General features: G+C 62.7%; 57 protein-coding genes and 2 tRNA genes (1 of these 59 running past the window's edge). 22 read left to right on the top strand and 37 right to left on the bottom strand.

Translation table 11 applies throughout. From position 1 onward, the window contains the following. The 6 genes from OZ411_RS29630 to OZ411_RS29655 all read right to left on the bottom strand — a co-directional run. A partial coding sequence (locus tag OZ411_RS29630; RefSeq protein WP_282530796.1) for a hypothetical protein occupies positions 1-192 on the bottom strand: 192 nt, incomplete at its 3' end. Positions 193-641: 449 nt separating this feature from the next. Then, positions 642-1,544, bottom strand: coding sequence for an alpha/beta hydrolase (locus OZ411_RS29635; RefSeq protein WP_282530797.1), 903 nt, complete (start codon positions 1,542-1,544; stop codon positions 642-644). A gap of 445 nt (positions 1,545-1,989) precedes the next feature. Next, entirely contained in the window at positions 1,990-3,282 is a 1,293-nt protein-coding gene (locus OZ411_RS29640; RefSeq protein WP_282530798.1) for a c-type cytochrome, read from the bottom strand. Further along, on the bottom strand, positions 3,279-3,626 hold the full coding sequence (locus tag OZ411_RS29645) for a hypothetical protein (protein ID WP_282530799.1): 348 nt from the start codon (positions 3,624-3,626) through the stop codon (positions 3,279-3,281). Before OZ411_RS29645 ends, OZ411_RS29640 begins: the two co-directional genes overlap by 4 nt. Before the next feature lie 104 nt (positions 3,627-3,730). Then, positions 3,731-4,084 carry a hypothetical protein gene (locus OZ411_RS29650; RefSeq protein ID WP_282530800.1) on the bottom strand — a complete coding sequence of 118 codons (354 nt, stop codon included), beginning with the start codon at positions 4,082-4,084 and terminating at the stop codon, positions 3,731-3,733. 35 nt (positions 4,085-4,119) lie between these two features. After that, the gene (locus OZ411_RS29655) at positions 4,120-4,881 is read right to left on the bottom strand and encodes a hypothetical protein (RefSeq protein ID WP_282530801.1); all 762 of its coding nucleotides are present in this window, start codon (positions 4,879-4,881) and stop codon (positions 4,120-4,122) included. A 226-nt stretch (positions 4,882-5,107) separates the two neighbouring features. Here OZ411_RS29655 and OZ411_RS29660 point away from each other — a divergent pair, with 226 nt between their 5' ends. Then, the gene (locus OZ411_RS29660; protein WP_130576908.1) at positions 5,108-5,332 is read left to right on the top strand and encodes a hypothetical protein; all 225 of its coding nucleotides are present in this window, start codon (positions 5,108-5,110) and stop codon (positions 5,330-5,332) included. A gap of 623 nt (positions 5,333-5,955) precedes the next feature. On the opposite strand, the gene OZ411_RS29665 is transcribed toward OZ411_RS29660, so the two are convergent. Beyond that, positions 5,956-6,705 (bottom strand): hypothetical protein, encoded by a 750-nt coding sequence (locus OZ411_RS29665; RefSeq protein ID WP_282530802.1) that lies wholly within the window; start codon positions 6,703-6,705, stop codon positions 5,956-5,958. A gap of 199 nt (positions 6,706-6,904) precedes the next feature. Here OZ411_RS29665 and OZ411_RS29670 point away from each other — a divergent pair, with 199 nt between their 5' ends. Then, positions 6,905-7,300, top strand: a complete 396-nt coding sequence (locus tag OZ411_RS29670) for a YciI family protein (protein WP_282530803.1) — start codon at positions 6,905-6,907, stop codon at positions 7,298-7,300. A gap of 83 nt (positions 7,301-7,383) precedes the next feature. Here OZ411_RS29670 and OZ411_RS29675 read toward each other — a convergent pair whose 3' ends face one another. Next, positions 7,384-8,382: a helix-turn-helix domain-containing protein gene (locus OZ411_RS29675; protein WP_282530804.1), complete on the bottom strand. Its 999-nt coding sequence runs from the start codon at positions 8,380-8,382 to the stop codon at positions 7,384-7,386. Positions 8,383-8,913: 531 nt separating this feature from the next. Between OZ411_RS29675 and OZ411_RS29680 the strand changes: the two genes are divergently transcribed. Both OZ411_RS29680 and OZ411_RS29685 read left to right on the top strand, forming a co-directional pair. After that, positions 8,914-9,276: a hypothetical protein gene (locus OZ411_RS29680; RefSeq protein WP_282530847.1), complete on the top strand. Its 363-nt coding sequence runs from the start codon at positions 8,914-8,916 to the stop codon at positions 9,274-9,276. A gap of 157 nt (positions 9,277-9,433) precedes the next feature. Continuing rightward, positions 9,434-9,793, top strand: a complete 360-nt coding sequence (locus tag OZ411_RS29685) for a BA14K family protein (protein WP_130576905.1) — start codon at positions 9,434-9,436, stop codon at positions 9,791-9,793. A gap of 163 nt (positions 9,794-9,956) precedes the next feature. Here the strand turns inward: OZ411_RS29685 and OZ411_RS29690 are convergent, their stop codons facing one another. Genes OZ411_RS29690 through OZ411_RS29700 form a run of 3 tightly spaced genes read right to left on the bottom strand, consistent with a single transcriptional unit; the run spans position 9,957 to position 11,060 of the window. After that, positions 9,957-10,199, bottom strand: coding sequence for a hypothetical protein (locus OZ411_RS29690; protein ID WP_282530805.1), 243 nt, complete (start codon positions 10,197-10,199; stop codon positions 9,957-9,959). Positions 10,200-10,259: 60 nt separating this feature from the next. After that, a complete protein-coding gene (locus OZ411_RS29695) occupies positions 10,260-10,664 on the bottom strand; it encodes a cupin domain-containing protein (protein WP_282530806.1) in 405 nt (134 codons plus the stop codon). A 3-nt stretch (positions 10,665-10,667) separates the two neighbouring features. Beyond that, positions 10,668-11,060 (bottom strand): ectoine synthase, encoded by a 393-nt coding sequence (locus tag OZ411_RS29700; protein ID WP_282530807.1) that lies wholly within the window; start codon positions 11,058-11,060, stop codon positions 10,668-10,670. Between the two features lie 112 nt (positions 11,061-11,172). Between OZ411_RS29700 and OZ411_RS29705 the strand changes: the two genes are divergently transcribed. Further along, complete coding sequence (locus OZ411_RS29705; protein WP_282530808.1) at positions 11,173-11,793, top strand: helix-turn-helix domain-containing protein; 621 nt, start codon at positions 11,173-11,175, stop codon at positions 11,791-11,793. Between the two features lie 7 nt (positions 11,794-11,800). On the opposite strand, the gene OZ411_RS29710 is transcribed toward OZ411_RS29705, so the two are convergent. From OZ411_RS29710 to OZ411_RS29730, 5 genes are all read right to left on the bottom strand, one after another. Beyond that, positions 11,801-14,080 carry a xanthine dehydrogenase family protein molybdopterin-binding subunit gene (locus OZ411_RS29710; protein WP_282530809.1) on the bottom strand — a complete coding sequence of 760 codons (2,280 nt, stop codon included), beginning with the start codon at positions 14,078-14,080 and terminating at the stop codon, positions 11,801-11,803. Next, positions 14,077-14,565 carry a (2Fe-2S)-binding protein gene (locus OZ411_RS29715; RefSeq protein ID WP_282530810.1) on the bottom strand — a complete coding sequence of 163 codons (489 nt, stop codon included), beginning with the start codon at positions 14,563-14,565 and terminating at the stop codon, positions 14,077-14,079. The genes OZ411_RS29710 and OZ411_RS29715 overlap by 4 nt, the downstream gene beginning before the upstream one ends. Further along, positions 14,558-16,873 carry a xanthine dehydrogenase family protein molybdopterin-binding subunit gene (locus OZ411_RS29720; protein WP_282530811.1) on the bottom strand — a complete coding sequence of 772 codons (2,316 nt, stop codon included), beginning with the start codon at positions 16,871-16,873 and terminating at the stop codon, positions 14,558-14,560. The genes OZ411_RS29715 and OZ411_RS29720 overlap by 8 nt, the downstream gene beginning before the upstream one ends. After that, complete coding sequence (locus OZ411_RS29725) at positions 16,870-17,724, bottom strand: xanthine dehydrogenase family protein subunit M (protein ID WP_282530812.1); 855 nt, start codon at positions 17,722-17,724, stop codon at positions 16,870-16,872. Before OZ411_RS29725 ends, OZ411_RS29720 begins: the two co-directional genes overlap by 4 nt. 167 nt (positions 17,725-17,891) lie before the next feature. After that, positions 17,892-18,566: an isochorismatase family cysteine hydrolase gene (locus OZ411_RS29730; protein WP_130576897.1), complete on the bottom strand. Its 675-nt coding sequence runs from the start codon at positions 18,564-18,566 to the stop codon at positions 17,892-17,894. Positions 18,567-18,965: 399 nt separating this feature from the next. Between OZ411_RS29730 and OZ411_RS29735 the strand changes: the two genes are divergently transcribed. The 4 genes from OZ411_RS29735 to OZ411_RS29750 are packed head-to-tail and all read left to right on the top strand — an operon-like array spanning position 18,966 to position 23,600. Continuing rightward, positions 18,966-20,045, top strand: a complete 1,080-nt coding sequence (locus tag OZ411_RS29735; RefSeq protein WP_282530813.1) for a BMP family ABC transporter substrate-binding protein — start codon at positions 18,966-18,968, stop codon at positions 20,043-20,045. 16 nt (positions 20,046-20,061) lie between these two features. Beyond that, positions 20,062-21,564 carry an ABC transporter ATP-binding protein gene (locus OZ411_RS29740; protein ID WP_282530814.1) on the top strand — a complete coding sequence of 501 codons (1,503 nt, stop codon included), beginning with the start codon at positions 20,062-20,064 and terminating at the stop codon, positions 21,562-21,564. Positions 21,565-21,586: 22 nt separating this feature from the next. Then, positions 21,587-22,654, top strand: coding sequence for an ABC transporter permease (locus OZ411_RS29745; RefSeq protein ID WP_282530815.1), 1,068 nt, complete (start codon positions 21,587-21,589; stop codon positions 22,652-22,654). A gap of 10 nt (positions 22,655-22,664) precedes the next feature. Next, positions 22,665-23,600: an ABC transporter permease gene (locus tag OZ411_RS29750; protein ID WP_207234374.1), complete on the top strand. Its 936-nt coding sequence runs from the start codon at positions 22,665-22,667 to the stop codon at positions 23,598-23,600. A gap of 160 nt (positions 23,601-23,760) precedes the next feature. Here the strand turns inward: OZ411_RS29750 and cutA are convergent, their stop codons facing one another. The 5 genes from cutA to OZ411_RS29775 form a co-directional block, all read right to left on the bottom strand. Next, complete coding sequence (cutA, locus tag OZ411_RS29755) at positions 23,761-26,154, bottom strand: aerobic carbon-monoxide dehydrogenase large subunit (RefSeq protein WP_282530816.1); 2,394 nt, start codon at positions 26,152-26,154, stop codon at positions 23,761-23,763. Next, positions 26,154-26,681 carry a (2Fe-2S)-binding protein gene (locus tag OZ411_RS29760; RefSeq protein WP_245475635.1) on the bottom strand — a complete coding sequence of 176 codons (528 nt, stop codon included), beginning with the start codon at positions 26,679-26,681 and terminating at the stop codon, positions 26,154-26,156. The genes cutA and OZ411_RS29760 overlap by 1 nt, the downstream gene beginning before the upstream one ends. Beyond that, entirely contained in the window at positions 26,681-27,559 is an 879-nt protein-coding gene (locus OZ411_RS29765; protein WP_282530817.1) for an FAD binding domain-containing protein, read from the bottom strand. Before OZ411_RS29765 ends, OZ411_RS29760 begins: the two co-directional genes overlap by 1 nt. 137 nt (positions 27,560-27,696) lie before the next feature. Then, positions 27,697-28,461 (bottom strand): alpha/beta fold hydrolase, encoded by a 765-nt coding sequence (locus OZ411_RS29770; RefSeq protein WP_282530818.1) that lies wholly within the window; start codon positions 28,459-28,461, stop codon positions 27,697-27,699. A 12-nt stretch (positions 28,462-28,473) separates the two neighbouring features. Then, on the bottom strand, positions 28,474-29,445 hold the full coding sequence (locus OZ411_RS29775; protein ID WP_282530819.1) for a 2-oxoglutarate and iron-dependent oxygenase domain-containing protein: 972 nt from the start codon (positions 29,443-29,445) through the stop codon (positions 28,474-28,476). Between the two features lie 375 nt (positions 29,446-29,820). Here OZ411_RS29775 and OZ411_RS29780 point away from each other — a divergent pair, with 375 nt between their 5' ends. Next, positions 29,821-30,180, top strand: a complete 360-nt coding sequence (locus tag OZ411_RS29780; protein WP_245475633.1) for a BA14K family protein — start codon at positions 29,821-29,823, stop codon at positions 30,178-30,180. A 69-nt stretch (positions 30,181-30,249) separates the two neighbouring features. Here OZ411_RS29780 and OZ411_RS29785 read toward each other — a convergent pair whose 3' ends face one another. Both OZ411_RS29785 and OZ411_RS29790 read right to left on the bottom strand, forming a co-directional pair. After that, complete coding sequence (locus tag OZ411_RS29785) at positions 30,250-30,462, bottom strand: hypothetical protein (protein ID WP_130576888.1); 213 nt, start codon at positions 30,460-30,462, stop codon at positions 30,250-30,252. Positions 30,463-30,809: 347 nt separating this feature from the next. Next, entirely contained in the window at positions 30,810-31,256 is a 447-nt protein-coding gene (locus OZ411_RS29790) for a host attachment family protein (protein WP_282530820.1), read from the bottom strand. Between OZ411_RS29790 and OZ411_RS29795 the strand changes: the two genes are divergently transcribed. Next, complete coding sequence (locus tag OZ411_RS29795; RefSeq protein ID WP_245475632.1) at positions 31,233-31,682, top strand: hypothetical protein; 450 nt, start codon at positions 31,233-31,235, stop codon at positions 31,680-31,682. The two genes, OZ411_RS29790 and OZ411_RS29795, sit on opposite strands and share 24 nt — an antisense overlap. Positions 31,683-31,719: 37 nt before the next feature. Here the strand turns inward: OZ411_RS29795 and OZ411_RS29800 are convergent, their stop codons facing one another. Further along, on the bottom strand, positions 31,720-32,670 hold the full coding sequence (locus tag OZ411_RS29800; protein WP_282530821.1) for a c-type cytochrome: 951 nt from the start codon (positions 32,668-32,670) through the stop codon (positions 31,720-31,722). Between the two features lie 375 nt (positions 32,671-33,045). Here OZ411_RS29800 and OZ411_RS29805 point away from each other — a divergent pair, with 375 nt between their 5' ends. Then, the gene (locus tag OZ411_RS29805) at positions 33,046-33,972 is read left to right on the top strand and encodes a catalase family peroxidase (protein WP_282530822.1); all 927 of its coding nucleotides are present in this window, start codon (positions 33,046-33,048) and stop codon (positions 33,970-33,972) included. Between the two features lie 30 nt (positions 33,973-34,002). Here OZ411_RS29805 and OZ411_RS29810 read toward each other — a convergent pair whose 3' ends face one another. After that, positions 34,003-34,929: an AraC family transcriptional regulator gene (locus tag OZ411_RS29810; RefSeq protein ID WP_282530823.1), complete on the bottom strand. Its 927-nt coding sequence runs from the start codon at positions 34,927-34,929 to the stop codon at positions 34,003-34,005. Positions 34,930-35,665: 736 nt separating this feature from the next. On the opposite strand from OZ411_RS29810, the gene OZ411_RS29815 reads away from it, so the two are divergent. The 3 genes from OZ411_RS29815 (at position 35,666) to OZ411_RS29825 (ending at position 39,414) form a co-directional block, all read left to right on the top strand. Next, a complete protein-coding gene (locus OZ411_RS29815; protein WP_282530824.1) occupies positions 35,666-36,619 on the top strand; it encodes an AraC family transcriptional regulator in 954 nt (317 codons plus the stop codon). Positions 36,620-37,162: 543 nt separating this feature from the next. Continuing rightward, positions 37,163-38,368, top strand: a complete 1,206-nt coding sequence (locus OZ411_RS29820; RefSeq protein ID WP_282530825.1) for an NAD(P)/FAD-dependent oxidoreductase — start codon at positions 37,163-37,165, stop codon at positions 38,366-38,368. An 89-nt stretch (positions 38,369-38,457) separates the two neighbouring features. Continuing rightward, a complete protein-coding gene (locus OZ411_RS29825; RefSeq protein WP_282530826.1) occupies positions 38,458-39,414 on the top strand; it encodes an MBL fold metallo-hydrolase in 957 nt (318 codons plus the stop codon). Positions 39,415-39,598: 184 nt separating this feature from the next. Here the strand turns inward: OZ411_RS29825 and OZ411_RS29830 are convergent, their stop codons facing one another. From OZ411_RS29830 to OZ411_RS29845, 4 genes are all read right to left on the bottom strand, one after another. Further along, entirely contained in the window at positions 39,599-40,876 is a 1,278-nt protein-coding gene (locus OZ411_RS29830; protein ID WP_282530827.1) for a cystathionine gamma-synthase family protein, read from the bottom strand. 170 nt (positions 40,877-41,046) lie between these two features. Further along, a complete protein-coding gene (locus tag OZ411_RS29835; protein WP_282530828.1) occupies positions 41,047-41,817 on the bottom strand; it encodes an SDR family oxidoreductase in 771 nt (256 codons plus the stop codon). Positions 41,818-41,866: 49 nt separating this feature from the next. After that, positions 41,867-43,360, bottom strand: a complete 1,494-nt coding sequence (locus OZ411_RS29840; RefSeq protein WP_282530829.1) for an aldehyde dehydrogenase — start codon at positions 43,358-43,360, stop codon at positions 41,867-41,869. Positions 43,361-43,471: 111 nt separating this feature from the next. Beyond that, positions 43,472-44,692 carry an ABC transporter substrate-binding protein gene (locus OZ411_RS29845; RefSeq protein WP_282530830.1) on the bottom strand — a complete coding sequence of 407 codons (1,221 nt, stop codon included), beginning with the start codon at positions 44,690-44,692 and terminating at the stop codon, positions 43,472-43,474. Between the two features lie 285 nt (positions 44,693-44,977). On the opposite strand from OZ411_RS29845, the gene OZ411_RS29850 reads away from it, so the two are divergent. Beyond that, on the top strand, positions 44,978-45,721 hold the full coding sequence (locus OZ411_RS29850; protein ID WP_282530831.1) for an IclR family transcriptional regulator: 744 nt from the start codon (positions 44,978-44,980) through the stop codon (positions 45,719-45,721). 178 nt (positions 45,722-45,899) lie between these two features. Here the strand turns inward: OZ411_RS29850 and OZ411_RS29855 are convergent, their stop codons facing one another. From OZ411_RS29855 to OZ411_RS29865, 3 genes are all read right to left on the bottom strand, one after another. Further along, the gene (locus OZ411_RS29855; protein WP_130576875.1) at positions 45,900-46,403 is read right to left on the bottom strand and encodes a helix-turn-helix domain-containing protein; all 504 of its coding nucleotides are present in this window, start codon (positions 46,401-46,403) and stop codon (positions 45,900-45,902) included. A gap of 139 nt (positions 46,404-46,542) precedes the next feature. After that, positions 46,543-47,796 (bottom strand): CoA transferase, encoded by a 1,254-nt coding sequence (locus OZ411_RS29860; RefSeq protein WP_282530832.1) that lies wholly within the window; start codon positions 47,794-47,796, stop codon positions 46,543-46,545. Between the two features lie 13 nt (positions 47,797-47,809). Beyond that, positions 47,810-48,607 (bottom strand): enoyl-CoA hydratase/isomerase family protein, encoded by a 798-nt coding sequence (locus OZ411_RS29865; protein WP_282530833.1) that lies wholly within the window; start codon positions 48,605-48,607, stop codon positions 47,810-47,812. Between the two features lie 268 nt (positions 48,608-48,875). Between OZ411_RS29865 and OZ411_RS29870 the strand changes: the two genes are divergently transcribed. Next, the gene (locus OZ411_RS29870) at positions 48,876-49,157 is read left to right on the top strand and encodes a hypothetical protein (protein ID WP_282530834.1); all 282 of its coding nucleotides are present in this window, start codon (positions 48,876-48,878) and stop codon (positions 49,155-49,157) included. 448 nt (positions 49,158-49,605) lie between these two features. Here the strand turns inward: OZ411_RS29870 and OZ411_RS29875 are convergent, their stop codons facing one another. Both OZ411_RS29875 and OZ411_RS29880 read right to left on the bottom strand, forming a co-directional pair. Further along, positions 49,606-50,523 carry an NADP-dependent oxidoreductase gene (locus OZ411_RS29875; RefSeq protein ID WP_130576871.1) on the bottom strand — a complete coding sequence of 306 codons (918 nt, stop codon included), beginning with the start codon at positions 50,521-50,523 and terminating at the stop codon, positions 49,606-49,608. Positions 50,524-51,404: 881 nt separating this feature from the next. After that, positions 51,405-51,490, bottom strand: a tRNA-Tyr gene (locus tag OZ411_RS29880). Positions 51,491-51,696: 206 nt separating this feature from the next. On the opposite strand from OZ411_RS29880, the gene rlmB reads away from it, so the two are divergent. Beyond that, positions 51,697-52,521 (top strand): 23S rRNA (guanosine(2251)-2'-O)-methyltransferase RlmB, encoded by an 825-nt coding sequence (rlmB, locus tag OZ411_RS29885; protein WP_130584372.1) that lies wholly within the window; start codon positions 51,697-51,699, stop codon positions 52,519-52,521. 89 nt (positions 52,522-52,610) lie between these two features. On the opposite strand, the gene OZ411_RS29890 is transcribed toward rlmB, so the two are convergent. From OZ411_RS29890 to OZ411_RS29900, 3 genes are all read right to left on the bottom strand, one after another. Continuing rightward, on the bottom strand, positions 52,611-53,045 hold the full coding sequence (locus OZ411_RS29890; protein ID WP_282530835.1) for a hypothetical protein: 435 nt from the start codon (positions 53,043-53,045) through the stop codon (positions 52,611-52,613). 123 nt (positions 53,046-53,168) lie between these two features. Beyond that, the gene (locus OZ411_RS29895; RefSeq protein ID WP_282530836.1) at positions 53,169-53,645 is read right to left on the bottom strand and encodes a hypothetical protein; all 477 of its coding nucleotides are present in this window, start codon (positions 53,643-53,645) and stop codon (positions 53,169-53,171) included. A gap of 160 nt (positions 53,646-53,805) precedes the next feature. Further along, positions 53,806-54,501, bottom strand: a complete 696-nt coding sequence (locus tag OZ411_RS29900; protein WP_282530837.1) for an urease accessory protein — start codon at positions 54,499-54,501, stop codon at positions 53,806-53,808. Between the two features lie 214 nt (positions 54,502-54,715). Between OZ411_RS29900 and OZ411_RS29905 the strand changes: the two genes are divergently transcribed. From OZ411_RS29905 to OZ411_RS29920, 4 genes are all read left to right on the top strand, one after another. Next, positions 54,716-55,174 carry a hypothetical protein gene (locus tag OZ411_RS29905; RefSeq protein WP_282530838.1) on the top strand — a complete coding sequence of 153 codons (459 nt, stop codon included), beginning with the start codon at positions 54,716-54,718 and terminating at the stop codon, positions 55,172-55,174. A gap of 122 nt (positions 55,175-55,296) precedes the next feature. Next, positions 55,297-55,371, top strand: a tRNA-Thr gene (locus OZ411_RS29910). Positions 55,372-55,473: 102 nt separating this feature from the next. Next, positions 55,474-55,626 (top strand): hypothetical protein, encoded by a 153-nt coding sequence (locus OZ411_RS29915; protein WP_155255128.1) that lies wholly within the window; start codon positions 55,474-55,476, stop codon positions 55,624-55,626. A gap of 43 nt (positions 55,627-55,669) precedes the next feature. Continuing rightward, a protein-coding gene (locus OZ411_RS29920) for a hypothetical protein (RefSeq protein ID WP_282530839.1) crosses the window boundary here: on the top strand, positions 55,670-55,679 show its 5' end (the start). 182 nt of this gene lie beyond the right edge of the window; only the first 10 of its 192 coding nucleotides appear in the window; it begins with the start codon at positions 55,670-55,672; its stop codon lies off the right edge, out of view.

A 55,679-nucleotide genomic window follows, 5' to 3' on the forward strand; every position in this document is an offset into this window, starting at 1 on the left:
AAAGGGAAGACAATAGGGCGCACCTGTGGCGCAGGTGCGGCCTGTCTCGGCCGCGTCGCCAAGATCGCCTAGATTGGAAGTTGCGGTCTTGATGCACCTCCCGCCGAGGGACAGGACAGACGCCATGTCGAAACCATCGCCAAGCAAGGCATCTTCGCGCGTTAGCGCATCGAGACCGGTGCCCGCGCGCACGTCGCTTCCAAGCTCCTCGAGTCCGCGACGTGGCAAGACCTCGGAGTTGCTCGGGCGGTTCGCTGGGATGGACAATCGCAATCCGCTTTATGGCCGCTAGCGTCGGTCTCAGCGCAAGCCGGTCGAGCTAAGCTCAGGGCTGCCGTGACCGCTATGCCCGCAATGAACGTCTGCCGTCGCGTGTGCTCCTCTCGCCCCAGCGTTGCAGTCTGCCACAGCGCTTGCCGCGCCTTGCATAACAGTAAACCAGGGCGCCAACGTCTCAGTTGGGTCAAAATGCGAAGAACTCAAGGTGAGCAAATCTAGTCGGCTCCACCCCGCTGAGCGGACCTCGACGACATGCGCCGCCACTTCGCTGATGGGCCAGAATCGGGACTCTCACCGTTCTGGCCCAACATGGAGGCACGCGATTCTGAGGCATCGCCGCGAGCCGGACGATTATTGGTCGGCTACTTAGCAAGCAGGTGCTGTGTAAACCATTCGGTCGCTGGTCCGGCGGAGGCTTCGAAATCCTTCACGTAGGCGTCAAAATGGCCGCCGGTCAGCGTCACGAGACGCTTAGGCTCAAGCGCCCGCTCATAGGCCCCCAGGGCCAGGTCCGCGACCGTAAGGACATCACCAAGCGCAACCACCATCATCAGTGGCGTAGGGCTAATAAAGGCGGCATAACTTCCGGGCTCGTATTCGGTGAACATCTCGATAGAGCGGAGGGTAACCTCATTCTTCCAGGAGGGCGCACGGCTGCGAGCAGTCTCGGTGAACCATTTCCAACTGTCCGGTGTAGGGAGGGCGGATGGCGCCGCCGGATCTTCGGCCACCACTGGAATCATAGCCGGCGGCTTCCCGGCCATGCGAGCACGACGATCGTCGACAAACATCTGTTGCACCCCGGCAAGGTAGTCGGCTCGAATTAGGCGACGTGCATTGTCGTGACCGCTGGCGAGCGGGACTTGCGCCACTACACATTTTACCCGTCGATCGATTGCCCCGACCACCATCACATGACCACCGCTGTAACTTGAGCCCCAAATACCGATGCGCGCGGGGTCCGTCTCAGGCAGTGCTTCGGCAAACGTGATGGCGTCTCGATAGTCGCTAACCTGTAGCCAGGGGTCGATTTCCTGTCGGGGCTCGCCGTCGCTGGCGCCGAAATTGCGGTTGTCGAACACCAAAACGCCAAGCCCGGCCGCTGCAAAGGCGTCCGCAAAGCGATCAAGATACATTTCCTTCACGGCGGAGAAGCCGTGAGCCATAACAATGGTAGGCACCTTGCCGGTTCGGTTCTCTGGCAGATAGTGCCAGCCTCGCAACTTGATGCCGTCCTCGGTCTTGAATTCGATGTCCTTGCGCATGGCCACATTTCCTCCCACTACGGTTACGATGCGACCGTGGCGTCCATGTCGAGGCGCCGCGAGCCGCCATTCGATGGCGGCGTTGCCAACGACCGCAATGAAATTGCGCCGCCTCACAGGTCTTCCCTTAGGCGAGGAGGCACTCTAACACATCACCGAATGGGAATGTCTTGTGCGTCACAGCAAAGTTGCCCGGCCATGTCCGGGTTGGGTCAAGAACGGCAATGCATTGCTTAAGCAGACGAGTTCTGCTTCGCCCTCAAAAACCGATACTTGGCACTTTATGGCTGAGATCTTCTCGGGTATCCCCAATGAAGGCGTGGTAGAAGGCGAGCCGCCTGTCCCGGGGCTACCCGCTGGCTTCGACGCGGCGGCACAGTTTGGGCACAAGCTGCTGCAGGCGCCTCCCTCGGCCGTGAACTTGCTCGACACAGGCCAGGACTTGCTACTTCGACGTCGCACGCGCCAGAAAGTCTGTGAGCGCGCGGCGATCCTCGGCTGAGCCAATATGCTGCTCCGGCATCTTCGTGCCGGGCGTATAGGCATTCGGTCCGATCTCGAACAGTTTTGAGACGGTCTCCGGCGTCCAGACGATGTCCATCGTCTTGAGCGCCTCGGAAAAGCGATAGCCCGGCAGCGAGGCGATCTTTCGGCCGTAAATCCCGGCAAGCGTTGGACCGGCACGCTGGACTTCGGTTTCCGACAGCGTGTGGCAGGCGACGCAAGCCCTGAAGATTTCGGCGCCGTGATCGCCGGCATAGGCGGCGAGCGGATCGGTCGATGTACCAAACACGTTCGAGCCGACGGCATCGCCGGTCAGTGCATTCCAGCGCCTGATCTTGCCGTCAGCGCCACCGGTCAGGAGCGTCGCGCCATCGGACAGGAACGCGACCGACCAGACCGCCAGATTAGGACCGACGAGCTTGCGCAGCGTGCTGCGCGCCTTGCGATCGACGATCGACACGGTGCCACGAACGCCGGCCGCGGCAATCAAGGTGCCGTCACCCGAGATCGCCAAGGCCACGATCGGCGTGCCGCTGGCCGCGACGTCGCCGCTCTCCTTCCCGTCGGAGGTCATCATGCGGAGCCTACCGTCCGCCGCGCCTGTGACGATTTCGCCATCTGGCGCGATCGCAACTGCGTTCAATGGTGCTGGCGACGTGGCAATCTCGGACGTACCATCCGCCAGGCGCCAGATCCGTGCCGTCATGTCGTAGCCCACGCTCACGACCGACCGTCCGTTAGGTGTGAAGGCAACGCCGTTGACGTTCTGCGAATGCCCCTCGAGCACGCGCGACGTGCCATCCGACAGTGACCAAAGCCGCACCGTACCGTCCCAGGAGGCGGATGCGATTGTCGACACATCCGGCGAGACGGCAATGGCAACGATTGGCCCCGTATGGCCTTCAAAGACTCTGTCAGGGTCCTGCCGGTCTGCCGTCCAGATCGCGATGCGTCCATCCGCGCCCGCCGTTGCCACTCTCCTGTCCTTGAGAAACGCAACGGCGTTCACCGCGTCCGAATGAAACCGAAGCACTTGCTCCGCGGCTTCGGTCGTGAGCGACCAGCGGATCGCGGCAGTGTCAAAGCTTCCCGACAGGACCGTCGCACCATCGCCTGAAACAGCAATCGCTCGTACAGGTCCGCCGTGTCCCATCAATTCGGCGTATGCAATTCTCGGAATCAGAAGCACCGAAGTGGTGAGAACCGCGGCAATCAGACGCAAGGTCACACTCATTCAGTCTTCCCACGCGATCTCGATGGACCCCGTGCCCATTCTGCCCGTTTTCTCAAGCGAGACGAAGGCCCTTCCGCGTTCTCAGTAGCTATTTTTCCAGGGCTACGATGGTCTTCTTTGAGAGAGATTGGCGCTTGCCTCACGAACTCGGTGAGGCTTCTGCATTCCCTTTTTGACCGGCGCAGCTCCTTTTCCTCGAGCAGCCTCGGGCTGGATGCGGCGTGCATCTCCTTGGCGATGTAGAACGGGCGGCCCCAGTGATGCCGGCGCAAGAACATTAGCAGGATGAAGTCGTCCGGGTCCTTCATCATGACGTTGTCGATCTCGGTGAAGTAGATTTTCACGGCGATCCTTCCATTGCGCGTGAAATCATTGATCGGATTAAGGCTCTTCGACTTTGTACCTACATAATGGAGTGGGTTCCTTCCCCCCTTTCTCCTCCGGGGGGTTATCCTATCCGGGCTGTGTTTGGCCCTGTTGATAGTTCTGCCCACGCTCGGCTCATTGCCGCTGCTGCGGTCCCCGCGTGGCGCTGCGGCACTACCAAGCTGTCATGAACCGGCAGCGCTGGTGTCCCGTCGGCGTTGAGAACCTTCAGCGCGCGCATCATGATGTCGGAGTCTCGGCGCATTAGGCGAATGCCTGCGTCGGAGCCGAAGGCGCCGGCAAGGTTGTGCTTGGCGCGGACAGCAAGAATGACCTCGGCGGCCTTGGTCCTGTCGTTCGGCGCTGAGAAGCCCGCGGCCTGGCTGAGCGCACCGATTGCGCCCTGCGTCGACGCGTTGCCATCCTGGGATTGCATATGGATCGCCCGCCGGCATCGGCGTGTTGGCCTCGTTATAGAGCATGGATAAGTGCATCGCGCGAAAGTCGAGTTCGGCCGTCGTCATCCCGTTGATTGTGATGCGCTTGCGCCACTCCTTCGGAATGTTTTGGTGCCAGCCGTAGGCCCTTCCGCCGAGCTTGAACGAGTTGCGGGCGAAGATCCGCCGCACTGGATTGCCTGGCACCGGCCGGATGAAGCTTTGGGCCCCGTTGGCACTGGTGAAGACCATGTATCGGCCTCGCCATGGCCACGCCGTCGAGCTCGATTTTGATCGACGAGAGCATGTCATTGACCTCGCGCAGTTCTCCCCGCAGACGCGCGGTCATGGCGGTGTCTTGGTAGCCGGTGCTGTCGCCGTTGGCGTCGCGCAGCACTATTGGGTCACCGGGGCTATAGTGCAGCGCTTGCGGTCGACTTCGCCAAACGCCCATCAGCTCCTCCGTGGCCTCTAGCCAAGATTGCCAGCCGCGATTTCCGGGAGGAACGCGGTAGTCTCGAATTAGCCCAAGCCTTGTCGCTTCGGCTGCGCTGCGCAAAACGCGGCGATAGCTCCAACCCGTGCCGTGATATCGGCCGATGCCGGCATAGAAGTCTTTGGATCGAGAATACGAGACCGCGCAGCCGTCCTCAGCAGCCAAGCATGCCTCGGTGAGCAGCGACTCGAGCGCGCGATCGGCCGGGTCTAACCCAAGCGCCTCGGATAATCCGCTCAAACGCCAGTGGAATCCTGGCGGCCGGTCACGCTCGGTCTGGCTGTCCCAATAATACGCCATCGCTGGCCCTCAGATTGAGGGGGCAGCTCACAGCGCGCTTGCTTTGTTTGCACACAAATGGCATGATCGAGTCCTTCCAAAGATTTCGACGCCCAAGTTCCAACGCCTTCCGTTTGCCGCGGGAGGCGTTGCTCGTAGTGCTGCTCGAGTATGAGCGGCGGTGAATTCGGGAAAAAGGCGCCACCCCAACTCCTCTCGATGAGCAGGATCTCGGGAATGAGCGGGGATGTCATCCATTCGCGCTCTCACGGCTGGCGATGAAACATCCGACTGCGTCAGAGCTGGCCGCCGCGCGCCACTCGGTATCCTCGAAGTAGCCGCCCGCCTCGATCTCGTTACGCTCGGCGTCGAGCCAGTGGCGCCTATTGAGCTTGCGGTCTTGTTCGAAGGGGCAGTTTCCGAAGGCGGCTCCGACGGTGACCAGTCGGAACTGGACGGGGGGCAGCGCTGAACCCGCCGCGATACGGCAGGGTCGGTCGCTTTCGACGCGTTCGCGCCCCTCTGTATTTTCAGTGATTCCGGAAGCAGAACGGGGTTGAGCGCTACCCCTTGCCCACTTGCGCAGTTTTTGGCCCTGCAAAGCTTCCCAGAACGCCGTGACGCTTGAGTGACTGGAACTCGGTCCTGCATACAGGGTGGGAGCAGACAACCTGGTTTCCCGCGTTGCGCTTCATGGTGCCTTCGCAGACCAGACACTTGGCCGCGAAAAACATCCGATAGCAGCCTCGACAGCAGAACGACGAGCGCGGATTCTCGGTCGGCTCCGCAAGCTTGGCGCGGCAACGGCGGCAGTATGTCCAGACCTCGGTTACCGGCATGCCGCACCCGTCGTCTGTTCGGACAAGGCGAAAAAGCCGTTTGCATGCAATGAAGGATTTTGAGGCGATTTGTCCGAACGGGCATTGAAAGTGTTCAGCCGCCCAAAGCCTTCCAAGCTGAATACGAGGGTTCGATTCCCTTCACCCGCTCCATCGCTCAGCACCAAAAAGCACGACGAAACAACGTGTTGCATGCACGTTCGCGTGCAGTCAAATCTGCACGAAAGGCTTGGCTGGTGAGCCTCCGGCAAAACGATCAGAAGCCGACATCCTCACTCATATAGAAGGTGTTGAGGATGGATATCCGAGGCCGATCGGTCTTGATGGGCGGGCGGCCGTGCCAGCTCATCTTTGTCAGGGAGTGATAAGCTTTCAGGACCACGAACGCGTAGCCGAGGTTGGGCAGGAAGGGGATGGTTTTCACAGGCTCGAGGCAATAGGAGCCGACGTGAAACAGGCCTCTGAGGGAAGCCCGATAGAGCGTCGTGCCGAGCGCTTCCTGGCTGCCGTCGGCGGGACAATAGAGCTGCATCGTCACAACCTTCTTGCGTGTGTCCGGATGCGGCTTGATCTGGTAGCCGTCACTGTCCCAGTAGACCACCGGCTTCGCGACCAGCTTCAGATCGTCGGGGCGAGGCACCTTGTCGCCACGAGCACGAATCTCGAGCCCGTCATGCAGTCTGCTCCGGACCGCGCGCTCGACCTCGGTCGAGGTCAGCATGGTCGACACCGCAGCCCATGCGGGTCGCAGTGACGGATCGATCTTCTCAACGTTCTCGCCATAGAGGCGCAGCGCCAGACGGGTGCCTGTGCCGGTGATCGGATCATATCCTTCGGTGGGAACGCTCCGTACCAGATCCCGGTAAAAATCTGCGGGGAAGAAATCGCGGAAGACAATATGTGGGAAGGGCAAAGAGAAATGATCAGCAGTCTCGATGCTGGCAACCGCATGCGCGGTGAGCTCGTCGACCAGATCAGAAGGAGCAGTCTCCGCAAGTGCCACCATAAGGACACCTCAGAACACGCTTACACTTTAGCTTGCCTGTTGAATTCCCGCCTTGCGGCCAAAACAAGGCGCGAGCGGCCATCGTGCACAAAAATGAAGGACGCGGCGGCTCAGAACGGGTAACCCGGCCACGGCGATTTGTCGGATTCGGCCGACCTGAGACGTCCTTCGCCTCGCCACCCAGCAACGAGAGGTACCGATGCTCTATGCCATCCTCGCCTATCACGTCGAAACGGAGGTCATGTCCTGGACGCCGGAGGAAGATGCCGCGCTGATGGTCGACCTGCACAAGGTCCATGACCGCTTGACCAAGGAGGGCCGCCTCGGGCCGGCGGCGCGGCTCGGCGAGACCGGGAAAGCCCGCACCCTGCGCGGTCCGGGCGCCGGCGTCGTGATCGACGGCCCCTTTGCCGAGACCAAGGAGCAACTGCTGGGCTTTTACGTCGTCGACTGCGCCAGCGAGGACGCTGCGATCGAAGCCGCCCGCGACCTGCGTCGGTTCAATCCAACGGCGGTGTACGAGATCCGGCCGATCACGCTCTATCTTCCGGGCACAGCCTTTCCACTGACGGAGGCCGCAAGCGACAGCGAATAGATCAGTCGGACAAGCACCGAAGCTCGTCCGCCCGCCTCATAACGCGCCCGCCAATCGGACTGTTGAGCGCAACATAAACTCTCTTAGTCGCAGACCCCTCGCGCTCGCCGGACTGTATCGGACGGATACAGGCCAAATGCGGAGCGGTACAACGCCGCAAAACGGCCCATGTGAGTAAAACCCCACTTCAGTGCAACTTCGCTTACCGGAAGCAGGTTCTCTGGTCGCGATAGCTCATCGTGGATCGCTTCAAGTCGAATTCTTCGCAAATAGGCGACAGGCGTCGTGCCATGGATTCTACGAAATCCCGATTGTAGTAATCGGCTGCTAACACCAACCGTCCCAGCAATATCGGCTATCGTAAGCGGCAGATGAAGATTGGCCCGCATATACTCGATGGCCCGCCGAATGTAACGAGGAGGCGCATCCAGCGGGTAGCGGTTCAACCGGTCGATCAGCCGATGGGGGACATTTTCAAGGATGAGCTGTATCGCAGCTTCCGATAGCAGAGCGCTGGCTTTCGGAGAGCGTGCCAGGATCCCGTCATACAAGCCGGTCGTGCTGGCACGAACAAGCTGAAAAAGGGTCTGCCCGGCGCCCGTAGACAAATCGACTGTTGGTGTCAAATTGAGATCTTCCAGTGCTGTGCTCCCGAACGTCGCAGACAGCACCTTTGTAACCATACTCGTATGCAATGTTAGCGTTACACTTGAGTATCTTCCGTCCACCGCTTCGACCCTCTGCTCTTGCAACGTTGGAAGTGACACGATGGCCATTTCAGAGGGTGTTCGTTGCACGTTCCTTCCTGCAATGAGCATTTCGGCCTTGCCGGCATTCAGCAAGCTTATTGCAAGCTCTCCCGATGAATTCTCGTATGAATAGCGCCAATCCCAACCAGCAGAAAGTTCCGCCCTTACGACGTCAATTCCTGCTCCAACTGCAACATCCGCATGCCAACGAAATGATTTGTTAGGCCTCGGCGAGGAGCGGGCATTGATCCCGTGAGGTTGGAGTATTTCAAGCAACTCCTGAAACGAAGATCCTGATCGCGTGGGAGGTGCAGCGAGTGTATCTTCGATCATGCAAATCCTGACCATTGGACTTTTGCTGGACGCGAACCGATCTCACCCATCAGACCGAGTATCCATCGTTCAGGGCGTCCGCCAGAGGCACAGACCCGCGTCACCACGCTAGAACAGCTTTGGTCAATTCAGGTCGAGCTCTCCTTCTATCAATTCTTTCTCTCAATATCCAATTGTCGAACGAAACATCCAGATCGCGCAACCGAGCCGCGAAAGCTAAGATTTGATTTAATTCGCGGGCCTCTATTCCGAAAAAGCGCTGATCCATTCTCGCGGCGCTCATGGAAGGCGGGCTCGACCTGCGCGTGACGTCGCAGGCGAGCGTCGGCGTTTCCTACGTCGGCCAGATCGCCGATCGCTTGCAGGATCACTCCGTGCACTAGCCAAAATCCGAATGCCTCCATCCAGAATGCGAAGGCATCGATGGACTTACGGCGCGTTTGGTCGCAATCCTCCCGACTTACTCCAACAGGTTATGAAAGCATGCTTACAAGAATAACTTGCGTGTTCACGCTCATGGTTCTGTCGTCTATGACTGCGCTGGCCGATAGCTGCGCAGAGCACTTCCAGAGCAGCGGCGTTCCGATGGTGACGGGCATGACCCACAAGACCTGGATGATTTTCCCGTCCGTCAATCCCAGTGTCGCCCTTGACAAGGTTTCCCGGGCCGTTCTGGCAGAGGGCTTTGTCGGTGTGAACGTGGACAAGAAGCTTGGCACGCTGACCACTCAGCAAGAGACAACCGGATCCGGCCGACCACAAACGTTGCAAGTCGTCGTCCGCAAGGAAGGCAGAGGTAGCCGCGTCGATGCGGTCTTCACCTTGCCGCCAGGACAATTGGCTCCAGGTGTCAGCAATAACATCTGCCGCGTCGTGGACGCAGCCGGCCAATAAACTCCGCCCATCTGTGAACTTATGCTGACGCGCGAATTGCAACCGGCCGTGCGTATACGGTCTCGCCCGGGCCGAGGCCAGGCGAGCCCGTAATCCATGTTCAGGAATCGGGAGGCAGGCGCCGACCTGCGCCCACAGGAATGAAGCAGGAGATTCGATGCGAACCGATCACATTTTGAAAGTCGTTTTGATGGCCACCACCGGTGCCGTGGTGCTTTCAGCCTCCGCGATTTCGGCTCCGTTGCAGACCAGCACGGGTCTTGCTGCCGCGGTCCCGGCATTGACCGAGAAGGTCTGGTGCCGTTACGGACAGTGCTATGACAACGGCGTCGGTGTTGGCGGACTGGTCGGCGGCCTCATCGGCGGCGCCATCGCGGCCGGTGCAGCCACTGCCGCCGCCCAGCAGGAAGCCGCCGCCGCCCAGCAGCACGCGGCATCTTGCGCGCAGCGCTACCGCTCCTACGATCCAGCGTCGAATACGTACGTGGCAAAGGGCCGGCGGTATCCCTGCCAGTAAGTCTTTCAGATATAGTCGCGACCGTATCTGCTTTCAGGGCTGCGGTGTGACACCGCAGCCCTCTTGATTTGCCAGGGCCTGCGATAAAAGACCGGCGGTTCGCCGAGCAGGCGCAGAGGTCTGGCTGATCGATCCGTTCCGAGCACACGTCGACGCGATCATCTCATCCGCGCTTCTGCTCGGAAGCGACCGCAAGGAGGAATTCCGCGAGGGCGTGCTTTCCGGCCTCTTCCGCCGCGCGCTGGGATGAATATCCATCTCCGGTCACTCTGACGCCCATCGGCGCGCCTCTGCGCTTGATTTCCCACCGCCACACGGAGCGGCAGTCGTCGCTGAGGGTCACAATGTAGTATTCGCGCTGGAACACGGGACGGCTAGTGTCGTGCAAGGCTGGCGCTGGCGACATCGCCCATCACCTCGACCAGTTCATCCATGCCGCGGAGCCCAGCTTCATGCGCCGGCCCGATTACGCCGATAGCGGCGGCGTCGCATCCGCCGGCAGCGCACCGACTTTTTTCAGCAGCGGAACGTCAGCCGGACAGGGACCGCCGACACTGACGATATGGCTGCCACGATCGGCCGCGACCGCATGCTTGACGCCCACGGGCACGTGGACGACGCAGCCGGCGTGGAAGGGCAGCGAGATGTTGTTGGTGTAGTCGTGAATCGTCCCCTCGCCTTCGAGGATGAAGATCGTGTCCTCCGACTGGGTGTGGATATGTGGAACGTTGGCCTCGCCAGGTTCGAGGCAGACATAGTTGAGATTTGCCTGCCAGGCGCCGACGCCGGGCCAGATCACGAAACGTGCGTCCTTGGAGATCAGCGGCAAGCGCAGCGTCGGATGGTCGCGATGAAACAGGCGAATGGCCATGGTCTAGCTCGCTGCGATCATTGAGTAGAGACTGGCATCGGCCGGGCACGGCCCGCCGATCACCTTGATGCCGGCTGCACCCGCCTCGATGCGGTAGCGATCGCCGGCATCGATATGGACCATGTGCCCTTCGGCGACCTCGTGGCGCGAGCCACCGGCCGTATCGACGATCGCGCCCTCGCCCGCGATCACGTAGTACACGCAGTCGGACGCATGGCTGAGGTCGATGGTGCGCGCATTCTGCTGCAGCGACACGAGCTGAAAACTGCGGAACGCCGCGCCATTGTGCGGCGACAGCACAACCTTCGCGTTGCCCTCGCCCTCTACGATCGGTATTTCTGGACATCCGGCGGCGCTGTCGATGACTCGAACCTGGGAAAACGAGAGATTGACCATCGCCGCCTATTTTTTGATCCAAACTAAAGTATTTTTAGTATATTCAAAATCACAGGACACGCAACGTCTTCTTTGCGAAGACCAGGACGAACGGCGCCGGGAGCGTCAGCACATGAGCCAATCCGAGACCGAGGCGAACGCCGATCTTGCCCATCTGTCGGAGGAAATCGCCGAGACCACCGCGAACACGCTCGCCGCCATCGGCGTGCGCATCCGCGAATTGCGGCAGGCGCGCGGACTGACGCTGCAGGAGCTTGCCGACGTCTCCGGCCTCAGCACTTCGATGCTCAGCCTGGTCGAGCGCGGACGCGCCTCGCCCTCGATCGGATCGCTGATCGTGATCGCGAGCGCGCTCGGCGTCACGATGTCGGATCTGCTCGTCAGCGGCAGCCTTGCCGAGGAGAAGATCGTGGTGCGCGCGTCCGAGGCGCGCGTCGTCGAGACCGCGCAGCATGTCGTGCGGCGGCTGATGCGGGAAGACCGCAGCCGCGGGGTCTCGGTCGCCGTGAACGAATATGCCCCGCATACCGGCAGCGCCGAGCATCCGATCACCCATGACGGGTTCGAATATGGCTTCGTGCTGCAGGGAGAACTGACCGTCGAGGTCGACGGCATCAAGCACGTGCTGCGGCAGGGCGATCTCATCGCCTATAGCTCGCGCCGCAAGCACAAGCTCTGGAACCACGGCAAGACCAAGGTCCGCACGCTCTGGTTCAACCTCGATCGCGACTGAGGCCCCCTTATGATCGGCCCCCGCGCAAGATGGCGTGCAGGCGGCCGGGCGTGATCGGAAGCTGCGCGACGGCGCCGGGCTTTTGGATGGCGGCGTCGATGGCACCCGCGAGCGCCGCGCCAGCCGCATTGATCCCGCCCTCGCCCGCGCCCTTGACGCCGAGCGGATTGAGCGGCGACGGCGCATCCTCGCGCAGGAGCACTTCGACGTCCGGCACCTCGTGACAGGTCGGCATCAAATAATCGGCAAAGCTCGCCGCCAGCGGTTGGCCGTTCTCGTCATAGACGAACTCTTCCAGGAACGCGCCGCCGACGCCCTGCGCCACGCCACCCACGATCTGGCCTTCGATCAGCATCGGATTGACGGCGCGCCCGACATCGTAGGCGACCACATAGCGCTCGATGGTGACGGCACAGGTTGCGGGATCGACGCGGACCTGCGCGGCGTGGATGCCATAGGGATAGGTCATGTGCGAGGAAGCGAAACGCCCCTCGCCCGTCAACCCGCCCGTCTGCTCGAGATGCGCGGCGATATCGCCAAGCGGCAGCGAGGCGCTGCCATTGACGGTCTCGATCATGCCGTTCGACAGGCGGAGCACCTCCGGTGTGGTCTGCAACAGCTTTGCCGCCACTTCCAGCGCGCTGGCACGCAGTGCTTCGGCAGCGATCTTCACGGCGGAGCCCGCCATGACGGTGACGCGCGAGGCGAAGGCGCCAAAGCCGATTTCGATCCGGTCGGTCTGGCCATGGATCACGCGGATGCGCTCGATCGGCACCTGCAGCGTCTCCGCGCAGATTTGCGCCAGCGCGGTCTCAACGCCCTGCCCGACCGAGGCAACGCCGGTGACGATCTCGATATCGCCTTGCGGCTCGACCCGCATCCGCACCAGGTCCTGCGGACCGAGGCCGCTCTTCTCGACGAAATAGCCAAGGCCCAAGCCGACCAGCTCGCCGCCACTCCGACGCTCAGCGAGCCGTTGCTGCAGCCGGTCGTAATCAAGATGCGCCAGCACGCGTTCGAGCAGATCGGCGTACTTGCCGGAGTCGTAGACGACCCTGGTTCCGAGCGTCTCGAAGCCGCGATCGAAGGGCATTGCCGCTTCGCCGATCAGGTTTACGCGGCGCACCTCGACCGGTGACAGGCCGAGCTCCGCGGCGATCGCGTCGATCAGCCGCTCGCGCGCGAAAGTGGATTCGTAGCGGCCGGGCGCGCGGTAGGTGCCGGCCGGCGTCTTGTTGGTGAGCCGGATATGGCCCGCGACACCATAGGCGGGAATGACATAAGGGCCCGGCAGCAGGCCCGCCGAGAGATCGGTGACGGTGGTGCCGTGGGTGCGGACATAGGCGCCCTGGTCGGTGAAGAAATCCGCCTTCAGGCCAAGGATGAATCCGCTCGAGTCGACGGCGGCCTTGAGCCGATAGACCTGGTCGCGCGAATGGTTGGCGGCGAGCAGATGCTCCCTGCGATCCTCGATCCATTTCACCGGCCGCTGCAGCCGCAGCGCCGCGGCGCAGACCAGCACGTCCTCGGGATAAAGCTCGCCGCGAATGCCGAAGCCGCCGCCGACATGGCCTTCGCTGAGCTCGAGCCGTCCCGGCGCGAGGCCCAGCATCCTGCTGATGGCGTCGCGGTTATAGTGCGGCACCTTGGCGGCGCCGTAGAGTGTGAATGTATCCTTGTCTCCGTCGTAGACGCACAACCCGCCGCGCGTCTCCATCGGCACGCCGGTGTGGCGCCCGATCTTCACCGCCAGTTCGATAACCCTGTGCGCGCAGGCAAAGGCCGCGTCGAGATCACCATAGCCGCGGCGGATCACCGCCGGCTCGGACATCAATCCGGGGTGAACATCGGGCATAAACGCCACCGGCTCGGCGGTCGCATCGAGCTGCGGCTCCAGTTCTTCGATATCGCAAAACACCAGATCGGCCGCATCCTCGGCCACATAGGGATCGACGGCGATAACCACAGCCACAGGCTCACCGACATAACGCACATAATCGCGCGCTAGCACGAATTGCCGGTATGGCGCGAGCCGCTCGAGGCCCATCTGGCGGAAATCGATCGGCGGCAGATCGTCGAGATCGGCAATGGTCCAGATCGCGACGACGCCCTCGAGCGCGGCTGCCTCCTCGGTTTCGATGCCAAGGATGCGGCCGAAAGCGACCGGCGAACGCACCACGCGCATGTGGAGCTGGCCCGGCCAGTTGCAGTCGGCGGCGAACGCGCCCTGGCCCATCAGCAGCGGACGGTCCTCGATCCGCTTGAGCGAGCGGCCGACAAAGCTCATGCCTGCGCTCTCGCCCGCATCTCGCGCGCGGCCAGCCGCACCGCTTTGACGATGTTCTGATAGCCGGTGCAGCGGCAGAGGTTCGACGACAGCACGTCCTTGATGTCGTCGTCGGACATATCAGGATTTTCCTGCAGCGCGCCGGCGGCGAGCATCAGGAAGCCCGGGGTGCAGAAGCCGCATTGCAAGCCGTGATTTTCCCAGAACGCCTGCTGTAGCGGATGCAGCGTCTCGCCGTCGGCCAGTCCCTCGACGGTGCGCACCGTCTTGCCCTCGGCCTGCACGCCGAACATCAGGCAGGAGCGAACCGGCTTTTCGTTCACTAGCACGGTGCAGGCGCCGCAGACGCCATGCTCGCAGCCGAGATGCGTGCCCGTCAGCCCGCAATCGTCGCGCAGGACGTCGGCAAGGCTCCGGCGCGGCTCGATCGATACTGCGTAAGTCTTGCCGTTCACGGCAAGGGTAACGTCGCGCTTGTCAGGCATAGCTCGCACCTCCGGCCCGGCGCAGCGCCTCGCGGATGCGCTGCGGGGTTGCAGGCAGTTCGAACAGTTCGATGCCGAAGGGAGACAGCGCATCGCAGATCGCGTTGACGACCGCCGCCGGCGCCCCGATCGCCCCGCCCTCGCCGACGCCTTTCGCCTTGGTCACGCTTTCGGGCGAGACAGTTTCCATGTGCATGATCTCGATCTCCGGGATCTCCGCCGCGGTCGGCGGCAGATAGTCGGCAAAGGACGCGGTCAGCAGATTGCCGGTGTCGTCGTAGACGATCTCCTCGAACAGCGCGTTGGCAATGCCTTGCGCGACGCCTCCGGTGATCTGGCCGTCGACGATCATCGGATTGATCAGGACGCCGGCGTCCTCGACGACAAGAAAGCGATCGACGCGAACGCCGCCGGTCTCGATGTCGACCTCGACAAAAGCGATATGGCAGGCATTCGAGAACGTGCCGCCGGGATCGTAGACCGCGTTCTCATGCAGTCCGGGCAATAGCCCCTCGAAGCGATGGCTCTGGTGATAGGCGGCCCGCGCCAGCGCGCCGATCTCCATGGCCTGGTTGGAATGGCTCACCCGCGCCCAGCCGTCCTTCAATTCGATATTGTCTGATGATGTTTCCATCAAGGTCGCGGCTATGGTCTTGAGCTTCACCGCGATCTTTCCCGCCGCGAGCTTCGAGGCACCGCCGGCGATCACCATCGAACGGCTGGCAAAGGTGCCCCAGCCATAGGGCGTCGCATCGGTATCGCCGGAGATGATCCGAATGCGGTGCGGCTCAATGCCGAGCTCGTCCGACACCAATTGCGCAAGGCTGGTCTTCAGGCCTTGGCCATGCGGTGACGAGCCGATGCGCAGCACGACGTCGCCCGAAGGGTCCATCGAGCAATCGACGATCTCGTAGCCCGGCACGATGTCCATGCCGCGCGCGGCATAGGCCGGCGTGCCGTAGCCGGTCCGCTCGCTGAACACGGAAATGCCGACGCCGAGATAGCGCCCGAGCGTGCGCAACGCCGACTGCCGCGCCCGGAACGCCGGCAGGTCCGCGGCATCGATTGCGACCTCCATCGCCTGGACATAGCTTCCCTCGTCATAGACAAGGCCGGTCGGCGAGCGATGCGGAAATGCCTTGATCAAATTGCGGCGGCGGATTTCGGCGGCGTCGATCCCGAGCCGCTTCGCCGCGACATCCATCATCCGTTCCATGGAGAAGGTCAGCGTCGGTCGCGACACGCCGCGATACGGCGCCATCATGCAAGTGTTGGTGGTCACGCCGCGCGAGCGGACGCCGTATTCGGCGAAATCATAGGGGCCGGGCAGTTCGGCAAAGGCCATCAGCGGCTCGACGCCGCAGGTCACGGGATAGCAGGAGAACGCGCCGATGTTGGAACGTAAGTCCGCTTCCAGCCCGAGCAGCCTGCCGTCCCTGGCGAAGGCTCCGCGCAGGCTGAAGGCCTGGTCGCGGCTATGGGCGGAGGCGAGCAGATTTTCGCGGCGATCCTCGATCCAGGCGACGCTCCGCTTCAGTTTGCGAGCCAGCCACACCAGCACGACATATTCGGGAAATAGCGACATCTTCTGCCCGAAGCCGCCGCCGACATCGGGCGCGATCACGCGCAAGTCCGACTCTGGCATATCCAGCGTGTCGGCGATGCCGGTCCTGAGCATATGCGGCATCTGCACCGAGGCTGTGAGCGTGACGCGCCCCGATCCCGCGTCGTATTCGGCGAGCCCGCCGCGGTTCTCCATTGGCGCCGCCGATTGCCGGTGCGAGCGCACGTCCAGCGCGACGATCTCGGCGGCATCCGCAAAGGCGTTGTCGAGCCCCTGCGTCTTCATGCGCCCTTCGACCAGCACGTTAGATGCAGCTTCGGGATGCACCGGCGTTGCATCTGGCGCCAGCGCGGTTTCGAAATCGATGATGGCGTCCGCAACGTCGATATCGACGAACACCTGCTCGGCGATATCTTCCGCCAGCGCAGGATCGTCGGCGACGACGACCGCGAGCGCCTGCCCGCAGAAGCTGACGCGATCGACCGGCAGTACGGGCTGGCCGATCGCGACATAGTCCGGCCGATGCAGGATCGGCCGGATCGGCTTCACGTCGACGAGGTCTCGTCCGGTGAAGACCGTTGCATCAGATGGGATCTCGATATCGACGATCGTTCCGCGCGCGACCGGGCTGCGCACGAAACTGACGGCGGCCGCCTTGGCCGCGCGATCGGCCACATAGCTGCCGCCGCCTTTCAGCAGCGCCGGATCTTCCAATCGTGGCAGCCGTCGGCCGATCCAGTTCATGCCAGCGCCTCGGTCAATGCGCGCTTGACGGAAGCGGCGATCAGATCGCGCCGATACTCGGGCGAGGCATGGATGTCTCCGTTCGGTTCGATCATGCCACGCGCCTCGCGGGCGATGGCATCGATGATCGCAAGCGACGCAGGCTTCCCAACAAGCTGATCTTCCAGCAGCCCAAGGCGGATCGCGCGATCGGCGACACCGCCGACACCCAGACGGGCCTCGCGGATCGTGCCGCCGTCAACCCTTGCCGCCGCCACCGCCATCCCCAAGGCAAAGTCGCCGGCGCGCCGCGAAAACTCGTAGAAGCCCACGCGCCAATCCGGCGTCATCGCAGGGAGGCGGATTTCGGCCAGGATCTCGTCCGGTTCGAGCGCAGTCGTGAACGTGCCATGGAAGAAGTCGGCCACAGCGATCACCCGTTCGCCGCGCGCGCTCTTCGCAACCATCTCGGCGCGAAGGGTGGTCGCGACCAGGCACCATTCCGAGGCGGGATCGGCGTGCGACAGGCTTCCCGCGAAGGTGCCGCGCTGGCGGATCGGATAATGCGCAATGTGGCGCACGACCTTCGCCAAGAGCGTGCCGAGCGGCCCCTCGACCACCGGCCGATGGAACGCGGCGTGCCGCGTCAGCGCACCGATCTTCAACTGATCGGCGTCCGCGCGCAGGTAATCCAGTTCGTCGAGGTCGTTGATATCGATGAGGATAGCGGGCCGCGCCAGGCGGAAATTCATCGCCGGAACCAGGCTCTGGCCGCCCGCCAGGATCTTGCAATCGTCCTTGTGTGTCGCGAGCAGCGCGAGCGCTTCGCCGAGACCGGATGGCCTGAGATAGTCGAACGCTGCAGCCTTCACATTTCAACCTTGCTCAATTTTATTTAGTCTGATTAACATGACCTCATTGCGGTGTCTACTGTTCGGGACGGTGAGTCTGCATGGGTTGGGCCAGGGCCGAGGGGCAAAAGCGCAGAGCGGCCGGCGGCCGCGCTTTTACTTCTCCTGATGCACCGCGCGGTTTCAGCTCAACGGCCGCGCCATTCCGCAAGCAGGTCGGCGGCGTCGGTCACGATGCCAAGATGCAGCGACACCATCTTGAGCGCGGCATCTTCCATCTCCTCATTGGTGCCGCGCACCAGATCGCGCAAGACAACGACGCGATAGCTGAGATTGCTGGCATCGAACGCCGCGTTGAGGATACAGCAATCGGTCATGCCGCCGTCGAGCACCACGGTGCGCACTTTCATCTGCCGCAGCAGAAAATCGAGATCGGTAGCGAAGAACGGCGACAGCCGCTTCTTGCCGGCGACGATCAGGTCCTGCGGCTCCACATGGGTGACGAATTCGGTCCAGCGCGAACCTTCGATCGCATGCGCATCGGAGTTGGGGATCGCGCCGACATAGAGCGGAAAGGTGCGCCGCCACGCCGAGGGAATGCCGGCGATGTCGTCGACCCCGCCCTTGCGCAGCACCGATTTGACGTGGATCACCGGCACGCCGATCGCGCGCGCCGCGGCATGGAACTGATCGATCGGCGCGACGATCTCTCGCGCGCGCGGCGCGGGACAAGGACAATCCGGCGTATCGGCCAGATGTCCCTGGTGCATGTCGACGGAGATGATCGCGGTCCGCGAGGCCTGCGTGAAATCCTCGAACCCCTGCGACAGCTCGCGCTTCGCACCATACACATAAGCCTTCATCACGCCTCCTATCGCCGAAGCAGTTTGCCGTTCCGCGCCAATGCACGCATCGATCACAGCGCATCGGCGCCCGCCAAGCAATATTCAAGCCGCGAGGAGGCGCTCGCGCAAACGCGCGTCAACATCAATCACACATCAATTTTCGTTTGCGCCTTGCGCGCGACCGGATGCCGCCGGGCAACACAATGGAATGTGCGAGCCGAACGCAAGCTCGCTTCGCTCATTCCTGCGCGCTACCGCAAGCGGTCGCGCGACGACAAGGATGCAAGGGGACTGCTCATCGATTGGCTCGACGGTGACTAAACAATTGGCGTGCTATTTTTTCCAACAATGCGAAGATTTTTTCGGAACCCGTCCTGAACGGTCGACAAATTTTCGCACATCGAGAGGATCTGCGTGATGCGCTGGACTACAATTCCTGTTCTTGCCGTTGCCCTGACAGGCGGCGCGGCAGCCGCCTATGCCGCCGGGTTCACACTCCCGGCGCCGGCCAAGATCGCGTTCCTCTATTTCGCCGACAAGACCGACGGCGGCTGGACGCAGGCCTATGACGAGGCGCGCCCGAAGATCGAGAAGGAAGTCGGCATGCAGATTCCCTTCGTCGAAAATGTGCCTGAGGTTGCGGGACAGATCACGCCGGCCGCGGAGCGCTTCATCCAGCGCGGCTACAACGTGATCATCGGCACCGCATTCGGCTATTCCGACACGTTCAAGGAGCTGTCGCAGAAATATCCGAAGGTCGCATTCCTCAACGGCTCCGGCACCACCAACGGCCCGAACCTCGAATCCTTCTACGGCCGCACCTATGAGAGCCAGTATCTCTGCGGCATGATCGCGGGCGCCATGTCGAAGTCCGGCAAGCTCGGATTCGTCGCCGCGCATCCCATCGGCCCGGTGAACTGGACCATCAATGCCTATGAATTAGGCGCGCAGAAGATGAATCCGAAGGCCACGGTGACCGTGATCTTCACCGGTGCCTGGAACGATCCGGTCAAGGAACGCGCCGCGGCGCAGGCCATGGCCGACCAGGGTATCGACGTGATCGGCCAGCATGTCGACACCCCCACCCCTCAGATCGTGGCGCAGGAGCGCGGCATCTACGGCACCGGCCACCATCGCGACCTGCGCGAGTTCGCGCCGAAGGCAACGCTGTGCTCATCGGCCTGGACCTGGGAAAAATTCCTCGGGCCCGAACTGAAGAAAATCGCGGCAGGCAATTGGGAGCCCAATCCTTATGGCGCCTTCCCCGGCATCAAGGATGGCGGCACCGATATCGCCTGCTGCAACAGCGTGGTGCCGAAGGACGTCGTCGACAAGGTGATGGCCGAGCGCGACGCCATCATCGCCGGCAAGCAGATCTTCGCCGGCCCGATCAAGGACACCGCCGGCACCGTGCGCGTCGCCGAGGGCAAGTCGCTCGACGATGCCGGCTTCTGGAAGATGGACTGGTTCATCCCTGGCGTCATCACTCAGAAATAGGCGAGCAAATCTTCTGATGAATGCGGCCCTGCAACTTGCCGGGATCAGGAAATCCTTTGACGGGGCTCTGGCTCTCGATGGCGCGTCCTTCGAGAGCCGCTCCGGCGAAGTCCATGCCCTGCTCGGCGAAAACGGTGCCGGCAAATCGTCGCTGATGAATGTCGCCGCCGGTCTCTACGCGCCGGATGCCGGATCGATCTCCATCAATGGTGCACCGATCTCGCTGAGCGGACCTGCCTCGGCCCGCTCTCACGGGATCGGCATGGTGCACCAACACTTCAAGCTGGTAAGACCTTTCACCGTGGCCGAGAACGTATTGCTCGCCAATCCGCAACCGCATTTCGCTTCCGGCCTGCGCGACATCCGCGACGCGATCAAGAAGCAGGTCGATGCGCTCAAATTCTCCATCGATCCCGATCGCCGCATCGACAGCATGACGGTGGCCGAGCAGCAGCAGGCCGAGATCGTCAAGGTGCTGGTCGGCGGCGCCAGGATCCTGATCCTCGACGAGCCGACCGCAGTGCTGACCGACGCCGAAGCCATCGGCCTGCTCGAGATCGTGCAGCGATTGGCGCGATCCGGCACCGCGGTCGTGCTGGTGACGCACAAGCTGCAGGACGTGAAGCGCTACGCCGATGTCGTGACCATCATGCGCGGCGGCAAGACGGTGGCCACCCTCGATCCCAGGCAATCGACTGCGGAAGAACTGACAGAGCTCACGGTCGGCCAGACTTCGGCACTCCCCGAGCGTACGCCGCACCAGGGCGGCGAGACCCGGCTCAATGTCGGCGCGCTCATCTACACGCGCGGCGACGGCCGCACCATGCTGAACAACACGAGCTTCTATGTCCGCACCGGCGAGATCTACGGCATCGCCGGCGTCAGCGGCAACGGCCAGGCCGAGCTCGCGGAAGCGCTGATCGGCGCGATCGAGCCCTCCACCGGCGAGATCTGGGTCGATGGCGCCGGCGACATCAGCCATGCCGGCCCGTCCAGGCGGCGGGAAGCTGCGATCGCGGCGATCCCCGCCGACCGCTACGCCTATGCGCTTGCCGGCAGCCTGCCGATCCAGGACAATCTTGCGGTGGCGCAGATCCGCTCCGGGCGCTACGGCAGCGTTGTCAGGCTCGATCGCACAGCGATGCGCCGCGACGCCATCGCGGCAGTGAAGGATTACGACGTGCAGGGCGTGCGCAGCGTCAAGCAGAAGGCTTCACTCTTGTCCGGCGGCAACGCGCAGAAGCTCGTCATCGCCCGCGAGTTCAGCCGCGAGCCGGACGTCGTGGTCGCGCACAGCCCGAGCCGCGGTCTCGATGCGCGCGCTTGTGCCGCAGTGCATCAGCGCCTGATCGCGGCGCGTGAACGCGGCGCCGCCATCGTCCTGATCAGCGAGGACCTCGACGAGATCCTGAGCCTGTCCGACCGCATCGGCGTGATGACCCGCGGCGCGATCGTCGCCGAATTCGAACGCCCTGCGGACCGCCAGGCGATCGGCCGCGCCATGGTCGACCATGCATGACATCTCGCGCCGAGCCGAACCATTGACCCCCGTAACCTCGCGCGGCTTCGGCCGCCTCACTCTCGACGTGCGCCAGAACCTGCCGGCATGGAAACAGGCGCTGTTCGTCGGATCGTCGCTGATCCTCGGCCTTGCGATTTCGGTCGCTATCCTCGCGGTGGCCGGCATCCCACCCTTGACGCTCGCCAGCGAGCTTGCGGGCGTGCTGACCGCGGAGAACCTGCGCGGCGTGCTGATCCAGGCCGCGCCGCTGATCCTGGTCGGCTTGGGCGCAAGCCTCGCCTTCCGCATCGGCTTCTGGAATCTCGGCATCGAGGGCCAGATGGTCTTCGGCGGCATCTTTGCCGCCGCGATCTCGATCTATGACATCGGCCCGCCGGCCACGCGGCTGATCCTGATGGGAATGGCCGCAGCACTCGGCGGCGCGCTCTGGGTGCTGCTGGTCGTGTTCCTGAAGCTGCGCTTCCGGGTCAACGAGATCATCGCGACATTGCTCCTGAATTACGTGGCGATGTATTTCCTGTTCCACCTGCTCTACGGCGCCTGGCAGGACTCCAAGACCGCGTTCCCGCAGTCCACGCCCTTTCGTCCCTTCGAGCGGCTGACCGATATCGGCTATGGCGTCAACACCGGTCTGTTGATCGCGCTCGCCGGCGTGCTCGCAGCCGGCTGGATGATCCATCTCAGCCGCATCGGCTTCTACACCCGCTTCATCAGCGCCAATCCGCGCATGGCGAAAGTCGTCGGCGTGCCCGTGCAGACGGCGACGATCTGGATCATCGCGATCTCCGGCGCCTGCTCGGGGCTCGCCGGCTTCGTCAATGTCGCCAGCCAGGAAGGCCGGCTCACGCAATCCTTCGCCAACGGCTACGTGTTCTCCGGCGTGCTGATCGCGTTCCTCTCGCGCAACGATCCGATCGTGGTCGCAATCGTCAGCTTCCTGATCGCGGTGCTCTTCATCACCGGCCAGACGCTGCAGGTATTCTACCAGATCCCCTTCACCATGGTGCAGATGATCGAAGCGATCATCGTCATGACGGTTGCGTCGTCGGAATTCCTGATCCGTCACCGCATCAGGTGGATACGTTGAGAGGACAGCTGTGATCGATTTCCTCGTCAACTGGCTGGCCAACGCTCCCGTCACCGCGGTACCTTACGCGCTTGCGGCGCTCGGCCTGATCATCGCCGAACGTTCCGGCGTATTGAACCTCACCGCGGAAGGCTTGATGCTGGTCGGCGCGCTCGCGGGCGCGGGCGCCTGCCTCGCGCTCGGCGGCTATCCGGCGGTGGCGCTCGTCGCCGCGATGGTGGCGGCGAGCGCGGTCTCGCTCTTGTTTGCGGTGCTGGTGGTGGTGCTGCGCATCAACCAGGTGATCGCGGGACTGTCGGTGGTGTTCTTCTGCCAAGGCTTTACCGGCCTCGTCGGCACGCTGGCGAAATGGCAGAACAAGCAACTGACGGGCCTTGCGCCGCTGAAGATCTGGCCGCTGTCGGAAATCCCCGGGATCGGGCGCATCTTGTTCCAGCAGGATCCGATCGTCTATCTCACCATCCTGATCTTCTTCGCTGTCAACTTTCTGCTGTTCCGCACGATGCTCGGATTGCGGATCCGCTCGGTCGGCGAGAACCCGGGCGCCGCGGACGCCGCCGGCGTCAGCGTCACCTTGCATCGGATCTTCGCGATCGTCGCCGGCTCCTCGCTGATCGGCTTGGCCGGCGGCTACATCTCGGTCGTCAGCGTCAAGCTATGGGTGACCGGGATGACCGGCGGCCGCGGCTGGATCGCGGTGGCGCTGGTCGTGTTCGCGCGCTGGGCGCCGTGGCCCGCACTCGCCGGCGCGCTTCTGTTCGGCTGCATCGAGGCGCTGATCCCGCAAATCGCAGCGGCCGGCATCCGCGTGCCGCAATATCTGATGCTGATGACGCCGTATCTCGCGACCATCGCCGTCATGATCTGGGTCGGCACCAAGGATTCCGGCATCACGCAGGAGCCCGGCGCACTCGGCCAGCCGCATGTGCGCGAGGAGCGGCGGTGACTTCTCTCTCCCCGCCCTTGCGGGGAGAGGGTCGGGGTGAGGGGCTGGTTCCGCGATGACGGTGGGACCATGATGCGCGGAGACTCCCCCTCACCCGGATCGCATCTGCGATGCGATCCGACCTCTCCTGCAAGCGGGGCGAGGTATATAGCGGAGCCGCTTAGTACCCGACCTGCTCCAGCGCGTGCGAGATCATGTTCGGCGAGAGCGGCACCTGGTGGAATTTCAGCGCACCAAATGGACGCAGCGCGTCCTCGACGCCGGAGGCGACGACCGCGCCGACCGCGATGCAGCCGGCTTCGCCGACGCCCTTGACGCCCAGCGGATTGAGCGGCGTCGGCGTCTCCAGGTGCAGGATCGAGACGTTGGGAATCTCGGTCGCGTAAGGCACCAGGAAATCCATCAGGCTGGCATTGGCGAGATTACCGTCGGCCTGGTAGTCGAGATGCTCGTAGAGCGCGCCGCCGATCCCCTGCGCGATGCCGCCGAGCACCTGCCCCTCCACGATCATCGGATTGATCATGTTGCCGCAATCGTGGATGCAGACATACTTCCTGATCTTCACCGTGCACAGACCGGGATCGACTTCGATGATTGCGCCGTGAACACCATAGGCCCAGGTCGATCGCGACGGGCTGTAATAGTCGGTGGCTTCAAGTCCCGGCGCTTGGCCGTCGGCAAGCGGCGGGCCATCATGCTTGCTCGCTGGCGCGAATTGTGTCGCCGCCTGCGCGGCCTTGTTGAAAGCGTAACGTAAGGGATTGCTCGCAGTTGCGATCGCCGCCAGCGGCGCAAAGCGGTTCGAGCCCTTCACCCACGCCGCAGAGTCGCGCAGCTCGATCTGGTCAGGGTCGACATCGAGCATGTTGGCGGCGGCTTCGATCACCTTCTTGCGGACAGTGAGCGCGGTCTTGTGGATCGCGTTGCCACTGACGACAGCGGCGCGGCTCGCAAAGGTCGCCACACCCCAGTCGAACGCCTTGGTGTCACCCTCGACCACGATAACGTCCTGCGGGCTGACGCCGAGCTGATCGGCGACGATCTGCGCGAACACCGTGTCGTGCCCCTGCCCTTGCGTGCTGAGGCCGGTGTTGACATAGACCTTGCCGGTGATCGGGTGAATCTTGACGTGGCCACCCTCGTAGGGACCGAGGCCCGTGCCTTCGACGTAACAGGCGAGCCCGAGCCCGAGATAGCGTCCCTCGGCGCGCGCCTTCGACTGCTCGGCGGCGAAATTCTCCGCGCCAAGCTCGGCCGCGGCCATCGCCAGCGCCTTGCCATACTGGCCGCTGTCGAGCGTGACCTTGAGCCCATCCGCAAACAGCAATCCGTCGCGCTCATAGGGAAACTGGTTCTCGGCGATCAAGTTGCGGCGACGGATCTCGAAACGGTCGAGCCCGAGTTCCTCGGCGAGCTGATCCATCGCGCGCTCGATCGCAAAGCAGGCCTGCGGTCTGCCGCAGCCGCGATAGGGCGTCACCTGCACGGTCGGCGTATAGACCGCCTTGAACTCCACGAAGATGTTGGGGATCCGGTACGGGCCCGCGATCGAGGTGGAGGCGACCTGCGCCACGGCGATGCCATAGGGAATGAAGGCGCCGGTGTCGTGCAGGAAGAAATCGCGCAGCCCAATCACCTCTCCGGTCCTGAGCGCGGCGAGCTCGATGGTGTGGATCTGGGTCCGCTCCTGCGAGGAGCCCAGGAAATTCTCGCGGCGGTCCTCGATATATTTCACGGGGCGCCCAAGCCGCATCGCCGCCATCGGTACCAGGAGCTCGTCGGGATAGAACAGCAGCACCTTCTGCCCGAAGCCGCCGCCCACATCGGGGGCGATGACGCGGACCTTGTCCTCATCGAGCTCGAACACGGACGCAAGCCCGCCGCGCACCGAGATCGGCGCCTGCGTGCCGTCCCATACTGTGAGTTCACCGGATACCGCATCCCAGCGCGCCGCGACCGCGCGGCATTCCATCGGCGCTGCTGTCGAGCGGTCGACCTGCACGGTGATCTTGGTGACGTGCTCAGCGCGTGCAAAAGCGTCGTCCGGATCGCCGCTGGTCTGGATGAAATGCGCCGCCAGATTGTTCGGCACGTCGGCATGCACAAGCGGCGCGTCGTCGGTCAGCGCCTTCGCCAGATCCATCTCGAGCGACAATGGCGCATACTCGACCTCGATCAGGGCTGCGGCATCTTCCGCGGTATAGCGGTCGACCGCGACCACCATCGCCACCGTCTGCCCGACATAATAGACATCGCCCCGCGCCAGCGGACGCTGGGTCTTCGGATTCTTCATCGAAGGGTGCGGAATCAACAGCGGCATCTCGACGTCGAGCGCGCCGATATCGTCGCTCGTAAAGACCGCCGCAACGCCCGGATGGCGCTTCGCCGCCGACGTGTCGATGGAGACGATCTGCGCCCGCCCATGCGGGCTGCGCAGGAAGGCGACGTGCAGCGCATCCGGCAGCGGAATGTCGTCGACGAAGGCGCCCTCGCCCCGCAGCAGCTTGGGATCGACATTGCGCTCGACGCGCGCTCCGAACTGGCGTGTCGACATCAGGCCCGTCCGAGCAGTTCGGCGGCGCGGCGCACCGCAGCGATGATGTTGAGATAGCCGGTGCAGCGGCAGAGATTGCCGGAGAGCAGATCCCTGATACCCTCGTCGGAAAGATCAAGCTTTCCCGGCTCCTCGAAGCGGGCGACGATGTTCATCACCATGCCCGGCGTGCAATAGCCGCATTGCAGGCCGTGGCACTCCTTGAACGCCTGCTGCACCGGATGAAGCGTGCCGTCAGCGGCGGCGACCGACTCGATGGTGCGGATATCGTAGCCATTCGCCTGCACCGCCAGCGTCAGGCAGGAGCGGCCGGCCCTGCCGTTAAGGAGCACCGTGCAGCAGCCGCAGACACCGTGCTCGCAGCCGACATGGGTGCCTGTCAGCCCCAGTTCATGTCGCAGGAAGTCGCTGAGCAGCATGCGAACGCTGACGCTGCGGCTGACGGCCTCGCCATTGACCGTCATCGACACGTCGACTTCGGCATCGGCCGAGCGGTCGGGGATCGCGGCCTTCATCGTTCGCGCCATCAGGCGGTCTCCATCTGCGTGGCGCGTTGCGCGGCCGTCGTCACCATCCTGCGGATCAGCGTGCCGAGCGCCCTGCGGCGATAGGTTTGGGACACATGCGTCTCGTCAGGCTGCGTCACGGCCGCAGCGGAAGCTGCCACCGCGGCGTCGAGATCGGACGCACCGAGCACCGTGCCCGTGAGGGTATTCTCCGCCTCGTTCAGGCGCACCGGCGTATCCGCAATGCCGCAGGCCGCAAGCTGCACGCGCGACGCACGGCCGCCATCATCGAGCGACAGCACGCAGCCGACACCCACAATCGCGTAGTCGCCATGACGCCGCGTCACCTCGTCGAAGGCCCATCCCGCTCCTTTCGACAGCACCGGAAAGCGCGCCTCGGTGATGATCTCGTCCCGCTCGCGAGCGGTGGTGAGGAACGATTGAAAGAAATCCTCGGCCGCAATCTCGCGCTGCCCCGACGGCCCCTGCGCGATCACGGAGCCTCCGAGCAAGACCAGCAGCAGCGGCATTTCCGCGGAGGGATCGGCGTGGCAGAGACTGCCCACCACCGTGCCGCGGTTGCGGATCGGCACATGGGCAACATGCTGCATGACCTCAGCGACCAGCGGATTGACGCGCGCAACCTCCGCATCGAGTTCGAATTCGCGGTGACGCGTCATCGCCTTCACGACGATGACGTCGGCGCCGACCTCGATGCCACGCAGATCGGCCACATGCTGGATGTCCACCAGCGTGGACGGATTGGCGGCGCGAAAATTCATCGCTGGCAACAATGTCTGCCCGCCGGCGAGCACGACTGCATCGGGATCGCCGGCCAGAATGCTGATTGCTTCCTCGATTGATGTTGGCGCCTGGTAGCCAAAGATGGAGGGCTTCATCTGATCTGTTCAGCTCGCCAAAACTGCGGTCAGGATAGGTTGCGCGAAAACGCTGTCAACGAAGTGAAATGAGCACCATTTGCCTACAAATGAAGCATCGATCTGCCGTCGCGATTGAAGCGCGGTCGCAAAATCCGTCACAGCGTGCGGGCGTGCGCGGCGACCGCCTTCACGAACAGCGCAACCAGCTCATCCGGCTGCGAGAGCTGCGGCGCGTGGTCGCTGTCGAGGCCATAGACTTCGAGGCACGGCGACAGCTCCTGCATCTTCCGCTGCAGCGGCAGGTGCACCGAGCGATCCTCGCGCGCCTCGATATAAACGCGCGGCACGGTGCCGAAGCACTCCGGCGACAGCTTCAGTTGCGAGCGGCGGCCACCTTCGGGCTGCGGCGTCAGGCGACGCGCCGCGGCCTCGGCCAACGCGCGATCCGCCTTCTGGTAGAACACCTCGACCGCGGAAGCCGGGTCGATGCGCGACAATAAACCTGCGTCATCGTAGGTGACACGCGCATGCGCGCCGCGCATCCATGGCTCAAGATAGCGCTCGTAGAACTGCAGCACGGACATCCCGTCAGGCAGCATGAACGCGCAGAGGAAGACCGCGAGCGCGATCCGTTCGGGCCGCAGCTCACAGGCCTGCGCGGCCGCCGTGCCGCCCATGCTGTGCCCGACCATGATGATCGGACCTTCGGTCCTGTCGATGACGTCGACAACATGCGCAGCGTAGCGTTCGAGATTGACCTGCTCGGGTGGCAGCGGGTTGTGGCCGTTGCCCGGCAGGTCGACGGCGACCGCCTCGTGCCCGAGCACTTTCAGGCGCGGGACGATGGTCTCCCAGGCCCAGGCGCCCTGCCAGGCGCCGTGGATGAGGATGAAGGTGTAGCGCGGGGATGGAGCACTCATGGCGACGACCGACTACTTGTAGGTCCGCTTGTACATCGCGCGCATATGCTCCTCGACCGTGATCGGCGGGTATTTCGGCTCCTCGCCCGGCGCAAGGCAGGTCGGGATGCATTCGACCTTGTGCGCGTAATTGCCGGTGTAGAAGAACGGCACCGAATAGCGCTCGCGGCCTGATACGTTGACCACGCGATGGAGCGTTGAGCGGTATTTGTCGTTGGTCCAGCGCGCGATCATGTCGCCGAGATTGACGACGTAGGTGCCAGGCACGGGGTCGGCATGGATCCAGCCGCCGGTCGCCTGGTCCCAGACCTGCAGGCCGCCGACATCGCCCTGGCGCAACAGCGTCAGCCCGCCGAAATCGGTGTGCGCGCCCGCACCTTTCTGATCCGGATTGCCGCCAGCGGGCTGCGGTGGATAGTGCAGCAGCCGCACGGTCGCCATCGCGTCGGTGCAATAACCCCTGAAATAATCTTCAGGCAGATCGAGCGACAGCGCGATGCCGCCCATCATCCGCGCCGATAGATCCAGCATCACGTTGAGATAGGCTTCCATCACCGGCTTGAAGTTCGGCCGCGACGACGGCCACTGGTTGGCGCCGTGATTGAACATGCCAGCGAGCACGCGCGGATCATCAGGCGCATGCTCGGGCCCGACATAGTAGCCTTCCTTGAGGTCGGGCGGCGCGCCGGCCTCCAGCGTCTGGCCCTGCAGCGGCTCGTAGCCGCGATTGGCCTTCGAGCGCGACTTGTCGACCTCGGCCTTTATCTCCGGCGATAGATCGAAGAAGGCAGCCGCCTCGGCGAAGACATCGGCGACGAGCTTTTCGTCGACGCCATGGTTGGAGATGTAGAAGAAGCCGTTGTACAGACAGGCGGCGCGCAGCTTGGCGGCAACCGCCTTGCGATCCGACAGGTCTGGCGACGATAGGCCGGAGATGTCGATCACCGGCAGACTGGACTGCGAAACCCGTGCCGCTTCGAGCATGTTGATTACCCTCCTTCGCGCGTCCGCCTCACGACCATGAAGCGCCACCCTCGCCCACAGCATTTAGGTAGCGCGGCAAGTGCGATCACGCGCGCTGAAAGTTTCGGCAAAAATTGGCGTTTTCGGCCCAAAAAAGCATCCGAAGGCGAATCGGATCACACGGCAGAGATGCAACGGAGCCCTTCATATTCGCACGTGAGGGCCGACTGATCTTGTGATGACCGCAGGGGCGGAATCTTGTACTGGGAGTTAACGCTTCGCTGACTCTCTGTCGTCGCGAGCGGGAAGTCCCGGGAACCGTTCGGCAGCACGGCCGTTGTGTTCCCAACTAAACAAGAAAAGGAGCAAGCCGTGAACATGCGTAGGATTTTCTTGATGGCCGCCGCCACAGCGCTGACGATATCGGCATCCCTACCTGTTCGAGCCGCGCCGATGATGCCGTCCCCGATGGTACAGGAGTCTTCGGCACAGCAGGTGCAATACCGCCGCTGGCATGGTGGTCCCGGTTACCGCCATTATGGTTACGGCCGTCGCGGATATGGGGGACGAGGATACGGAACCGGCGCGGCCGTGCTTGGCGGACTCGCCGCCGGCGCCATCATCGGCGGTGCCATTGCATCCAGCCAGGCACAAGCCGCAAACGCCCAAGCTTACTGCGCGCAGCGCTTCCGCTCCTATGATCCCGCCTCGGGCACCTATCTCGGCAACGACGGTTACCGCCATCCCTGTCCGTAACGAGGCTTAGCCCCACACAAGCGTCATTCCGGGATGCGTGCATAGCACGCAGGCCCGGATTCGTGCTGCCTACGACGGAAAGTCAGCCGGCTCCACCTCGAGCCGATCGGCGTGCAGGGTCCAATCACGAACCCCGTGCATCTCGCAGAATTTCTGCTTGGCAACGTCCACTGCTTGCGCGTCGTCCGGGACGTCGAGGTCCACCGTGCACTGGCAGATGTCGCCGACCTGGCCGTTCTCGCCGAGCACATTTTTGTAAAATCGGGCAATGAAGCGCGCCATCCGCGTAGCTCCTCTTTTCCTCTGCTAGCTGAGCCAGCCCGCGAGGCCTCGCGTTGATCTCGCGCAAGCCGAATAGGCGATGACCCGAAATTGCAGCGCAGATCCCCACCAGGCGCGGAACCACAGGTGGACGCCGTCCTCCATGCCCGAACTTCCGCTTTCAAACGCGGCGGCATCAAAGCGCGGTGTGATTTTCGGAACGATGGGTCCGTGAGACCAGACGATTTCCGAGCGACGCTTGGCCACACTGCATCACGCCGCTTTCGAGGAACAGAGGACGTCATTTTCTCCCGCAGAGGCGCGTGAGAACACGTTATGCATCAAGATCAGCGGGCATCACCCGCGGATCATCCAACCAGATGCCTTTCGATTTCGCCGACAGGATGCTTGGTGAGATCCTTGTCGAACTCAGCCAGGATATGCCGTTTCACGTCAGCATGAAAGGCAACTCGAAGCTCCGCCAGGGTTCGCGGCGGGGCCACGACGACGAGGGCCTTTGCCTTGCCGCTGCGGATGACCTGCTCGGCGGCCGCCGCCACCTGTCGCGCGAACCGGTGCTCTTCGAGATCATGCCAGTCCACCGGCTCGACCGTACTTCGCTGCCCCGAACCCGGCTTCCTCGTGCGTCCGGGCCGCTCGCTGCCCTGATCATGGGTCGAGGGATTTTGCAGCTCAAAGACTCGCTCGGTCTTCAGATTGGGGAATTTCTCATCGCCCTCGTTGCGGAGGAACAGCGCTTTCCGCCCGTCGCCCACGAATACGATGGCGTCATGCGGAATCTTGAGTTTGCCCATGATGAAGCTCCGGTACTTGTCCTCAGTCTGCCGAACGGCGCGAAACGTGGTCGTAGCTGCACACGATTCGACAACGACAGCAGGCTATCTCGGTACCATTCTCCGCGGTTTGTTCTGGATCAAACCATCCGGATGCATCGCGCGTCATATAACGGCACCGGGCCGTGGGGGCATTTCGCCTCCGCGGGCCAAAACCTTGCGCTAGATCAAATCGTCCGATTGCAGATCTTCGACAAAGAGCGGATGAGACACTTCATCTTCGTCTGCCCCAATACCCATCTCAACGTTCAGCACAGCCTGGACGAGGAAGATAATACCGATCAGAACGAATTCACGGCGGTAAGCTGCCCCGCCTGCACGCGACTGCATTTTCTCAGCCGCAAGACCGGCCAATTGCTGGGCGCGGATTCGAGCCCGAAAAACTAGCCCTCATTCTAAGGATGCGAGCGCCGCACGGGGTTGTTCAGGCTGCGGGCAGATGCGTCAGATACTCATAAACGGCGCGAAGGTCGTCATCTTCCATCCTGCCGATCGGCTGCCACGGCATCTGATTGCCGAGGGTGTGACCGTTCGGATCGACACCGGTCCTCATGGTGGCGACGAACTCCTGGAATTTCCAGCCCTTTACGACATTGAGGTCGGGCCCTAGCGGCGCGAGCTGGCCGGGTTTGCCGCCGGTCAGATCCTTGCCATGGCATTCGCGGCAGTCTTGATACGAAATGAGATATTCACCGTATCGCGACGTGGGACCTTTTGGTGGCGCGGTAACATGTTCTGTTGAGACGGGCTTGCCCGTTGGCAGCATGCCCGCGCCCAACATCGCGATGCCCAGCGGGGTGAGACGATCGGCCGGATTTATCGTCTTTTCTCCCAGAGCAGGCAGACTGCGGAGATAGGCAATCACCGCTTTGGTGTCCTCGTCGCTCAGCTTTCCGGCATTGGTGTAGGACATGATGACAAGCCAGCGACCGTCAGGATCGACCCCGTTGCGAATGGCGCGGAAAATATCGCCGTCCGACCACCGGCTTAATTGCCCGACCGGCGTGAGGTTGGCGGCTATAAACGAACCGATCGGCAACGAGATATCCTTGCCGAGATCCCCGCCGCCGGTGAGCGAGTCGGTCCTGGTATGGCAGCCGCTGCAAAAGCTGTCCGCGATCGTCTGGCCGCGCCGGATTTGCTCCGCGGTCCCCGCAATCTTCAAGTCCACGCCTGGCGCACTGCGTGCGTGCAGCTTGAACAGTCCGATGGTCAGCAGCACGCTGATCGAGATGGCAATGACGGAAACCAAAGCCGCCAAACCGGCCCCGCCCCATTTGACAATTGGTTTCTTCGATCGCCAGCCACGAATACCTGAGCATGCCAGCAATCCCGCGATGACGACCAACGCCGCGGGCTCGAGCCATTCGAACATCCTGTATTGCCCCAAAGTCAAAATCGATGCATTGGACGATGAAAATGTCGGCCGCTGCAGAGGCTATGAGGCGCGCGATACGGAATAATTTCGAGACCGGCCTATCGAGTTACAGATGTAACCTGCGAGACGACGCACAACCTTTGAACCGGTTTGCGGAGCGCCAAACATCAAGGAACACCTGAGGGTTCGTATTCCCAGTCCCCTCGTCTAGTTTAGGGTGGATTAGCCAGAAAGTAGGGGCGTGGCGCGCCCAATCACGGCAGCGATGGCTAGTAGGAGCAGGATCGGACAAGGGATGGCCGCTTTGGGAAAGACGCCGGATCGGTACGTCGCCTAGAACACGCGTTGAACACTCAAAGCCAAGGTCCCGCCATGTCCCGGTTCCCAACTGGCGCGGCCACGCCCGCGTCCATCGTCGATGCCTTGAAAGCGGTAGCTGGTGATCCGCCAAAGGTGCGCGCGAGCTTTGCCAAGGGCCGTTGCGTTCGCGGCACCTATGCCCCGTCGGATCGGGCGGCGGAGATTACGAAATCCCCAAGTTTCACCAGACCGTCGCGCGTGCTAGCGCGCTTCTCTGTGGGTGGCGGCAATCCTCACATCGCGGATACAAACAACCTCGTGCTGCGCGGCTTCAGCTTCAGGCTTGGCGACGATCGCCATCGCTCGGATATTCTCGTGGAAAGCGCTCCGGTGCATTTTGCAAGGACGCTCGACCAGATGCAGGCGTTCCTCAAGGCGCGGATTCCGGGACCGGACGGCAAGCCGGATATGGCGAAGGTCAAGGCGTTCTCCGCCGCCAATCCCGAAACGCTGCATCAGGCAAACTACATCGCCGCGCGTCCACTGCCCGGGAGTTTTGCCGGCACGACCTATTGGGGAGTGCACTCCTTTCCCGCTTCGAATTCGAAGGGCGAGACGCGATTCATCAAGTTCATGGTCGTTCCTGTCGGCGGAGACATCACGCTGACCGAAGACGAGGCCAAAGCGAAGTCCGCCGACTTCCTGCATGATGACCTCGAAAACCGGATCGCTGCAGGCGACGTCCGGTTCAACGTCATGGCGCTGCTCGACCGTCCCGGCGATCCCACCATGGACGTGACCATTCGATGGCCGGATGAGGACAATCGCGAAGCGGTGCGGCTGGGAACGATCGTCATCACCGGTCCTGAAGCGAATGATGCGTGCGACGCGTCCATCTTCGATCCAGCAAATCTCGCCGAAGGCATCGGCCATCCGCCGGACGAGATCTTTGCGGCGCGCCACGCCGCCTACACCGTCTCACTGGCGAAGCGTCGCTGATCGGACGAGGCGCCCGGTATTATCCTTAAGTTACTTCTCGTCCGGGGCGCTGAGCGCTTCGCGACGCCACGCTCCCGGGCTGACGCCGACCACGGACGAAAAGACCCGCGTGAAGTGGCTTTGATTGGCAAAGCCGGCCGATATCGCAATCTCGGACAGCGGCAGGTCGCGAACAGTCATCAACTGCTTGGCCGCCTTCACGCGCTGGCGAAGCAGCCACTGGTGCGGCGGCAGGCCGGTGGAGATGCGAAATGCGCGTGAGAAATGACTGACCGAGAGGTCAAACTCCGCCGCGACTTGCTCCAATGAAATCTTTCCGGCGAGATCGGATTCGAGCCTTTCGCAGGCGCGCTTCTCCTGCCACGGGGCAAGACCGCCGCGGGCCGGTTCGGTGGCACGCTTCAGTCCGCCATAGGTCTGGGCGACGTGCGCGGTGAGCGCGAGCATCATGTGATCGACGAACAGCTGGTTGGTCTCGTCCGGCCGACGCAGTCCTTCCACCAGCGACGCACCGAGATGACGGACGACCGCGTCGTCATGGCCGATGCCCGGCTCGTAGGCCAGTTCACCAACGCGTGGTGCGCCGGCCTGCCTGGCGATGTCGTCGAGCGCCGAGCGCGGCAGATAGAAAAAGATGGAGTGGAACGGCTTATCGATCACGTAGCGCGGATCGCGCTTCAGGTCGTACAGATAGGTTGCGCCGCCGCGGACATCCGTCCTGATGACGCATCGTCCGCGCTCCCAGCACTCGCAGTCCGGATAATCGCGAAATTTGAGACTGACGAGATAGGCATCCTCAGAAGGCATCGAGCCGGAAAGACCTGGCACGGGATCGTCATCCCGGGTTTCGGTCACTGCGAGTTCGGCACTGCGCAACGTACGCGTGACCAGCGAGGGCGCCTCCTTCAGACGGAAGCGTCGCCCGAGCCCCTGACCGTAGGCGCCCGCCTGTCTCATATTGGTTGACCTCATCAATGGAATTGGACCATGCGAGTCATTGTCGTCCGCGAGGCCACGCTGGCATTATCGAGGATCAGTGAGCCACTGTCCACGCTCGCCCGGTGAATGCGTAGCCGTCCTGACAGCATACCGGACCAATCACGACAAAATGAATTTCAAAGCGATTTCAATTTGATTCGACCCTTGCGGCTTGGTCGCAAGAAACATTCCGCCCGACGAGGTGGCAAATCACGGCGCGATTCCAGCGTGCGTTTGTGAAAGAGCCGACAGCGCCCCCGACCGAGAGCGGGAAACGACTCGCTCAACGACCTTGTTCAACAGCGGCAAGACGATGGCGTTCGCGGCACATGATTACGACTTTTGTCGCATGAAAGCGCGCTACTGCGTCGCTTGGCCATCTCGATCAGAAGTTCGGGCGACAAATCACAAAGTGTCGCAATGGCGCGCTTGGAGCAGGATCTGGCAAAGCATGGCCGCTTTGGGAAAGACGCCGGACTTTTACGGGCCTTAGAACCCATACCGAGCCTCGAACCCAAGAACGGCGCCAGACCGAAGAGCAGAAGCGACAGTCTATCCGCTGAACCTGCAAGACTAGACTCGCTGCGCGATATCCTCGTGCAGCACTTTCCAACATCATTGGAAGCATACGAGAGGCACTGGCTCCACGCCTCATTGTCCCACGACACGGCTGCGCGCAGTGAGCGCATGGCCTTTGGAATGCGAGCATACGTCCATGAATAAGCCGATCTTGCGCGATCCACGGCAGGATAGTCCGCCAGCCGCATCTGAGGCGCGCCAGAGCAACGCGCCGATTGCCGATGGGCGTCCTGCCGATGTGGAGATGGCCCGTGTGCTCGGGACCACACCATTTCGCATGGCGTTGGATCCCTCCGGTGCCGGGATCGCCCACTGGAAACATGAACCATTGCACGACGTCGTCGAGCCCATGACCGACCACGTCATCATGGCTTACAACGGCTCGATGCAGCGCATGGAGCGGCGGTCAGGACGATCGGTTGCGATTGGAACATTTCGTCCTGGGGTCGTGATAATCATTCCGGCCGGCTCAAGCTCCCGGTGGGACATTCCGAAACCTGTTGATGTCGTTCAACTCTATCTTCCGCCCACAACGCTCGAGCGCGTTGCCCGCGAAGCCGACACCGCCACACCGAGCGAGCTCCTGGAGCGAACGGCGCATCCCGACCCCATTACATCCCGATTGCTCTTGAGCGCGGCCGATTGCCTGGAGGGCAATGGGGCCCTGGATGCGCTGTTCAGGCAGCAACTCACGAATCTTCTGGCCACCCGCCTTCTGGCTGCGCACACGGGCTCGCCAACCACGTTTCAGCCGACCATGGGTGGGCTGCCGCCGAAGCTCCTGCTCCGTGCCATCGAGCGGTTGCGCTCGGACAGCGACGCGGACGTCTCTCTTGCTGCGCTTGCATCGGACGCTGGCCTGTCGCGCTTCCATTTCTGCCGTGCCTTCAAGGAAAGCACCGGGCTTTCGCCTCACGCCTGGCTGCGCCAGTACCGGCTGGAGCAGGCAATGAACATGCTGCGCAACACTGACGAATCCGTCGTGTCGGTCGCAGCGGCGCTTGGCTACGCCTCCCAGACCGCCTTCGCGGCGGCGTTCAAGAAGCTGACCGGCGAGACTCCAAGCGATTGGCGACGACGCATGCGCTAGCAGCAATCGCTCTGCAGGTACGGCAATCGCTCTGGGGCAGTCGCAGATCAGGTTCGTTACATCATCACCGTGCCCACGCCTACAAACGGACGGAGAGAAGCGATGGCCTGGAAGGATTTCGGCAGCTCACTTGCAATTACACGGCGACGCAGAGTCGTCGCGACCGCACTTGTGTACGGACTTTCATTGACCGTTCGCTTCACCTCAGCAGCGGGCGAGGGAACGGAATCATCGGCACAAGCTGCGCAAAGCACCAGTCCAATGATTTCCGGCGCCCAGATATTCTACAAGGACTGGCCTCCAAAGCCCGCTCTGCCGATTGTTTTTCAACTCGGCTGGCCGCTGGGTTCGAGAGGCTGCCGCGCGGCATGCGAGAGCGCCATGCCAATGTCGTCACGGCTGAATTGCCCCGCACCATAAGGGGCGACCATCTTCGTTTCACGTCTTCGCGTCGTCATCGATCGCAACAAGCTTTGGCGCCAATGGCAAGCGGCGACGACGCGCGCGCACGTCTAGGAAAACCCAACCACAGAAGAAGATCATATGAGACTTGTCATCATCGGCGCCGGCTTCGCCGGCATGTATGCTGCACTTTCCGCTGCCCGTCTGCGCGACATCCAGGGCGTTTCGCCCGAGGATTTGGAGATCGCGCTGGTTTCACCGGAGCCGACGCTGGTGGTTCGCCCGCGGCTCTACGAACCGAAGCCGGAGACCCTGACGGCACCTCTCCTGGATGTCCTCAACGCGATCGATGTTGTTTATGTGCAGGGCAGCGCCGAGACGGTCGACACCAAGTCTCGCACCGTGCAAATCGTCACGGCCAAGGGCGCACGAAAGACGCTCCCCTACGATCGCCTGGTCATGGCCACCGGCAGCCGGCTGTTCCGTCCGAATGTTCCTGGCCTCGCCGAGCACGGGTTCAGCGTCGATCAGCTCGAGGACGCGATCGCCCTCGACCGGCACCTGCGTGGTCTCGCGGATCGGCCGGCATCGAAGGCCCGCGACACGGTCGTCGTTGCCGGCGGCGGCTTCACCGGCATCGAGGCGGCCACAGAGATCCCCACACGACTTCGTGCGATCCTTGGCGAGGAGGCCACGCCGCGCGTCATCATCGTCGATCGAAACAATGCGATCGCCCCGGATATGGGCGCGGGTCCCCGCCCCGTCATCGAGGACGCACTGCGCAAGTGCGGCGTGGAGACCCGGCTCGGCGCCGGCGTCGCCTCGCTCGACAAATCCGGCGTCACGCTTTCCGATGGAGAACACATCGAAACCGCGACCGTGATCTGGGCGGCCGGCATTCGCGCCGCTCCGTTGACCGCGCAAATCCCCGCCGAACGCGATAATTTCGGCCGACTGCTTGTCGACCGCGATCTGCGCGTGCCGTCGGTGGCTGGCGTCTTTGCCACCGGCGATGCCGCGAGAGCTGCATGCGACGATGTCGGCAACTACGCGCTGATGTCGTGCCAGCACGCGACGCGGATGGGCGCCTTTGCCGGCCACAATGCCGCCGCCGAGCTCCTGGGAGTCCCGACCAAGCCATATCACCAGAAGGCCTACGTCACCTGCCTCGACCTCGGCGAAGCCGGTGCCCTCTTCACGCGCGGCTGGGAACGCAAAGTCGAAATGGTCGGCGAGCAAGCAAAGAAGACCAAGCAGGATATCAACACCGTCTGGATCTATCCGCCGCGAGCTGAGCGTGCCGCTGCGCTGGCGTCGGCCGATCCTGAGCGGGTGACTGACCTCTGAACACCTCACCAGCATTGACCGCGATTTCCACGCGGGAAGCACGCCCGCCCAGGATCGAGCGTCAAGATTGAACGCAGGAGTTTTCGAAGATGAACCAGATGATCCGCAACACTCAGCAGGAGACGAACATGAGCTTAGACACGACCGCACACTCCGTTCGATCGGGGCCAGAAGAGTTGGTATCGTCGCGCTACGCGCTGAAGGTCGGCGAGATTGACGTGCTGGTGGTCAGCGATGGAGTACTACCGCTGCCCACCAAAATGTTAGGACACAACGCCGACCCGGCCATCCGGGCGGCCTGGCTGAATGACATGTTCCTGCCGCCGGACGCTTTCGACTGGGCGCTGAACGCGGTCGTGGTGCGTAGCGGCGGTCGGACCATCCTCATCGACGCCGGACTAGGGGGCGACCCGGACTTGCACTTGCCGCGGGCCGGGCAGTTGATCAAGCGACTCGACGCCGCCGGCATCGATCTTGCGTCCGTGACCGACGTAGTGCTGACCCACATGCACATGGACCACATTGGCGGGCTGCTCGTCGACGGGGTGAAGGACCGGCTGCGTCGGGACCTGCTGATCCACGTGGCGGCCGCCGAGGTCAAATTCTGGGAGTCGCCCGATTTCTCCCACACCGCCATGCCGCCGGGGTTCCCGGACGCGCTTCGGTCGGCTGCCAAGCGGTTCACAAAAGAATACCACAACCAGCTGCGGCAGTTCGATGAGGAGCACGAGGTGGCGCCGGGCGTCGTCGTCCGTCGCACCGGCGGCCACACCCCCGGGCACAGCGTGGTCCGCCTGGCGTCCGGCGGCGACGCGCTGACGTTCGCCGGCGACGCCGTGTTTGCGGTCGGGTTCGAGCAGCCCGACTGGCACAACGGTTTCGAGCACGACCCCGAGGAGGCGGCGCGCGTTCGGGTCCGTCTTTTGCGGGAACTGGCTGAGACCGGCGAGATGCTGGTGGCCACCCACCTGCCATTCCCGTCCGTCGGTCGGGTCGCGGTGGACGGCGACGCGTTTCGTTGGGTACCGGTCTTCTGGGACTACTGACCGCTTGTTGGCTTAAATCCGAACTAGGGCGTGTGCTCACAACGTAAAGAGTTCACGCCCTAGCTCAATACGTCGCGACCACTGGCCGCCGAAACCGAAGCGATAGTCTATGCCCGCTTTGATCACATCGAACTTTTGGTCGATGTCCAACTGCTTGGCTGCCGGCGGTCTCCAGACCGACCACCTATGCGTCGATCAAGGCTTGCGCGATGTCTGCAATCAGATCGGAGGGGTGCTCGATACCGATGGACAGCCGGATCGTGGAGTCGAGCACGCCTATCCTTTGGCGGATGTCGGCCGGGACGCCCGAGTGGGTCATGGTTGCGGGATGGCTGGCAAGCGACTCGGTGCCGCCCAGGCTGACCGCTAGTTTCAGGATTTGCAGCGCATTCAGGAATTTGAATGCAGCGCTTTGGCCGCCGACAATATCGAATGAAAACGTGGAGCCTGCTCCGCTGCATTGCCTCGCGAACAGACGGCCGGCCGGGGAATCTTCTGCGTGGTGGGCAAGATAATGGACTCGCTCCACTTTGGGATGATCGCGCAGATAATCCGCCACGAGGTGCGCATTTCTGTCGGCCTTCTCCATCCGCAGGCTCAGGGTTTCGAGCGACCGGCTGATCATCCAGCAGGAATGGGGATCGAGCTGGGTGCCGATGGCGCCTCGCAACGCCCTGATGTCCTTCATCAGGGCCTTTGAGCCGAGCGCAGCACCGGCGATCAGGTCGGAATGGCCACCGACATATTTGGTCAGCGAGTACAGGGAGAGATCAGCGCCATGCTCGATCGGCCGCTGAAACAGCGGCCCGAGCAACGTATTGTCGCATGCGACGATCGGCGTGTGGCCCTGGACCTGGCCGATCAGCTCGGCGATACGGCGGATCATCGCGATATCGACCAGGCCATTGGTGGGATTTGCCGGGGTCTCGATGAAGATCATCGTCACTCGGCCGCGGCGCATGGCGTCCTCCGCCGCGTGCCTGACCGCGGCCTCGTCGAGACCATCGGCGAAGCCCACGGCGCCGATGGAGAGCTTTGCAAGCGTGTTTGCAAACAGTGTTTCGGTCCCGCCATACAGCGGTTGCGAATGCAGGATCACATCGCCGGGACGTGCAAAGGCCAGGATCGTGGTCGAGATCGCCGCCATGCCGGACGAGAACAGCGCGCAATTCTCCGTACGCTCATAGACAGCGAGCCTGTCCTCCACGATCTCGCTGTTGGGATGATTGAACCGCGAGTAGACCAAGCCCGCGCCCATCCCCTCGGGCGGTTCGCGCCGGCCCGCAACGAAATCGAAGAAGTTCTTGCCATCTTCCGCGGTCTTGAAGACGAAGGTCGAGGTCAGGAAGACCGGGGGTTTGACGGCTCCCTCCGACAATTGCGGATCGTAGCCGTAGTTCAGCATCAGCGTTTCCGGGTGCAGGGTGTGGTTGCCAATGCGGGTCTTCGACGGTTTCACCATGGCCTGCCTCGCTCCTCTTGGGGGAACATCTTACCCGGCGCCTGTCTACGGCGGTATGAAGGTCTCCTATGGCTATAACGCCAGAATGGCCAGATCGAGCCCGTCGATGCGGGCATAATTCGGCGGATGGCACAATCGAAGCCATCCGCCCTCGTCCTGATCGTCAGAACTCAGCGAGCCGTGAATCCGCCATCGATCGGAAGCGCAACGCCGGTCACGAACGACGCTTCATCCGATGCCAGCCAAAGGGCCGCATGCGCGACCTCCTCCGCTTTGCAGAGTCGTCCCATCGGGACGGACGCAAGCAGGCGCGCCTGATTGGCGGCGGCCTCGGCAGGGTCACCCGAACGCCCCGTAAATCCGGTCTTCATGGGCGTATCTGCAAGCCCGGGGCAAACGACGTTGACGCGCACATTGTCCGCGGCAAAACGTTGCGCCAACGACTTGGTCAACCCGACCACTGCGAACTTTGCCGCCGAATAGACCGGACTGAACATCGAGCCGACCAGGCCCGAGACGGATGCCGTGAAGATCAGCGATCCACCGCCCCGCTTGCGCATGTGGCCGATCACTTCGCCTGCCGCCAATGTAGCGGACGTAACGTTGAGCGCCATCGCGGTTTCATAGGCCGCCAGATCGAGATTCTCCACGCCGGCCGGGCCGGGAATTCCGGCATGAGCCCACATCACGTCGATGCCGCCGAGCAACGCGGCCGCATCGTTCACCGACCGCCGCGCCTCTTCCGGCCGCGACAGATCCGCCTGAACCGTTTCGATGGAGTGCCCAATGGCGCGCATGTCCGCGGAGAGCTGTGCCAGTGCATCGCGGTTGATATCGACGGCGACGACGTTGGCCCCTTCCCTCAGGAAGATCTCGACACCGGCACGTCCCATTCCGGATGCAGCAGCCGTTACCACCGCGAGCTTGTTCGCCAAACGCATGATCGTCTTCTCTTCTTGTTGGATTTAACGAGAGGTGCTGTGCTTGATTTCAGTTGGCATAGGCGTTCGGAAAACGCCCGGTCGTGCTGACCACCGTGGTGCGCGTTTCGAGATAGGAATCGAGCGCTTCGATACCGTTCTCCCGGCCCCAACCGCTGCTCTTGAAACCGCCATAGGGCGTCGACCAGCGAATGAAACGATAGGTGTTCACCCACACCATGCCGGCGCGAATCCGGCTGGAAACGCGATGGCCGCGTCCGATGTCCTGGGTCCAAAGGCCAGCCGTCAGTCCGTATGCCGTGTCGTTCGCGATTGCGATCGCCTGCTCCTCATCGTCGAACGGAATCAGCGCGGCCACGGGGCCAAAAATCTCCTCACGGGCGATCCGCATCTCGTTGGAGACGTTGGCGAAGACGGTTGGCTGGACGAAGTAGCCGTCTCCGTGCACGCCGCCGCTCAGCCGACCTCCGCCAGTCACCAGTTCAGCGCCGTCGGCCCGTCCGATATCGATATAGGACAGCGTCTTGGCGAGTTGCTCCTCGTGCGCCTGGGGGCCCATATGCGTGGCTTCATCCAGCGGAGGACCGACCCGCACCTGGGCCGCACAGCGCGCAAACTCTGCGACGACCTGATCGTAGATCGGCCTCTGAACCAGGACCCGCGAGCCGAGCGCACAGCTCTGTCCGCACAGCGTCCATGCTGAATTGGTGGCCGCGTTCAGTGCCTGTTCAAGATCGGCGTCGGCGAAAATGATATGGGGCGACTTGCCGCCAAGCTCGAAGGTGAAGCGCTTCATCGTGTCGGCACCGGCGCGCAGAATGACCTTCGCCGTTGCCCCCTCGCCGGTGAATGCGATCTTGTCGACACCCGGATGGGTGACGAGCCGTTCACCGGCGCCGTCCTTCCCGTAGCCGGGAACGATGTTGACCACCCCAGGCGGAAACCCGGCTTCGTCGAACAATTTTCCGAGTTCAAGCGAGGTGACCGGCGTCTGCTCTGCCGGCTTCAACACCACGGTGCAACCTGCCGCGAGTGCAGGACCGAGCTTCCATGCCGCAGCCATCAGCGGCACGTTCCATGGCGTAATCGCGCCGACCACGCCGACCGGCACGCGGGTGGTGAATGCGTGCACACTGTCGTCGAATGGAATGGTGCGGCCGGAATGCTTGTCCGCCAATGATGCCCACCAGTGATAGCCATATGTGTGGCCACCAATATCGGCACGGGACTCCCGCAGCGCGCGGCCGGAATCCGTTGTTTCCAGAACGGCAAGATCAGCGGCACGCTTCGCATAGAGGTCAGCGAACTTGCGCAGCAGCGCAGCGCGCTCGTGTCCGGGCATGCGCCCCCACGGACCGTTCAGTGCCGCCCGCGCCGCTGCGACGGCACGGTCAATATCACCGGGGCCACCGAAGGCGACGCGAGCCCAGGGGCGTCCCGTGGAAGGATCGATGCTTTCGAGAAAACCACCGTCTTCAGGCGCGACCCACGATCCGCCGATATAGAGGTGATCGTAGCGGGTGAGACGATCGGATTTCAGCACGGGATTGGTCCTCCACAGGTCAACGCAAAATCTCAGAGCATTCCTGCCATGCGGCTCGCAGCAGGCAGACGCGGCTCTCTCTTGAATCTCCGGCTCGATCGCGCCGTAAACTCACTTCACAAGGGGGCAGCCGCCGTCCTTGAGCGGACGGAATGCCGCTTCGGCCGGGATGGTCGACACGATCCGGTAGTAGTCGTAGGGCTTCTTCGATTCGCCGGGCGTCTTGACCTGGACCAGCATCATGTCGTGAAGAACGCGACCGTCCTCACGCAGCGAAGTCTTTCCGAATAGAGGGTCGTCAAACGTGCCGAGCTCGCGCATCGCTTTCACGACGGCGGCGCCATCACGCGGCGATCCCACCTTTGCGACGGCGGTCAGATAGGCCAGTGTCGCGGAATATGCTCCAGCCTGGTTCATCGACGGATAGCGGCCGTTGTTCCGGGCCGCGAAGCGCTCGCCAAAGCTCCTCGTCTTGTCGTTCAGGTCCCAATAGAACGCCGTCGTCAGTTGGAGGCCTTGTGCCGTCTTCAGACCAAGCGAGTGGATGTCCGAGATGAACAGCAGCATGCCTGCGAGCTTCTGCCCGCCCTGGATGATGCCGAATTCCGAGGCCTGTTTGATCGCCTTGATCGTATCGCCACCGGCATTGGCGAGCGCGATGATCTCGGCGCGCGATGCCTGCGCCTGAAGGAGGAAGGACGCAAAGTCGTTCGAATCGGTCGGGTGCTTGACGCTGCCGACGACCTTGCCGCCGTTCGCGCTCACGACAGCACTGGCATCGCGCTCCAGGGAATGCCCAAGGGCAAAGTCGGCGGTGACGAAGAACCACGTCTTGCCGCCGGCCTTGGTGATGGCATCGGCGGTACCGTGCGACAGCGCCCAGGTGTCGTAGGTCCAGTGCACCGAATTCGGCGTGCAGGACTTGCCCGTCAGATCCGACGTGCCCGATGCGGTGAACAGCGCGACTTTGTTCTGCTCCTGAACGAGAGGTGCGATGGCCAGCGAGATCGCGCTCGTCGGCAGATCAACGACAGCATCGACATTCTCCGTGTCAAACCACTTGCGGGCGATGCCCCGCGCCACGTCCGGCTTGTTCAGCGCATCAGCGCTGACAACCTCGATCTTGAATTTGTCGGATCCCGGCAGCTTGTTGAAATCCTCGACCGCCATCCTGGTCGCTTCGGCGGCTCCCATCCCCCCGATGTCCGAGAAGATGCCGGACATGTCCGCGAGCACGCCGAGCTTGACGCTGGTCTGGGCCAAGGCGGCCGACGCGGTCACCATGCACATCGACGCCACTGCCGATGAGAGCAAATTCCTGAATGCAGCCATGAAAGGTCCTCCCCGTGGGCTTTCGCTGACGGTGGCAGCCCCAACCCTCAACAAAATTCTTGATTGTGAATTAATAAGACACGTATATGAATTTCGAGTCAAGGCGTTTCGATCCGACCTCGGAGCCGAAGTCCCCGGGAGTTGCTGGCTCAAATTCCGGGACGAGCTTCCGGCTGAGCGGATGATGCTATGACCGTGGGGTCGCCAATCAGCGGCTGAGTGAGCGGGAGTTGTTGTTCGACGTCACGGAGCAACCAACCTTCGCGGAGAAGATGCGGGTTTCGTATGTTGGTCAGGCAGGCTGCTAACGTTCTCGAACTGCTGGAGTACTTTGCGCGCCGCAAACGACCGGCGACGCTGGCCGAAATCTCTGATGATCTGGGCTGGCCGCGTTCCAGCACCTTCAATCTTGTCGGCACGATTGTCGAAAAGGGATGGCTCTACGAGACGCGGGCGCGAAGCGGTTACTATCCAAGCCCGCGCTGGCTGACGCTGGCGCGCACCGTTGCGGACGCGGCGCCGCTTCCGGAGGTCGCTTATGCACTCGTGGCGGAAATTGCCAAGGAAACCGGAGAGACCACGGCGATCGCGGCCTTGGCGGGCACCTCTGCGATCTTCCTGCATGTCGAGGAATCCGGGCAATCGGTCCGCTACTTCGCTCAAGTCGGCGACCGGGTGCCCGTGTATGCAAGTTCGGTAGGAAGAGCCATCCTGGCGCAGCATTCTCCCGAAGAGCGGCGCGCAATCTATCGCAAGATCAAGTTCGAGCAGTTTTCCGAAACCACTCCCATGAATGCCGAAGCAGTGGAGGCTGAACTCGATATCGCCGCCAAGCGCGGGTATCATCAGAGTTCGTCGGAATACATTCCCGATCTGGCAGGCGTCGCGCTCTCCCTTCCGCTCAGTTCACGGCAGCTCTCGATCGTCGTTGCCGGACCGACATCTCGATGCCTGGAGCGAAGACCACTGACAGCGGCAACGATGCAGAGCGCACTGCGCCGCTTTGCGTCCGAGCTGGAATGCAATTGAGCGTTACGGAAGCGGCACCTCCGCGTTCAAGAGCGATTCGTGCCGCCGCACCAACTACGATGACCTGTTAGATGCCGCAACGGATGGCATACAGGTGATGGTATCGATGTTTTCTTGAAGGATCGATCGTCGTTGCGGCAAACGCTGCCGTCTGCTCAGAGCGGAGACAAGGTGCGCGCTACTTGCCCTTGCGGCGTGAGGCGCTCCTCGGCGCTTCGGTCGGCTTCGTGGTCGAGGCCGCGGCGCCAAACCGTTTGCGGTTGAACGGCACGGCGCCGGCTCCCGCGACCACCTCGACGTCTTCGAGATGCAATGGCTGGCCGCCGGCTGTCCGCAATTCTGGATACTCGATTGGACGTCCGACATGTCGGTCACGAAAAACCACTTGCGGGCCCTCCGGCTCCGCCAGCCAGTTGTCACCCCATTTCTTCAACGCAAGATAGGCCGGGAAAAAGTCGCGCCCTTTTTCGGTCAGAACATATTCGTATCGGCCGGCGTGCTCGGGCAGCGGCACACGAGCCATGACGCCTGCCTCGACAAGTCTCTTCAACCGATTGCTCAGGATATTGGGTGCCACGCCGACGTAGTACTCGAATTCGTCGAACCGCTTCACACCATAATAGGCCTCTCGCAAGATCAGGATCGTCCAGCGGTCGCCGACGATTTCCATGGCTCGCGCCATGGAACATTCCTTGTTTGCGAGACGGCTTTGCTTGACGCCGGACATGGCTCTTTTCAGCTCCGAACTCGACCCCCGTACCATATTGGGCCGAGTTCGCGTATGTCCAGTCTCAGTGTACCTTGGCTTGTTTCTCGGTGGATCAGGCCGCCTGACCTGGCTCGGTCTGCGGTTTGATGGCGATCTCAGGCTCTTGTGCGCGCCGATGTGTCACCAGTGCGCCGGCTTCGCTCAAGCGCTTCAATTCAGCCTCACTGACACCGAGTTCGCAGAACACCGCGACGTTATGCTCACCCTGAAAGGCCGGCGTCCCGATCGGCGTCAACTCTTCTTCCGAGAAGCGCCAGGGACGTCCGGGCAGGCGATAATGACCACCGCTGCGGTCGGATACGTATTGCACGGCACCCCAATAGTCGCTCCATTCCGATGCCGTGAGCTCCTTGATCGAGCGGATCTCGCCCATCGCGATCTTGGCTTCATCGAACTGGGCGTCCAAGGTTGCCATATCCGGGAAGGTCAATATCCACGACTGGATGATCTGGTGGAGCGCACCGAAATTCAGCCGGCGCGCGGCTGCATTGCAGAACCGCGGATCGTCGATGAGATCAGCTCGGCGCATCGCACGCAACCACGACGGAAAGGTCCGGCTGCCGACAATACTGGTCGCGACCGTGAAGTGCTCGCCTTGCGGCCCGGTAAAGAACGAGCAGTCGGTGGCGCCAAGCACGGCGGGTTCGGCTCCGATATCGTCATCGGCGAGATCGACATGCGCGCGTTCGTTGACCGCAAGCAGCGTCGCGGCCATCGCGACATCGATGTACTGGCCGCGCCCGGACTTCTGGCGGCTGTTGAGCGCTGCCAGGATGGCGATCACTGCCTGCAATCCAGCATAGACATCCGCGTGCGACAGGCTGTCGGTGCGCGGTTCCGTCAGCGCGCTGCCATAATGACGAACGCTGTTTTCGGTGAAACCCGCCTCGGCCTGCACCGTCGGCGCGTATGCCATCCGACTTCGCCACGGTCCTCCCTGGCCATAGCCGGTGATCGAGGCATAGATCAATCGCGGATTTCGTTTTGAGAGAGTCTCATAGTCGAGACCGAAGAAACCCAGCGTGCCCGCACGGAAATTCTCGACGATGACATCGGCTGTGTCGCAAAGTTTCAACGCCAGCTCATAGGCGCCGGGCACATTGAGATTGATGCTGACATTGCGCTTGCCGGCATTCTGCTGTGCGTAGTAGCCCGACATGCCGTCGGTCGACGGAAATGCGAAGCGCGAGACATCAGGGCTTGGCGGCTCGATCTTGATGACCTCGGCGCCAAGATCCTGCAACGTCCGTGCGCATAACGGGCCGGCGAGCACACGGGAAAAATCGACAACACGGATTCCGCTCAAGGGGCCGCTCATGTCAGCGCCCCGCGAATTTTGCGAGACCCGGGCCATTCTTGCGGAATGACGCGAGACCGGTCTTCAGATCTTCCGAGGCCCAAATCGGCGCCTGCACTCTTGCCATCGCCTCATCGGCGGCAGCGACGCCTTCATTGACCGCGATATAGGCGAGCTGCTTCGTGGCCGCATGCGCCACGGTCGGGCCCTGCGCAAATTCTTCCGCAAGCGTCATCGTGGTCTGTTCCAGCGACTCTTCCGGCACGGTGAGATTGATCAGGCCCCATTTCTCCAGCGTCGGCGCGTCGTAGCGTCGGGCCAGCATCGACATCTCCTTGGCGCGCTGAGCACCGATGCGCTGTACCTGGCGCTGGATTCCGCCGAGCAGAGGATGAAGCCCAAGCGTGGCCTCGACCGATCCAATCTTTGCCGAGGAAGCGGCGATAATATAGTCGCAGGAAAGCGCAAGCTCGAGTCCGCCACCAAGGCAGACGCCGTGAACGCTGGCGATCAGCGGAATAGGCAACAACTCCATGAAACGCAGGAATTCGACGCCGTTCAGCCGCCTGTTTTCGCTGGCCTGATCAACGGCACCTGCGGCGACCCGCTTATCAAAGATATCCAGATCCGCGCCGGCGGAGAAATGGCGTAGTCCGCTGCGGATCACAATAGCCCGGCTACCGGCCTTCTGAGCCGCCTCCACCTGCTCGACAAGCGCATTGATGAGCTTTGGGCCGAGCAGGTTGTACGGCCGATAAACCATGGTCAATACGGAGATATTGCCGCGCTCTTCGCGCGTCACGAGCACGTCCTCGGACAAACTTGCCTCCTGTGTGTCGGCGCTGCTTTCGAAACGGCCGCATTCTCGTTTCGCAGGACACTACATCATGACTTGCATTTTGCAAGTCACGAGTCGTTGTCCGAATGACGGGGCGTCCCCCACCTCCACTTGCGGCGTGACTGCGCGCAATTAAGTTCTCTTGTGGCCGCACGGCTGGACGCGGATCGCGCTGAGGTACCAGCGGTTGAGCGATTAGGATATTGCGGAGGCCCGCCGAATCTCGCAGGACCGAAGCCGCGAGGCCCGCATGAAATACGCAGAAGATCGCCCCTATGCCGACCCGGAGAAAGCCGCTCGCCGGCTCATGGAACTGGCCCAGGCTGTTGAGCCCGTTCAGGACGGCCGCATCCATATCGAGAAAATCAATTACCCGATGCTCTCCCAGGACAAGGCCAAGCCGGCCGAATACAGCGCGGGCCCCAAATTCGCGATCGAGCGGGGCTGGCTCCGGCTGCATGAGAGCGGCACCTACGTGAAGATCACGCCGGAGGCGGGCGGTGTACCGGTCGTTGACATTCAACGAACGTAGTTTTCGCAATCTTTCGAACCGGCCCCGGAGACTCGCGTGACCCTTGGGCCGGAGGTAGGTATTTAGCCGATGAAGAGACTTCTGATCGTAGCCGTTGTAGCCTTTTTGCCGACGACGTCGGCCATCGCATCCTTTCAAGAGCAAGAGAAATGCCTTGAAGGATGCATTAGTAGTTGGAATATGTGCGTTATGGAGTGCGGCGGAGACAGCAAGGGACACGGATCACCAAGCGCGCACAATAGGATCGAAGCTTGTGTGGCCTCGAGGCGTTGCCGCCCAAACTACGATGCTTGCGTTGCGAACTGTTCGCGAAAGCGCAACTAGGAGACGGTCCCTCCACCCCGCAAACCGCGGCCATTCTCATTATTTCCATGATCGCGTTGCGGCTCGGGGTCTCGTCACATCGCCTATCGAAGGCCGGCTGCGTGCATCAATGGGCGTGCGTCGCTCAGGGACGGACGCGGATGATCGTCTTCCCCTTTCGTCGCTCGGTCGGGTTCAAGGCGGCGACGGCATCGTCGAGGGTCGAGACGTTGCCGATGTTCGTCCGCAGTCGTCCGTCCCGCACCCGCAGGACGATTTCACTCAGTTGGGCACGATCGGACTCGACGACGAAGTCGACCGCGAGGCCGTCGGCGGGCCGTGCCTCGGCCGGCCCGACGATGGACACCAGCGTTCCTCCGGCTCGAATCAGGCCTGCGGACCGCTTCCCGATGTCGCCGCCGATGACATCGAACACCAGATCGACTCCGCCGACGTCTTCCAGGACGTCGTTGTCGAGGTCGACGAACTCTTTCGCGTCGAAGTCGAGCACCGTCTGACGGTCGGCGGCGCGTCCGGTGCCGATGACGTAGGCGCCGGCCTCTCGTGCAAGTTGCGTCACCATCGACCCGACTGCGCCGGCCGCACCGTGCACGAGGATGCTCTGCCCCGCCTGAAGGCGGCCGTGGTCGAACAGTCCCTGCCACGCAGTTAGGCCCGAGATCGGCAGGCTCGCGCCTACCGCGAAGTCGACGTCGCCCGGCAGCGGCGCGAGGTTGCGTGCCTCGATCGCCACATACTCGGCCAGCGTGCCGTCGCGATACCAGTCCGCGAGGCCGAACACCCGCTGTCCCACCGACAGCCCCCTCGTACCATATCCGAGAGCGGTGACCACTCCGGCCAGCTCGTGCCCAGGGATGGATGGTGTTCGGTCACGATCGGCGCGATCGGTCCAGGTCGAGGGCCACGCGAGCTCAGTCGGGACGAATCCCGACGCATGAACCTGAACGACGACGTCGTTTATCGCTGCCTGCGGCTCGGGCCGCTCCACCAGCTTCATCCCAGCGGGTCCCGCAGCCTGGTCCGTTACGACGATTGCCTTCATGGGAATTATCTCCTCGGTCATTTGTCTCTTTGGTGGAAATGTTGCGGGGAGCGTGGACGCGCCGGCTATCGGCAAAATGCCAGCCGTTGTCGAAGTCCTGTCTCCGTGTCTGCGATCTGCGCTGTCTGCATTGACCGGGGCTCCCACTAAGCCTGATGGATCGGGATCGCTCCGGTCGCCAGTGTTAGCGAATAGATGCGTTGCGCCTGCTCATAAAACAGTACCAAGATTAGTGTTTTTGGCTGCACCACTGCGCGATGGCTGCCCTCCCCATCCAACTCAATCGTGCCAGAAGGGCTCCGGCGGCTGCCCAGATTTCGGGGCCAAAACGGACCTCGCACAACGGAGACAGCGCCTTCGCATTTCCCGCCCCAGATAGCTGCATAGAGAGGATGAAGTGCCTTCTCTGCGAGGACAGCGGTTGGGTTTGTGAGAACCACCAGGACCGGCCGTGGGAAGGTGAGCACGCTTGCGGTTGCGAAGGCGCCGGAGCGCCTGCCCCGCCCGCAACGTTCCGAAGGAAGGGGATGCCCCTCGCCTCGCGGGCTCGGGTGGCCGCGATTACGCTTCGGCTTGGACTCAAGCAGCGGCCAGAGGAAATCGTCATCAACGAGGACCGGCACGCGATATGCCGAGAAGACCTACGGCAACCACGTCATAGCCGTGCGCTGGCTGCGACCTGCTTACCGCGTCATGAACCTTTCGCCGCATCGGGGTTAGGGGAGCCACCACTCCGCTTTGGCTAGAACGTTCCCTAAACAAAAATCAAAAAGGGTCGCACGAATGCGACCCTTTTTTCGTGCAGGGAACAGTCGCATGACATGCCTCTAATCCATCATCGCCATCCAGAAATTCCACTGGTCTATCAGCATGTTGCTAGATGGTGGGGGAGGCAGGACTCGAACCTGCGAAGCCATGAGGCGGCTGATTTACAGTCAGCTCCCTTTGCCACTCGGGACACTCCCCCGTCCCAACAGCGTCGGACGCCACCCGCCCGAAGTGGCGGCGGACAGGTCAGTCGGTGACGCTGGTGACCGCGGGACCCGTCGGGGTGCGCGGCCGGCGCGTTTATGTGCGAAGGGAGGTGGCAAAGTCAACCAAGGGAAGCCGTTAATCGGCATCCTTTTGCCGGCAAAATTGCCATTGTCCGGAACCCGTGAGACAAGGCCCGTGATGAGCGATCGTGACCGCAAGCCCCCATTCCGCCGCGGCGGGGCTAAACCGTTCGAAAAAGGGCGAAAATCGGCCGGGCGGCCGGTTTGGCGCAGCCGCGATTCGGATGCCGACGGCCCGGTGATTCTCTACGGCTGGCATACGGTTTCGCTGGCGCTGGCCAATCCGGAGCGCCGGATCCGCAAGCTGTTCGTAACCGAGAATGCGGCCCGACGGCTCGCCGAAGAAGGCATCGACACCCGCGTGCCCCCGGAGCTCGTCCGCCCCAGCACGATCGACCAGCGTCTGGGACCGGATGCCGTGCATCAGGGGCTGCTGGTGGAGGCCGATCCCCTGCCCTCGCCTGATATCGATACGCTCGAGCCCGAGGGCATCGTGCTGGTGCTCGACCAGATCACCGATCCGCACAATGTCGGCGCCATCCTGCGCTCGGCCGCGGCCTTCGCGGTGAAGGCGATCGTCACCACCGCCCGCCACAGCCCCGAGGCGACCGGCGTGCTCGCGAAATCGGCCTCCGGCGCGCTGGAACTGGTGCCGCTCATCACCGTGCAGAATCTCGCCCGCACGCTGACCGCCTTGAACGAGCGCGGCTTCCTGACCGTCGGCCTCGACAGTCAGGGGAGCGAGGATCTCAGTCAGGCCGCGCTACGGCAGCCGCTCGCGCTGGTGCTCGGCGCCGAAGGCAAGGGATTAAGACAACTGACGCGGGAGACCTGCAGCGTGGTGGCGCGGCTCGACATGCCCGGCGAGATCAAGAGCCTCAACGTCTCGAACGCCGCAGTGCTCGCGCTCTATATCGGCGCAAGCCGGCTCGGCCTGATGTAGAGCGTTTTCGAGCGAAGGAGCTCGACGCGAATGAAAGCGCCCGCTCGCGCGATGCGAACGGGCACCAATCCCAGGAAGCGCCTGTCAGGTCAGTAGTAGCGGCGCAGCACGCGCTGGCCGTGATAATATTGCGAGTGGCCGTAGCGATAGTGCGAACGATAGTAGCGCGGACGCAACGGACGATAGTACGAGACCCCACCCTCGCGATAGGTCGGGACCGGCGCCCAGTTGCCCGGGCCGGTATAGGTCGGCCCCTGGTTGACATAGTAGTATTGCTGCTCTGGATCCGGGAGCCGCTGGGTGACCCAGCCGTAGCCAGGGCCACAGCCGCCGCAGCCAGAGGTGTAGTTGTAGCTGACGACCGGCGCGGAATAGACCGGCGCGGCGTAGACCGGCGGCGCGCAGGGGCTGGCATAATAACCATAAGAGCCGCACGGCGAGCACGAGCCGTACTCGCACGCCATTGCGGGTGCCGCAGCCATGACCGCGACTGCCGCGACCATTCCTGAAATTATGTGACGCATTACTCTACTCTCTCCTGTTGGTGTGTTCTTGTTGGCTCATCTCTTTGTTTGAGCATGGTCTCCGCGCAAACGCTTTGCGTTTGTCGCGAGGGAAAACCGGTTTCCACTTTTCCGGACCATGCTCTAGCGCGGAATTCTCGGCGGCCGGCGGTGATGGTCGCGCGGGAGCTGGTCATACTGCGGCGCGTAGATGATGGGCGGCGCATCGACGGGCGGGCCTGACTGCGCCGGCAGCGGCATCGACTGCGCGGACCAGGATTGGTGATAGCTTTCGGCCGGCTTGGGCAGACGCCGGTTCGAGGGCGGCTCGATCTCCAGGCGCCCATAGCCCGGCATGTGGCCGAGGCTCGGATAATAATGGCCGACATTGGGCTCGGAATCGATGTAGCGGCCGCCATAGATGGTCGGCTGCACGTGGACGTTCTTGCCGAGGCCCCACTCACCTTCGATCACGGCATAGGAGGCGTCGATGCCGTTGATGATGATCGGCACGCCACGGCGATAGGGAACGACGATATCGAAGCCGCCGCCGGAGCCGCCGCCGGCAAAGGCCGTCGACGTCATCGCCAAAAGAATCCCCGCTGTAATGCCAACGCGCATTGGTTGCTTTCCTGTCTCGTTCAGCAACCTAATCGAATGCGCGCAGCCAAAGGTTAAGGCGGCAGGCCAAACTGCCGGTAAGCCTAACGCGTGAGCATGTCGGCTCGCTCAATTGCGGCCGATCGCGATCAGGATTTGTTAACGCCGTATGCGCGGCCGCTTACGCCAGCAGCGTCTCGATGAAGGTGTTCACACCGATCGCGATGGTCACGAGCCCGACCGCGCCTTGCAGCCCGCGGTTGGCCCAGGTGAGCCAGCGCGCGGATGCCGCGATCGGCACCGCAATCACGGTGGACAGCGCGCCCATGCCTACCATCGAGCCAATCCCGAACAGGGCAACATAGCCCAGTCCGACGATCGGGCTCGAGGCCTGCGACACCGCAAGCACCAGCAATGCTGCAGAACCGGCCATGCCGTGCATCAAGCCGACCAGCAGCGTGCGCCAGCGAAAGCCGTGCGCGTGGACATGTGTAGCGGCATGATGCGGCTTCGTCTCGCCGGCATGGCTGTGGGCGTGGAAATGCACCGTTCCGTCGCCGTGGCCATGGCGGTGGAAATGGACGCGGTCGCGCCACAGACGCCACAGCACATGGGCACCGAGCCCGATCAGCATGATGCCGACGGCGCCCTCGATCGGCCGGGCCACCGTCTCGGGGATCGCGTGTCCGAGCAGGATGGCGGCGCCCGCGAAGCAGAACAGCGTCAGCGTATGGCCGAGCCCCCAGGTAAGCCCGTGCCTGACGATGTCGCCGACATGGGTCCGGCGCGCGGCGATGCTGGAGACGGCAGCGATATGGTCGGGCTCGAGCGCATGCTGCATGCCCAATAGAAAACCAAGTCCCAGGATTCCAAACATGCGCGCCGCCCGCTCCAATACCCCATTTGACACGAAGTCACGGCCCTTGTCAGGCACTGCTTCAACAAAGGGCGGCGTATCAACGTCCGCGAGTACCAACCTTCCTATGCGCTTGCTGCGATCACCTGGGTTTGAAGTCGCGTGAACAGGATCAGTGGAACAGGCCGGCCGCGCGGCCGCTTGGTGTCGGTTGCGACTTCAAGGAGAATCTCACATGAGACCACTCGCTATCGCCGGCACCGCCGCGCTGCTCGCTTCCGCCCTGGCCGCTCCCGCCGGGGCGCAACAGGTGATCTACAATCCCGGCTATTGCGCTCAGTTCTATCCGAACGCCAATTGCCAGAACCAAGGACCGGGAAATCCCTATACCGGCAGCTACCAGCAGCGTCGCGCCGCCGCCTATCAGTACAACAATGGCTGGAACAATGGCTGGAACAACAGCTACGCTCGCTGGGACGATCGCAGCGGCTTCTGGCCGGGCAACGTCGCCGCCGGGGTTGTCGGAGGCGCCGTCGGCACGGCGGCCGTGGTCGCCACGGCGCCATTTGCCGGCTTCGATAACGGCTACCGGGGCGGCTACTACACCCAGAGCTACGCCGAGCGTAACGGCCTCGTCTGCACGCCCGGCACCTGGTTCCGCGGCGAGGATGGCCGCCGCCACCCCTGCCAGTAACCCGATCGACCAGTTGGGGAAAAGGCGGCTGCCCGGCCGCCTTTTTCCTGCACAGGTCTCGCCTGGCTGCCCTCAGGTTCTGGCCCTGCGCCGTCAAGTCTGATATGCGAGCGGCCGAAATTGCCGGCTTAGCTCAGCGGTAGAGCAGCGGTTTTGTAAACCGAAGGTCGGGGGTTCAATCCCCTCAGCCGGCACCATCCGCTTCATCAAAGCGCCGTGTTTTGCGCCAAGATCGTTTCAAGCCATTTCCATTGTCGAGGCGGACCGCGCGCGTATTTCAGCCGAACAGGATTTTAAGAATGACTTATTTCATCTACGCCCGCGACGGCACGGGGCAGATCATCCTAAGGCGCGAGAGTGAGGATGCCGCGCTGAAGAAAGCGCACGAACTCAAGGAGATGGGCTGGTTCGACGTCGAGATTCGACAGGACAAGAAGCCTGCCGCTGCCTGATGAACCTTTGCGGTTCGGGCCGGACATACGTTCGAGGTGCCACATGTCCGACA

This window comes from Bradyrhizobium sp. Arg237L (genome assembly GCF_029990105.1).
GTDB lineage: Bacteria > Pseudomonadota > Alphaproteobacteria > Rhizobiales > Xanthobacteraceae > Bradyrhizobium.

Bases quoted from the DNA above. Each gene is read 5' to 3' on its own strand.
- OZ411_RS29635 (WP_282530797.1), bottom strand. From the start codon at position 1,544: ATGCGCAAGGACATCGAATTCAAGACCGAGGACGGCATCAAGTTGCGA.
- OZ411_RS29640 (WP_282530798.1), bottom strand. From the start codon at position 3,282: ATGAGTGTGACCTTGCGTCTGATTGCCGCGGTTCTCACCACTTCGGTG.
- OZ411_RS29650 (WP_282530800.1), bottom strand. From the start codon at position 4,084: ATGCAATCCCAGGATGGCAACGCGTCGACGCAGGGCGCAATCGGTGCG.
- OZ411_RS29655 (WP_282530801.1), bottom strand. From the start codon at position 4,881: ATGGCGTATTATTGGGACAGCCAGACCGAGCGTGACCGGCCGCCAGGA.
- OZ411_RS29660 (WP_130576908.1), top strand. From the start codon at position 5,108: ATGTCATCCATTCGCGCTCTCACGGCTGGCGATGAAACATCCGACTGC.
- OZ411_RS29665 (WP_282530802.1), bottom strand. From the start codon at position 6,705: ATGGTGGCACTTGCGGAGACTGCTCCTTCTGATCTGGTCGACGAGCTC.
- OZ411_RS29670 (WP_282530803.1), top strand. From the start codon at position 6,905: ATGCTCTATGCCATCCTCGCCTATCACGTCGAAACGGAGGTCATGTCC.
- OZ411_RS29675 (WP_282530804.1), bottom strand. From the start codon at position 8,382: ATGATCGAAGATACACTCGCTGCACCTCCCACGCGATCAGGATCTTCG.
- OZ411_RS29680 (WP_282530847.1), top strand. From the start codon at position 8,914: ATGACTGCGCTGGCCGATAGCTGCGCAGAGCACTTCCAGAGCAGCGGC.
- OZ411_RS29685 (WP_130576905.1), top strand. From the start codon at position 9,434: ATGCGAACCGATCACATTTTGAAAGTCGTTTTGATGGCCACCACCGGT.
- OZ411_RS29690 (WP_282530805.1), bottom strand. From the start codon at position 10,199: ATGTCGCCAGCGCCAGCCTTGCACGACACTAGCCGTCCCGTGTTCCAG.
- OZ411_RS29695 (WP_282530806.1), bottom strand. From the start codon at position 10,664: ATGGCCATTCGCCTGTTTCATCGCGACCATCCGACGCTGCGCTTGCCG.
- OZ411_RS29700 (WP_282530807.1), bottom strand. From the start codon at position 11,060: ATGGTCAATCTCTCGTTTTCCCAGGTTCGAGTCATCGACAGCGCCGCC.
- OZ411_RS29705 (WP_282530808.1), top strand. From the start codon at position 11,173: ATGAGCCAATCCGAGACCGAGGCGAACGCCGATCTTGCCCATCTGTCG.
- OZ411_RS29710 (WP_282530809.1), bottom strand. From the start codon at position 14,080: ATGAGCTTTGTCGGCCGCTCGCTCAAGCGGATCGAGGACCGTCCGCTG.
- OZ411_RS29715 (WP_282530810.1), bottom strand. From the start codon at position 14,565: ATGCCTGACAAGCGCGACGTTACCCTTGCCGTGAACGGCAAGACTTAC.
- OZ411_RS29720 (WP_282530811.1), bottom strand. From the start codon at position 16,873: ATGAACTGGATCGGCCGACGGCTGCCACGATTGGAAGATCCGGCGCTG.
- OZ411_RS29730 (WP_130576897.1), bottom strand. From the start codon at position 18,566: ATGAAGGCTTATGTGTATGGTGCGAAGCGCGAGCTGTCGCAGGGGTTC.
- OZ411_RS29735 (WP_282530813.1), top strand. From the start codon at position 18,966: ATGCGCTGGACTACAATTCCTGTTCTTGCCGTTGCCCTGACAGGCGGC.
- OZ411_RS29740 (WP_282530814.1), top strand. From the start codon at position 20,062: ATGAATGCGGCCCTGCAACTTGCCGGGATCAGGAAATCCTTTGACGGG.
- cutA (WP_282530816.1), bottom strand. From the start codon at position 26,154: ATGTCGACACGCCAGTTCGGAGCGCGCGTCGAGCGCAATGTCGATCCC.
- OZ411_RS29760 (WP_245475635.1), bottom strand. From the start codon at position 26,681: ATGGCGCGAACGATGAAGGCCGCGATCCCCGACCGCTCGGCCGATGCC.
- OZ411_RS29765 (WP_282530817.1), bottom strand. From the start codon at position 27,559: ATGAAGCCCTCCATCTTTGGCTACCAGGCGCCAACATCAATCGAGGAA.
- OZ411_RS29770 (WP_282530818.1), bottom strand. From the start codon at position 28,461: ATGAGTGCTCCATCCCCGCGCTACACCTTCATCCTCATCCACGGCGCC.
- OZ411_RS29775 (WP_282530819.1), bottom strand. From the start codon at position 29,445: ATGCTCGAAGCGGCACGGGTTTCGCAGTCCAGTCTGCCGGTGATCGAC.
- OZ411_RS29780 (WP_245475633.1), top strand. From the start codon at position 29,821: ATGGCCGCCGCCACAGCGCTGACGATATCGGCATCCCTACCTGTTCGA.
- OZ411_RS29785 (WP_130576888.1), bottom strand. From the start codon at position 30,462: ATGGCGCGCTTCATTGCCCGATTTTACAAAAATGTGCTCGGCGAGAAC.
- OZ411_RS29795 (WP_245475632.1), top strand. From the start codon at position 31,233: ATGCGGAATCTTGAGTTTGCCCATGATGAAGCTCCGGTACTTGTCCTC.
- OZ411_RS29790 (WP_282530820.1), bottom strand. From the start codon at position 31,256: ATGGGCAAACTCAAGATTCCGCATGACGCCATCGTATTCGTGGGCGAC.
- OZ411_RS29800 (WP_282530821.1), bottom strand. From the start codon at position 32,670: ATGTTCGAATGGCTCGAGCCCGCGGCGTTGGTCGTCATCGCGGGATTG.
- OZ411_RS29805 (WP_282530822.1), top strand. From the start codon at position 33,046: ATGTCCCGGTTCCCAACTGGCGCGGCCACGCCCGCGTCCATCGTCGAT.
- OZ411_RS29810 (WP_282530823.1), bottom strand. From the start codon at position 34,929: ATGAGACAGGCGGGCGCCTACGGTCAGGGGCTCGGGCGACGCTTCCGT.
- OZ411_RS29815 (WP_282530824.1), top strand. From the start codon at position 35,666: ATGAATAAGCCGATCTTGCGCGATCCACGGCAGGATAGTCCGCCAGCC.
- OZ411_RS29820 (WP_282530825.1), top strand. From the start codon at position 37,163: ATGAGACTTGTCATCATCGGCGCCGGCTTCGCCGGCATGTATGCTGCA.
- OZ411_RS29825 (WP_282530826.1), top strand. From the start codon at position 38,458: ATGAACCAGATGATCCGCAACACTCAGCAGGAGACGAACATGAGCTTA.
- OZ411_RS29830 (WP_282530827.1), bottom strand. From the start codon at position 40,876: ATGGTGAAACCGTCGAAGACCCGCATTGGCAACCACACCCTGCACCCG.
- OZ411_RS29835 (WP_282530828.1), bottom strand. From the start codon at position 41,817: ATGCGTTTGGCGAACAAGCTCGCGGTGGTAACGGCTGCTGCATCCGGA.
- OZ411_RS29845 (WP_282530830.1), bottom strand. From the start codon at position 44,692: ATGGCTGCATTCAGGAATTTGCTCTCATCGGCAGTGGCGTCGATGTGC.
- OZ411_RS29850 (WP_282530831.1), top strand. From the start codon at position 44,978: ATGTTGGTCAGGCAGGCTGCTAACGTTCTCGAACTGCTGGAGTACTTT.
- OZ411_RS29855 (WP_130576875.1), bottom strand. From the start codon at position 46,403: ATGGCGCGAGCCATGGAAATCGTCGGCGACCGCTGGACGATCCTGATC.
- OZ411_RS29870 (WP_282530834.1), top strand. From the start codon at position 48,876: ATGAAATACGCAGAAGATCGCCCCTATGCCGACCCGGAGAAAGCCGCT.
- OZ411_RS29875 (WP_130576871.1), bottom strand. From the start codon at position 50,523: ATGAAGGCAATCGTCGTAACGGACCAGGCTGCGGGACCCGCTGGGATG.
- rlmB (WP_130584372.1), top strand. From the start codon at position 51,697: ATGAGCGATCGTGACCGCAAGCCCCCATTCCGCCGCGGCGGGGCTAAA.
- OZ411_RS29890 (WP_282530835.1), bottom strand. From the start codon at position 53,045: ATGCGTCACATAATTTCAGGAATGGTCGCGGCAGTCGCGGTCATGGCT.
- OZ411_RS29895 (WP_282530836.1), bottom strand. From the start codon at position 53,645: ATGCGCGTTGGCATTACAGCGGGGATTCTTTTGGCGATGACGTCGACG.
- OZ411_RS29900 (WP_282530837.1), bottom strand. From the start codon at position 54,501: ATGTTTGGAATCCTGGGACTTGGTTTTCTATTGGGCATGCAGCATGCG.
- OZ411_RS29905 (WP_282530838.1), top strand. From the start codon at position 54,716: ATGAGACCACTCGCTATCGCCGGCACCGCCGCGCTGCTCGCTTCCGCC.
- OZ411_RS29915 (WP_155255128.1), top strand. From the start codon at position 55,474: ATGACTTATTTCATCTACGCCCGCGACGGCACGGGGCAGATCATCCTA.